This is a genomic window from Arenimonas sp. (assembly GCF_044348765.1).
Classification (GTDB): Bacteria; Pseudomonadota; Gammaproteobacteria; order Xanthomonadales; family Xanthomonadaceae; genus Arenimonas.
On sequence record NZ_JBIKSE010000010.1, the window covers coordinates 1 to 45,801 of the forward strand.

47 protein-coding genes and 1 pseudogene are annotated in these 45,801 nt (G+C 58.2%); 24 read left to right on the top strand and 24 right to left on the bottom strand.

What is annotated here, in order from left to right:
- Together ACIQ0Q_RS03010 and nemA are read right to left on the bottom strand one after the other, a co-directional pair.
- On the bottom strand, positions 1 to 470 hold a 470-nt coding region (locus tag ACIQ0Q_RS03010), incomplete at its 3' end, for a class I tRNA ligase family protein (RefSeq protein WP_395771468.1).
- A 131-nt stretch (positions 471 to 601) separates the two neighbouring features.
- On the bottom strand, positions 602 to 1,699 hold the full coding sequence (nemA, locus tag ACIQ0Q_RS03015) for an N-ethylmaleimide reductase (protein WP_395771469.1): 1,098 nt from the start codon (positions 1,697 to 1,699) through the stop codon (positions 602 to 604).
- 78 nt (positions 1,700 to 1,777) lie between these two features.
- Here nemA and ACIQ0Q_RS03020 point away from each other — a divergent pair, with 78 nt between their 5' ends.
- Genes ACIQ0Q_RS03020 through ACIQ0Q_RS03055 form a run of 8 tightly spaced genes read left to right on the top strand, consistent with a single transcriptional unit; the run spans position 1,778 to position 8,713 of the window.
- Positions 1,778 to 3,067: an amidohydrolase family protein gene (locus ACIQ0Q_RS03020; RefSeq protein ID WP_395771470.1), complete on the top strand. Its 1,290-nt coding sequence runs from the start codon at positions 1,778 to 1,780 to the stop codon at positions 3,065 to 3,067.
- On the top strand, positions 3,067 to 4,074 hold the full coding sequence (gene ribD, locus ACIQ0Q_RS03025; protein ID WP_395771471.1) for a bifunctional diaminohydroxyphosphoribosylaminopyrimidine deaminase/5-amino-6-(5-phosphoribosylamino)uracil reductase RibD: 1,008 nt from the start codon (positions 3,067 to 3,069) through the stop codon (positions 4,072 to 4,074). The genes ACIQ0Q_RS03020 and ribD overlap by 1 nt, the downstream gene beginning before the upstream one ends.
- Positions 4,075 to 4,078: 4 nt before the next feature.
- Entirely contained in the window at positions 4,079 to 4,711 is a 633-nt protein-coding gene (locus ACIQ0Q_RS03030) for a riboflavin synthase (RefSeq protein ID WP_395771472.1), read from the top strand.
- Complete coding sequence (locus ACIQ0Q_RS03035; protein ID WP_395771473.1) at positions 4,708 to 5,946, top strand: bifunctional 3,4-dihydroxy-2-butanone-4-phosphate synthase/GTP cyclohydrolase II; 1,239 nt, start codon at positions 4,708 to 4,710, stop codon at positions 5,944 to 5,946. Before ACIQ0Q_RS03030 ends, ACIQ0Q_RS03035 begins: the two co-directional genes overlap by 4 nt.
- Positions 5,943 to 6,407, top strand: coding sequence for a 6,7-dimethyl-8-ribityllumazine synthase (gene ribE / locus ACIQ0Q_RS03040; protein ID WP_395771474.1), 465 nt, complete (start codon positions 5,943 to 5,945; stop codon positions 6,405 to 6,407). The genes ACIQ0Q_RS03035 and ribE overlap by 4 nt, the downstream gene beginning before the upstream one ends.
- A gap of 18 nt (positions 6,408 to 6,425) precedes the next feature.
- Positions 6,426 to 7,286, top strand: a complete 861-nt coding sequence (gene trxA, locus ACIQ0Q_RS03045) for a thioredoxin (RefSeq protein ID WP_395771475.1) — start codon at positions 6,426 to 6,428, stop codon at positions 7,284 to 7,286.
- Between the two features lie 17 nt (positions 7,287 to 7,303).
- Entirely contained in the window at positions 7,304 to 7,942 is a 639-nt protein-coding gene (locus tag ACIQ0Q_RS03050; RefSeq protein WP_395771476.1) for a DUF502 domain-containing protein, read from the top strand.
- A 3-nt stretch (positions 7,943 to 7,945) separates the two neighbouring features.
- Positions 7,946 to 8,713 carry a queuosine precursor transporter gene (locus ACIQ0Q_RS03055; protein ID WP_395771477.1) on the top strand — a complete coding sequence of 256 codons (768 nt, stop codon included), beginning with the start codon at positions 7,946 to 7,948 and terminating at the stop codon, positions 8,711 to 8,713.
- A gap of 126 nt (positions 8,714 to 8,839) precedes the next feature.
- On the opposite strand, the gene ACIQ0Q_RS03060 is transcribed toward ACIQ0Q_RS03055, so the two are convergent.
- The 4 genes from ACIQ0Q_RS03060 to surE are packed head-to-tail and all read right to left on the bottom strand — an operon-like array spanning position 8,840 to position 11,686.
- Positions 8,840 to 9,634 (bottom strand): peptidoglycan DD-metalloendopeptidase family protein, encoded by a 795-nt coding sequence (locus ACIQ0Q_RS03060; RefSeq protein WP_395771478.1) that lies wholly within the window; start codon positions 9,632 to 9,634, stop codon positions 8,840 to 8,842.
- Positions 9,631 to 10,236 carry a YqaA family protein gene (locus tag ACIQ0Q_RS03065; RefSeq protein ID WP_395771479.1) on the bottom strand — a complete coding sequence of 202 codons (606 nt, stop codon included), beginning with the start codon at positions 10,234 to 10,236 and terminating at the stop codon, positions 9,631 to 9,633. Before ACIQ0Q_RS03065 ends, ACIQ0Q_RS03060 begins: the two co-directional genes overlap by 4 nt.
- A complete protein-coding gene (locus ACIQ0Q_RS03070) occupies positions 10,236 to 10,916 on the bottom strand; it encodes a protein-L-isoaspartate(D-aspartate) O-methyltransferase (protein ID WP_395771480.1) in 681 nt (226 codons plus the stop codon). Before ACIQ0Q_RS03070 ends, ACIQ0Q_RS03065 begins: the two co-directional genes overlap by 1 nt.
- Complete coding sequence (gene surE, locus ACIQ0Q_RS03075) at positions 10,913 to 11,686, bottom strand: 5'/3'-nucleotidase SurE (protein WP_395771481.1); 774 nt, start codon at positions 11,684 to 11,686, stop codon at positions 10,913 to 10,915. Before surE ends, ACIQ0Q_RS03070 begins: the two co-directional genes overlap by 4 nt.
- 93 nt (positions 11,687 to 11,779) lie before the next feature.
- On the opposite strand from surE, the gene ACIQ0Q_RS03080 reads away from it, so the two are divergent.
- Together ACIQ0Q_RS03080 and ACIQ0Q_RS03085 are read left to right on the top strand one after the other, a co-directional pair.
- Positions 11,780 to 12,316 carry a Smr/MutS family protein gene (locus ACIQ0Q_RS03080; RefSeq protein WP_395771482.1) on the top strand — a complete coding sequence of 179 codons (537 nt, stop codon included), beginning with the start codon at positions 11,780 to 11,782 and terminating at the stop codon, positions 12,314 to 12,316.
- Positions 12,317 to 12,339: 23 nt separating this feature from the next.
- Positions 12,340 to 13,038, top strand: coding sequence for a VIT family protein (locus ACIQ0Q_RS03085; protein ID WP_395771483.1), 699 nt, complete (start codon positions 12,340 to 12,342; stop codon positions 13,036 to 13,038).
- On the opposite strand, the gene truD is transcribed toward ACIQ0Q_RS03085, so the two are convergent.
- The 7 genes from truD to ACIQ0Q_RS03120 are packed head-to-tail and all read right to left on the bottom strand — an operon-like array spanning position 13,035 to position 19,341.
- A complete protein-coding gene (gene truD / locus ACIQ0Q_RS03090) occupies positions 13,035 to 14,042 on the bottom strand; it encodes a tRNA pseudouridine(13) synthase TruD (protein ID WP_395771484.1) in 1,008 nt (335 codons plus the stop codon). The two genes, ACIQ0Q_RS03085 and truD, sit on opposite strands and share 4 nt — an antisense overlap.
- Complete coding sequence (ispF, locus tag ACIQ0Q_RS03095) at positions 14,039 to 14,515, bottom strand: 2-C-methyl-D-erythritol 2,4-cyclodiphosphate synthase (RefSeq protein ID WP_395771485.1); 477 nt, start codon at positions 14,513 to 14,515, stop codon at positions 14,039 to 14,041. The genes truD and ispF overlap by 4 nt, the downstream gene beginning before the upstream one ends.
- Positions 14,512 to 15,204: a 2-C-methyl-D-erythritol 4-phosphate cytidylyltransferase gene (gene ispD, locus ACIQ0Q_RS03100; RefSeq protein WP_395771486.1), complete on the bottom strand. Its 693-nt coding sequence runs from the start codon at positions 15,202 to 15,204 to the stop codon at positions 14,512 to 14,514. Before ispD ends, ispF begins: the two co-directional genes overlap by 4 nt.
- On the bottom strand, positions 15,201 to 15,527 hold the full coding sequence (gene ftsB / locus ACIQ0Q_RS03105) for a cell division protein FtsB (RefSeq protein ID WP_395771514.1): 327 nt from the start codon (positions 15,525 to 15,527) through the stop codon (positions 15,201 to 15,203). Before ftsB ends, ispD begins: the two co-directional genes overlap by 4 nt.
- 12 nt (positions 15,528 to 15,539) lie before the next feature.
- Positions 15,540 to 16,826: a phosphopyruvate hydratase gene (gene eno, locus ACIQ0Q_RS03110; RefSeq protein WP_395771487.1), complete on the bottom strand. Its 1,287-nt coding sequence runs from the start codon at positions 16,824 to 16,826 to the stop codon at positions 15,540 to 15,542.
- Between the two features lie 29 nt (positions 16,827 to 16,855).
- The gene (gene kdsA, locus ACIQ0Q_RS03115; protein ID WP_395771488.1) at positions 16,856 to 17,689 is read right to left on the bottom strand and encodes a 3-deoxy-8-phosphooctulonate synthase; all 834 of its coding nucleotides are present in this window, start codon (positions 17,687 to 17,689) and stop codon (positions 16,856 to 16,858) included.
- 11 nt (positions 17,690 to 17,700) lie between these two features.
- On the bottom strand, positions 17,701 to 19,341 hold the full coding sequence (locus ACIQ0Q_RS03120) for a CTP synthase (protein WP_395771489.1): 1,641 nt from the start codon (positions 19,339 to 19,341) through the stop codon (positions 17,701 to 17,703).
- Positions 19,342 to 19,472: 131 nt separating this feature from the next.
- Here ACIQ0Q_RS03120 and parE point away from each other — a divergent pair, with 131 nt between their 5' ends.
- Positions 19,473 to 21,362, top strand: coding sequence for a DNA topoisomerase IV subunit B (gene parE / locus ACIQ0Q_RS03125; RefSeq protein WP_395771490.1), 1,890 nt, complete (start codon positions 19,473 to 19,475; stop codon positions 21,360 to 21,362).
- 89 nt (positions 21,363 to 21,451) lie between these two features.
- Here parE and hutG read toward each other — a convergent pair whose 3' ends face one another.
- From hutG to ACIQ0Q_RS03145, 4 genes are all read right to left on the bottom strand, one after another.
- Positions 21,452 to 22,237 (bottom strand): N-formylglutamate deformylase, encoded by a 786-nt coding sequence (gene hutG, locus ACIQ0Q_RS03130; RefSeq protein WP_395771491.1) that lies wholly within the window; start codon positions 22,235 to 22,237, stop codon positions 21,452 to 21,454.
- The gene (locus ACIQ0Q_RS03135; protein ID WP_395771492.1) at positions 22,237 to 23,487 is read right to left on the bottom strand and encodes an NAD(P)/FAD-dependent oxidoreductase; all 1,251 of its coding nucleotides are present in this window, start codon (positions 23,485 to 23,487) and stop codon (positions 22,237 to 22,239) included. The genes hutG and ACIQ0Q_RS03135 overlap by 1 nt, the downstream gene beginning before the upstream one ends.
- A 24-nt stretch (positions 23,488 to 23,511) precedes the next feature.
- Positions 23,512 to 24,714 carry a DUF418 domain-containing protein gene (locus ACIQ0Q_RS03140; RefSeq protein WP_395771493.1) on the bottom strand — a complete coding sequence of 401 codons (1,203 nt, stop codon included), beginning with the start codon at positions 24,712 to 24,714 and terminating at the stop codon, positions 23,512 to 23,514.
- 65 nt (positions 24,715 to 24,779) lie between these two features.
- On the bottom strand, positions 24,780 to 25,259 hold the full coding sequence (locus ACIQ0Q_RS03145) for a peptidylprolyl isomerase (protein WP_395771494.1): 480 nt from the start codon (positions 25,257 to 25,259) through the stop codon (positions 24,780 to 24,782).
- Between the two features lie 83 nt (positions 25,260 to 25,342).
- Between ACIQ0Q_RS03145 and ACIQ0Q_RS03150 the strand changes: the two genes are divergently transcribed.
- The 3 genes from ACIQ0Q_RS03150 to ACIQ0Q_RS03160 all read left to right on the top strand — a co-directional run bounded on the left by ACIQ0Q_RS03150 (position 25,343) and on the right by ACIQ0Q_RS03160 (position 28,527).
- Complete coding sequence (locus tag ACIQ0Q_RS03150; RefSeq protein WP_395771495.1) at positions 25,343 to 25,882, top strand: C40 family peptidase; 540 nt, start codon at positions 25,343 to 25,345, stop codon at positions 25,880 to 25,882.
- Between the two features lie 195 nt (positions 25,883 to 26,077).
- Positions 26,078 to 27,385 carry a DEAD/DEAH box helicase gene (locus ACIQ0Q_RS03155; protein ID WP_395771496.1) on the top strand — a complete coding sequence of 436 codons (1,308 nt, stop codon included), beginning with the start codon at positions 26,078 to 26,080 and terminating at the stop codon, positions 27,383 to 27,385.
- Between the two features lie 101 nt (positions 27,386 to 27,486).
- A complete protein-coding gene (locus tag ACIQ0Q_RS03160; RefSeq protein ID WP_395771497.1) occupies positions 27,487 to 28,527 on the top strand; it encodes a zinc-binding dehydrogenase in 1,041 nt (346 codons plus the stop codon).
- On the opposite strand, the gene ACIQ0Q_RS03165 is transcribed toward ACIQ0Q_RS03160, so the two are convergent.
- Positions 28,524 to 28,940, bottom strand: a complete 417-nt coding sequence (locus tag ACIQ0Q_RS03165) for a CopD family protein (protein ID WP_395771498.1) — start codon at positions 28,938 to 28,940, stop codon at positions 28,524 to 28,526. The genes ACIQ0Q_RS03160 and ACIQ0Q_RS03165 overlap by 4 nt on opposite strands.
- A 114-nt stretch (positions 28,941 to 29,054) precedes the next feature.
- Between ACIQ0Q_RS03165 and ACIQ0Q_RS03170 the strand changes: the two genes are divergently transcribed.
- Genes ACIQ0Q_RS03170 through ACIQ0Q_RS03180 form a run of 3 tightly spaced genes read left to right on the top strand, consistent with a single transcriptional unit; the run spans position 29,055 to position 32,574 of the window.
- Positions 29,055 to 30,926 (top strand): DEAD/DEAH box helicase, encoded by a 1,872-nt coding sequence (locus ACIQ0Q_RS03170; protein WP_395771499.1) that lies wholly within the window; start codon positions 29,055 to 29,057, stop codon positions 30,924 to 30,926.
- 3 nt (positions 30,927 to 30,929) lie between these two features.
- Positions 30,930 to 32,120, top strand: coding sequence for an NAD(P)/FAD-dependent oxidoreductase (locus tag ACIQ0Q_RS03175; RefSeq protein WP_395771500.1), 1,191 nt, complete (start codon positions 30,930 to 30,932; stop codon positions 32,118 to 32,120).
- 58 nt (positions 32,121 to 32,178) lie between these two features.
- Positions 32,179 to 32,574: an MAPEG family protein gene (locus ACIQ0Q_RS03180; RefSeq protein WP_395771501.1), complete on the top strand. Its 396-nt coding sequence runs from the start codon at positions 32,179 to 32,181 to the stop codon at positions 32,572 to 32,574.
- A gap of 67 nt (positions 32,575 to 32,641) precedes the next feature.
- On the opposite strand, the gene ACIQ0Q_RS03185 is transcribed toward ACIQ0Q_RS03180, so the two are convergent.
- Positions 32,642 to 33,544 (bottom strand): sensor domain-containing protein, encoded by a 903-nt coding sequence (locus ACIQ0Q_RS03185; protein ID WP_395771502.1) that lies wholly within the window; start codon positions 33,542 to 33,544, stop codon positions 32,642 to 32,644.
- Complete coding sequence (locus ACIQ0Q_RS03190; RefSeq protein ID WP_395771503.1) at positions 33,541 to 33,906, bottom strand: PadR family transcriptional regulator; 366 nt, start codon at positions 33,904 to 33,906, stop codon at positions 33,541 to 33,543. The genes ACIQ0Q_RS03185 and ACIQ0Q_RS03190 overlap by 4 nt, the downstream gene beginning before the upstream one ends.
- Positions 33,907 to 34,032: 126 nt before the next feature.
- Between ACIQ0Q_RS03190 and ACIQ0Q_RS03195 the strand changes: the two genes are divergently transcribed.
- Together ACIQ0Q_RS03195 and ACIQ0Q_RS03200 are read left to right on the top strand one after the other, a co-directional pair.
- On the top strand, positions 34,033 to 34,635 hold the full coding sequence (locus tag ACIQ0Q_RS03195) for a methyltransferase (RefSeq protein WP_395771504.1): 603 nt from the start codon (positions 34,033 to 34,035) through the stop codon (positions 34,633 to 34,635).
- Between the two features lie 7 nt (positions 34,636 to 34,642).
- Positions 34,643 to 35,542: a peptidylprolyl isomerase gene (locus tag ACIQ0Q_RS03200; protein WP_395771505.1), complete on the top strand. Its 900-nt coding sequence runs from the start codon at positions 34,643 to 34,645 to the stop codon at positions 35,540 to 35,542.
- A gap of 28 nt (positions 35,543 to 35,570) precedes the next feature.
- Here ACIQ0Q_RS03200 and ACIQ0Q_RS03205 read toward each other — a convergent pair whose 3' ends face one another.
- Positions 35,571 to 36,176, bottom strand: coding sequence for a rhomboid family intramembrane serine protease (locus ACIQ0Q_RS03205; RefSeq protein WP_395771506.1), 606 nt, complete (start codon positions 36,174 to 36,176; stop codon positions 35,571 to 35,573).
- A gap of 108 nt (positions 36,177 to 36,284) precedes the next feature.
- Entirely contained in the window at positions 36,285 to 37,568 is a 1,284-nt protein-coding gene (gabT, locus tag ACIQ0Q_RS03210; RefSeq protein ID WP_395771507.1) for a 4-aminobutyrate--2-oxoglutarate transaminase, read from the bottom strand.
- Between the two features lie 106 nt (positions 37,569 to 37,674).
- Here gabT and bcp point away from each other — a divergent pair, with 106 nt between their 5' ends.
- From bcp to ACIQ0Q_RS03225, 3 genes are all read left to right on the top strand, one after another.
- Positions 37,675 to 38,283: a thioredoxin-dependent thiol peroxidase gene (bcp, locus tag ACIQ0Q_RS03215; protein ID WP_395771508.1), complete on the top strand. Its 609-nt coding sequence runs from the start codon at positions 37,675 to 37,677 to the stop codon at positions 38,281 to 38,283.
- 6 nt (positions 38,284 to 38,289) lie between these two features.
- Positions 38,290 to 39,177: an EamA family transporter gene (locus ACIQ0Q_RS03220; protein WP_395771509.1), complete on the top strand. Its 888-nt coding sequence runs from the start codon at positions 38,290 to 38,292 to the stop codon at positions 39,175 to 39,177.
- Between the two features lie 113 nt (positions 39,178 to 39,290).
- Positions 39,291 to 40,913, top strand: coding sequence for a long-chain-fatty-acid--CoA ligase (locus ACIQ0Q_RS03225; protein ID WP_395771510.1), 1,623 nt, complete (start codon positions 39,291 to 39,293; stop codon positions 40,911 to 40,913).
- A gap of 81 nt (positions 40,914 to 40,994) precedes the next feature.
- On the opposite strand, the gene hutU is transcribed toward ACIQ0Q_RS03225, so the two are convergent.
- Together hutU and ACIQ0Q_RS03235 are read right to left on the bottom strand one after the other, a co-directional pair.
- Complete coding sequence (hutU, locus tag ACIQ0Q_RS03230) at positions 40,995 to 42,665, bottom strand: urocanate hydratase (protein WP_395771511.1); 1,671 nt, start codon at positions 42,663 to 42,665, stop codon at positions 40,995 to 40,997.
- A gap of 76 nt (positions 42,666 to 42,741) precedes the next feature.
- On the bottom strand, positions 42,742 to 43,956 hold the full coding sequence (locus tag ACIQ0Q_RS03235) for a formimidoylglutamate deiminase (protein WP_395771512.1): 1,215 nt from the start codon (positions 43,954 to 43,956) through the stop codon (positions 42,742 to 42,744).
- 24 nt (positions 43,957 to 43,980) lie between these two features.
- Here ACIQ0Q_RS03235 and ACIQ0Q_RS03240 point away from each other — a divergent pair, with 24 nt between their 5' ends.
- Both ACIQ0Q_RS03240 and ACIQ0Q_RS03245 read left to right on the top strand, forming a co-directional pair.
- Positions 43,981 to 45,141: a CaiB/BaiF CoA transferase family protein gene (locus tag ACIQ0Q_RS03240; RefSeq protein WP_395771513.1), complete on the top strand. Its 1,161-nt coding sequence runs from the start codon at positions 43,981 to 43,983 to the stop codon at positions 45,139 to 45,141.
- Positions 45,138 to 45,801, top strand: a pseudogene (locus tag ACIQ0Q_RS03245) (imidazolonepropionase); the annotation flags it as partial. The gene ACIQ0Q_RS03240 and the pseudogene ACIQ0Q_RS03245, both read left to right, overlap by 4 nt.

A 45,801-nucleotide genomic window follows, 5' to 3' on the forward strand; every position in this document is an offset into this window, starting at 1 on the left:
TTGCGGTAGACGATGCCTTTTTTATACAGACGGGTGAACATCAGCTGTTCCCAGCGGTAATACTCCGGGGTGCAGGTCGTCAGCTCGCGCGACCAGTCGATGGCATAGCCCAGGCTCTGCAGCTGGTTGCGCATATGATCGATGTTGGCGTAGGTCCACTTGGCCGGCGCAGTCTTGTTTTTGATCGCGGCATTCTCGGCCGGCAGGCCGAAAGCGTCCCAGCCCATCGGCTGCAAGACATTGAAGCCCTGCATGCGTTTGAAACGGGAAATTACATCGCCGATGGTGTAATTGCGCACGTGCCCCATATGCAAAGCGCCGGAAGGGTAAGGCAGCATTGACAGGCAGTAGTACTTCGGAAGCGCCGATTGCTCGTTGACCTCGAAAGCACGTTGCGCCCTCCAGAAGTTCTGGGCTTCTTTTTCAATGACTTGTGGCGGATACTCGGCGTTTTCGACAGTGGCGGACATGGGCGGATAAGATTTATGGGCAGTCCCCATAGGTTACCGCATGCGTCTGATTTTAGACAGTAAACCCTGAGCTTTCGCCATCTGAAATTCCGGTAAAGGACCGTGTCGTATACCGGAATGTTATCCAATACTCAGTCCGGCATAGTCGGATAATCGGTATACCCTTCCGCACCGCCACCATAATAAAGCTCCGGACGGCCGGGATTGAGGGAATGCCCTGTGCGCAGACGCTCCGGAAGGTCCGGATTGGCGATGAACGGACGGCCAAAGGCCACCGCATCGATCAGGCCGGCAGCCAGTAAGGGTTGTGCTTTTTCCACAGTATAATTACCGGCGGCAATAATGACGCCCGGAAAGGCTGCACGCATTTTTTCACGGAACTCGATACTCAGTGCCGGACCCCCAGCCCAATCCGGTTCCGATAAGTGCAGATAGCCCAGACCGCGATTGGCGAACTCGGCAGCCAAATAAAGCCCCATCTCCTGCCCGGCCAGATCATCCAGACCATTGAAGATGCCCAGTGGCGAAATGCGGATACCGATATGTGCGGCATCCCATTCGTCGATGATGGCATCAACCACTTCCAGACACAGACGCGCGCGGTTTTCCAGACTGCCGCCGTATTGATCGGTGCGGAAATTGCTTTCCTCCGACATAAACTGGTGCAGTAGATACCCATGTGCGGCATGGATTTCAACCATATCGAAACCGGCCTCACGGGCATTGCGGGTGGCTACGCGATATTCCTCGAGCAGGCGCGGGATTTCATCGGTTCGCAGCGCGCGCGGGGTACTGCAGGCGGCACGGATCAGATTGCCGTTGGCATCCTTGATGGTGGTGCGGTTCTCATATGGTTTATCGGAAGCCGACACCGGCGCCTGACCGTCGATCTGCAGACTGGTATGCGAGACGCGGCCGACATGCCAGAGCTGCATGCAGATCAATCCGCCTTCGGCATGCACGGCTGCCGTACTCTGCTTCCAGCCCTCCGTCTGCGCCGTGTTGTAAAGTCCAGGTGTATCGGCATAACCCTTACCTTCCGGCGAAATCTGGGTGGCTTCGGTAATGACCAGGCCCGCACTGGCACGCTGGCGATAGTATTCGGCCATCAGTGCGGTCGGAACATCCCCGGGCTGGCCGGCGCGCATACGCGTCAGCGGTGCCATCAGCACGCGGTTTTTCAGGGTATGCGGACCGATGCGCAGGGCATCGAACAACGTGACGGACATGCAATTCTCCAAGAATTCGACCCAAGGGGATAAAAACGGTACACTTTTTTCATTCTCCCATAATCTTTAGGCAAAACCATGAAAATCAAGGCCCAGATTGCATTAACCCTCGGCGCATTATGCATGACGCCGGCCGTCATGGCTGCAACACAGGCCCTGCAGTGCGGCAAGCTGTTCGACTCGGCCTCGGGCCGGATGAACGGCGCCAGCACCATCGTGGTTGAAAATAACAAAATCAGCCAAGTGCTTCCCGGGACCGTCAGCGTTCCTGGAGCGAGCTTGGTCGATCTTCGCAGCCAGACCTGCAGCCCGGGCTTCATCGACCTGCACGTGCATCTGAGCCAGCAGTCCAGCCCGCAGAGTTATTCCGAGGGCTTCCGCCTCAATCCCGAATACACCATTCTGCGCTCGGTCGGTTATGCCAAAAAAACCCTGCTTGCCGGCTTCACCAGTGTGCGCGATCTGGGCGGCGAGAATTCACTGGCCTTGCGCGACGGCATCAACCAGGGCTTGGTTGATGGACCGCGCATCTGGGCCGCTGGGAAAGGTATTGCCACCACCGGTGGCCATGCCGATCCGACCAATGGCCTGAACCACATTCTGGCCGATGCGCTCGGTACCCCCGGTCCGGCCGAAGGTGTCATCAACAGTCCCGAAGAAGGGCGTGCTGCCGTGCGACAGCGCTATAAGGACGGCTCGGATGTCATCAAGATCACCGCTACCGGCGGCGTGCTCAGTTATGCCAAAAGCGGTGACGCGCCGCAATTCACCATTGATGAGGTGCGGGCTGTCGTTGAGACCGCCAAGGATTACGGCTTCCGAGTGGCCGCACATGCGCACGGCAAGGAAGGCATGAAGCGCGCCATCCTCGGTGGCGTCACGTCCATCGAGCATGGCACCTACATGGATGATGAACTCTTCAAGTTGATGAAGCAAAACGGCACCTGGTATGTGCCCACGGTCACCGCTGGAAAGTTCGTGGCTGAAAAAGCCAAGATCGATGGGTTCTATCCGGATGTGGTGCGCCCGAAAGCAGCCCGTATCGGCTCACTGATTCAGAACACGTTCGGCAAGGCCTACAAAGCCGGCGTACCGATCGCTTTCGGTACCGATTCTGGTGTCAGTTACCACGGCGATAACGCCCGGGAGTTCGGATTCATGGTTGAAGCCGGCATGCCAGTAAACACCGCACTGCAGACCGCAACGTTCAATGCCGCAAAAGTCCTTGGCGCAGATGACATCGGACAAATCAAACCTGGCTTTTTCGCCGATATCGTGGCCATGCCGGGAGATCCGGGTGAGGATATCCGTGTCACCGAACGTGTGGCCTTCGTCATGAAGGATGGCGTCATCTACAAGCAACCCTGATGGACCATGACGGATTCATGCGCCAGGCCATAGCTCTGGCACAACAAGCCCGAGGCCGCACCTGGCCGAACCCCATGGTCGGCTGTGTCATCGTCAAAGACGGCCGCATCCTTGCTGAAGGCTTCCATGCCAAGGCCGGGCAAGCGCACGCAGAAGCCGATGCACTCGCCCGCGCCACCCAGTCTGTAGCCGGCGCGACATTGTATGTGAACCTCGAGCCCTGTTGCCACAGCCATAAGCGCACCCCGCCCTGTGCACAGGCCCTGATTCGGGCCGGTATTGCGCGCGTGGTCATCGCCAATATCGACCCCAATCCTGAAGTTTCCGGCGGCGGGATGGCATTACTAAGACAAGCGGGTATCGAGGTCATCACCGATGTTTTGGCCGAAGACGGCGAACGCCTGAATGAAGTGTTCTTCCACCGGCAACGTACCGGAATGCCCTTCGTACATTTGAAATTGGCCAGCACCTTGGATGGCCGTATCGCCATGCCGGATGGCCGCTCACAATGGATCACCGGTGAGCAGGCGCGTGAGCATGCGCATCGCCTGCGTGCCGAACATGACGCTATCGCCATCGGTGCGGGTACGTTGCGTATGGACAATCCACATTTGACAGTCCGACTTCCCGGCTTCGACGGGCCACAACCCCTGAGGGTCATCTTCAGCCAAGGCGGTCAACTCCCCGACACCGCCCATGTATTCTCCGAGGGTGGCGCTGCAGGCACGCGGGTGTTCATCGGCACCCCATTACCAGAGGCCCTCGCCACTCTGGCCGAGGACGGCGTCTGCAACCTGCTACTGGAAGGCGGCGCCGGTCTAGCCGCGGCCTTCCTGCAGGCCGGTCTGGTCCAGCGCGTCAGCCATTACCTGAATCCCAGCTATCTTGGCGAGGGATTACCGGCACTGGCCACTTACGGTTTAACCGAATTAAGTCATCGTCTTCACCTAAAACACGTAGAATATAGCCCTCTTGGCGATGATTTGGTCCTCACCGGCCGGCTTTAACTTTATGTTCACTGGATTGATACAAGCCGTCGGCCGCGTTGGCCACTTGACGAGCAACACCGTTGGCACCCGCCTATACATCCACTGTCCAGATTTGGCCGGAGGCATCAGCGTAGATGACTCCATTGCCACCAATGGGGTCTGTTTGACTGCAGCCTCAGTGGATGCGGAGGGCTTCAGTGCCGATGTCATGCCGGTCACCCTGCAAAAAACCGCGCTGATTGATCTGGATGTGGGCGCTCGAGTCAATTTGGAGTTGGCATTACGGTTCGGTGACCGGCTTGGCGGCCATCTGGTGCAGGGTCATGTCAACGGGATTGGTCGTATCCGTAACATCGAAATAACCGGAGACATCTGGTGGATTGCAATTGACCTTCCGGAGTCCCTGCGACGCTATCTTGTTCTGGAAGGCTCGATTGCCGTCGACGGCATCAGCCTCACCATTGCCGCAATCGATGCAGATGGTCTGAGTGTTTCCATCATTCCGCATACACTGGCCAATACCAATCTCGGCACCCGCAAGATCGGTGATGCGGTCAATATCGAAGTCGATGTGCTGGCGAAAACCATTGAAGGCCTGCTCCGGGCCGATCCGACACTGCGCAAGACATGGTCCCATCTGGAATCCAAGACATGAACGATACCGCCTTGAGCACCATCGAAGAAGCTTTGGCCGAATTGAAACAGGGGCGCATGCTGATCGTGGTCGACGATGAACACCGCGAAAATGAAGGCGACCTGCTAATGCCGGCCGAATGCGCGACACCGGAAGCCATCAACTTCATGATTCGTTACGGACGCGGCTTGGTGTGCGCACCGATTACCCAGGGACGCGCAGACCAACTGGATTTGCCCTTACAGGCGGCCCGTAACACCGAAGCGATGCGCACCGCATTTACCGTCAGCATCGACGCCGCTGAAAATGCCAGTACCGGCATCTCCGCCACGGATCGCGCTCTGTGCCTCAACCTGCTGGCCAATCCGGCCATCGGTGCTTCCGCCTTCAACAAACCGGGGCATATTTTTCCACTGGTTGCCCGGGACGGCGGTGTATTGGTCCGACAGGGCCATACCGAGGCCGCAGTGGATCTGGCGCGTTTGGCGGGATTCCATCCGGCGGGTGTCATCTGCGAAATCATCAAAGACGACGGCGAAATGGCGCGCTTGTCCGATTTACGAGAATTCGCTGCCGAACACAGTCTGAAAATCATCACCATTGCAGATCTGGTTGCTTGGCGTAAACGCCATGAGAGCCTCATTAGTGCCGTCGAATCGGCTCCGATGCCAACCGATTCCGGTGACTTCCATTTCTACGTTTTCCGTTCGGAATTGCTCGGCGAAGAACATATGGCCATGATGAAAGGGCCACCGGAACGCCTCACAGAGCCCGGCACTCTGGTGCGCATCCATTCCGAGTGCTTTACCGGTGACGTGCTTGGCTCGCAACGTTGCGATTGCGGCAGCCAGCTGCAGGATGCCATCGCCCGCATAGAAGCGGCGGGTTCCGGCATCGTCATCTATCTACGCCAGGAAGGCCGTGGCATCGGACTGTTCAACAAAGTGCGTGCCTATCAGTTGCAGGATGCCGGCCTGGACACCGTGGAAGCCAATCTGCGACTCGGCCTGAAAGCTGATGCCCGCGACTACACTATGGCCAACCAAATCCTCGTCCACTTCGGCATCGATGACCTACGTTTGCTAACCAACAACCCCGACAAGCTGGATGCATTGAAGGGGTTCGGAAACCGCCGGATCGTCCGCGAAGAACTGTCGATTCCAGCCAATGGCAACAACCACCACTATCTACTGACCAAGTGCCGTAAATTCGGCCACCAGATCGAAATACCGCCCGCCATCGAGAGCATGTCATGATTTACCAAGGATCCCTGAACGGCGCCGCGCTGCGCATTGCCGTGGTTACCGCCCGCTTCAATGATTTCATCACCGAACGACTACAGACCGGCGCAATGGATTGCCTGAAGCGTCACGGCGTGACCGAGGACGCCATCGATACGGTCGCCGTACCCGGTGCTTTCGAGCTGCCGCTGGCGGCATTGACCTTGGCCGAAACCGGCCGTTACCAAGCGGTCATCTGTCTGGGAGCCGTCATCCGTGGCGATACCACACATTACGATTATGTGTGCAACGAAGCCGCTAAGGGCATTGCTGCGGCCGGAATGAGGACTGGCATCCCGGTCATTTTCGGTGTCGTCACGACCGAAAATACCGAGCAGGCCATCAGCCGTGCCGGCGGTAAATCCGGCAACAAAGGTTGGGATGCGGCGATGACCGCCCTTGAAATGGCCAATCTGCTACCACACATCAAAGCCTAAGCCCAACCGGAAATCACCATGAACGCCTTTGTCTTCGATGCAAAACTGGACAGCTTCGAACAAGATGTCATCAACGCTTCCAAGGAAACGCCCGTAATGGTCGATTTCTGGGCGGAATGGTGCGGTCCGTGCAAACAGATCGGTCCATTGTTGGAAAAGCTGGCGCTCGAGTTCAACGGCGGCTTCCTGCTGGCCAAGGTCGATGTCGAGAAAGAACAGCAGTTGGCCGGCTATTTCCAGATTAAATCGATTCCCACCCTGATGCTGCTGAAGGACGGGAAAATCGTGGACGGATTCTCGGCAGCACTGTCGGAAGCGCAGCTGCGTGAATTCCTCAATCACCACCAGATCACCGTCAAGCCACAGCTGGTCGAAGCCGAGGCGGAACTTCCGGTTCCGGAAGCACCGGATCCGCACCAGGAAGTCATCCGGCTTCGCCATGCCCTTGCCGAAGCCGCCGATGATGATAGCCTGAAACTGGAGCTCGGACTGGCACTGACGGCGACACAGGCCTATGCCGAAGCCTTGGCGCTTTTCGAAGGACTTCCGGCCAATCTAGCCATGGACCACCGGATCACCAAAGCACGGGCTCGTATCGATCTTGCCGAACGGGTCAAGGATGCGCCGGCTATAGAGGTATTGGTGACTGCGATTGCCGCCAAACCCGAGGATTTCGAGGCGCACCGCCTGCTCGGTCTGCAGTACCTGGTCCAGGGTCGGTCCGAAGCGGGTCTGGCACAGCTGCTGGAACTGCTCCGAATGAACCGTGACTACCAGGACGGACTGCCGCGCAAACTGCTGATCGAGGCGTTCAATACGGTCGACGACGAAGACCTGGTCCGCCTGTACCGCCGGAAAATGGCCAGTCTGCTGAACTAAGCGTTTATACTGTCGGCATGAACCGACTTCAGGCCTACTTTCTCACCGGCTTACTCACGCTGACTCCGATCTGGCTGGTCATCATCGTCTTCAAATTCGTATTCGGGCTGCTGTCCGACATCAGCCAACCGGTTATCGGACCACTGAGCGCACATCTCTCCGGAAGCAATCCCGCCATGTTTGGCTGGCTCGATGAGCCCTGGGTGCAGACAGGCATCGCCATTGGCGTGACCGTCGGCTTCATTCTCGCAGTCGGGTTTATGACCCGGCGCGTACTCGGCCAGCGCTTCATCGGCTGGTTCGAAACGATGGTGAATAAGGTTCCTCTGGCAAAGACCGTTTACGGAAGTGCCCGCAAACTACTCGACATGCTGCAGACCAAGCCGGACGGTACTCAACGCGTGGTGCTGATCAACTTTCCGCACGAGAACATGAAGTCGGTCGGTTTCGTCACCCGTATTCTGACCGATGAGAATACCGGGGAAGAACTGGCGGCAGTATACGTACCGACCACACCCAATCCAACTTCCGGCTACCTGGAAATCGTGCCGGTCAGCCAGTTGATTCCGACCGATTGGACTGCAGACCAGGCTATGTCTTTCATCATTTCCGGTGGCGCGGTATCGCCGGATAAAATTCCGTTTTCGAAGGCTTGAACGATGCATCTGGACAAGCCGCAGCGTCTGTATGTATTTCTCGCCGCATTTTTCTGCGTCACCGCGGTTCTGGCTGAGTTCATCGGCGTCAAAATTTTTGCCCTTGAAGCCACCCTCGGCATCGCTCCGTTCCAGTGGAACCTATTCGGTCAGACTGGATCGCTGAATTTTACTGCCGGCACCCTGCTCTGGCCGATTGTGTTCGTGATGACCGACATCGTCAATGAGTACTTCGGTAAACGCGGTGTACGATTCATCAGCTGGACTGCGATTGCCCTGATCCTTTACGGCTTCGGCTTTGCTTATGCCGCTATCCATCTGGCGCCGGCTGATTGGTGGGTCGGAGCCAATGCCAATCAGGGCGTACCCGATCTGCAAGCCGCCTTCGCCGCCATCTTCGGCCAGGGATTGTGGACCATCTGGGGTTCGGTCATCGCTTTCGGTCTCGGACAGCTGATCGATGTCGCGGTTTTTTCACGTATCCGCCGCTTGACCGGCCCGCGTATGGTTTGGCTGCGCGCTACCGGATCCACGGCGCTATCCCAACTGATCGACAGCTTTGTCGTGCTTTACATCGCATTCGTACTCGGACCGCAGCAATGGAGTTATGATTTATTCTTCGCAGTCGCCACTCTGAACTATGGCTACAAAATGCTGGCTGCCATCCTCATGATTCCGACATTGTATGGCGTACGTAAACTGATTCACTGGTATCTCGGCCATGAACATGCCGAACTGCTGCACCGCAATGCCCATTCGGAAACCCTCTGAAGGAATTCCCATGAAACTGCGCCTCTCTTGTTATCGCCATCGCCCTAATCGCCAGTCTCGGCGCCTGCAATAAAACCAATGAAGTACCGGCCACTTCGAGCGCGATCTCGGCTACGAATTATGAACTCAGGGTTTTGGCAGATACAGTAGCGGATCGACCGGTTTACCATTACGGCGAATTTCAAAATGCAGCATGGTCCTGACCGAGCCGGTCTGACCCATTTCGGCGATATGCTGGCCGGCTTTGACTTTGACTCCCTCGGAAACCAGCCGTTTGCTGTTATGCGCGTAGGCGGAGATCCACTCATTACTGTGCTTGATGATCAGCAGCTCGCCATAGCCGATGAGACCGGCGCCGGAATAAACCACGGTACCATCGGCGGCGGCAGTGATGTCCTGGCCATTTTTGCCGGCGATATTGATGCCCTGCTGGGTTTTATCGCCCGCGATGAACCGACCGATGATTTCACCCTTTGCCGGCCACTGCCAGGCAATGTTCGACAGCACCGGAGTCACCGGCTTGACCGGCACCGGCTCGCCGACCGGAATGGTTTTGCTCAGGCCCATGTTCGGATTGGGCAGTGCCGGTGCGTTCTTGGAAGGCTTGGAAGCTCTGGTCGTTGCAGGAGGGCTAAGCCGCAGCTTCTGACCGACCTGGATGGTGTAGGGTTCTTCGATGCCGTTCCAGGCTGCAACATCCCGGTAGTTTAGACCGGCACGGAAGGCAATACCAAATACCGTATCACCAGCCTGTACGATGACGGTGCCGGACTCCTGTGATTTTGGAGGCGCCTGTAGCGCCGGCTTGGCTGGCTTGGTGGACGTGCGCTGACGGTTCTGGGTGGTTTGATAACCAGACTGGCAGCCCGCAAGTACAATGACAAGGATGGCCGTAACCGATCGTTTCACAATCAAGGTCATCTCCACAGCAGGTAGGCAACGGCAGCGACAGCCACGATTGCCACCACTAGCCATCCCAAACGTTCGATATTCCGCCGCAGGGACTCTTCAGCACGCGCTCCACCCCATCGTATGGCAGCCGCCAACAGATACAGGCGTTTGCCACGCCCCACGGCCATACAGGCCAGATAAGGACCGATCGGGATGCCGACAATACCGGATGCCCAAGCCACCACCTTCATCGGAATAACCGGCTGCAAGGCTGCGACGACCAAAACGCCCAACAGAGTGAGCCAGTGCGCATTCATCTGCTCACGCAGGGTCTGCACCCAAGCATCGATTCCGGCACGCATGCCCTCACTCAGCAAAGGACTGAAAAACTCATAGGCATAATGACCGAAAGCGTAACCGAGCAAGGATCCGCCCAGACCGCTTATCAGACTGATGGTGGCATAACGGTAGGCTTCTTTCGGTTTGGCCAGAGACATCGGCGCCATCATCACTTCCGGGATGACAGGAAAAAAAATCGCCTCAATGAAGCTCAGAAACCCCAGATACCATGGGGCCTTGGGATGTGCCGCCCAGAGAATGGCGCGTTCGTACAATCCTTTGAACAAGGTCATCAGAACACTCCCGGAAGCAGCGGAACGAAGCTGACCGGACCGAGATCCTGCTCGCTGGTTGCACCATCGGCTTTGATGATGCGTAATAGTTTCTGTTTTCCGGCATCCGTACCGACCGGAGAAACCAATACCCCCGGCTCAGCCAGTTGCACCAATAGCGGCGTCACCAGCGCCGGAGCGGCACAGGTCAGCAGGACTGCATCGAACGGAGCATTTTCCGGCCAACCAAGATTTCCATCATCATGTTTTGAGCGGATCTGCTCGTGAAGCTTGAGGCTGCGGAAGCGCGGACGTGCACTGCGCAAAAGCTCCTCGATGCGCTCGACCGTAAACACCTGAATCCCGAGCGCGGCCAATACGGCGGTCTGATAACCCGAGCCGGTGCCGATTTCCAGAACCTTTCCGGGCATACCGGTTTCTATCAATGCTTCGGTCATCCGCGCCACCACCCAGGGCTGGGAAATGGTCTGCCCGTTACCGATCGGCAGTGCGGTGTCCTCATAGGCACGTGATGCCAGACCTTCATCGATGAAGGCATGGCGCGGCAATGCACGCATGACATTGAGAACGCGCTCGTCACGGATACCCTGTTCGCGCAGCCGCTCGACCAGACGGTCACGGGCACGTTGCGAGGTCATGCCCAAGCCTTTGCTTTCCGGGCGCAACTCGATTCGGTTCATGCCGACAGCACTTTCGAAAGGTCTTGCGCCCAACCGGATACCTTCTCAAGCGCCTGATAGCGCGTCAGGTCGACATGAATGGGGGTGATTGAGACAAACCCGGTTTTAACCGCATGAAAATCGGTACCCGGTCCACCGTCCTGCTCAGGTCCGGCCGGACCAATCCACCACATCGGACGTCCGCGCGGATCAATCTGCTGCACACAGGGCTCTGCCCGGTGGCGATGCCCAAGGCGGGTGACCTCAAAGCCTTTGATTTCGGCCCATGGTAAATCCGGAATATTGACATTCAGGATGGTGTCGGCAGGCAAAGGATCGCTGAGCAGTCGTTCGATCAGCAGTTGTGCAACCCGTACGCTGCTGTCGTAATGACGGGGTTTATGATCGGGACTGGCGCAGCTCAGCGCGATAGCCGGAAGGCCGAGGCAGCGACCTTCCATGGCCGCGGCCACAGTACCGGAGTAAATCACGTCATCGCCCAGATTGGCAGTGTTGTTAATGCCTGATAGCACGATATCTGGATCATCCGGCAGCAGCCCGGCTAACGCAAGATGCACGCAATCGGTGGGGGTGCCGGTGACGCTCACCCGGTTATCGGAAAGATGGCGGGCGCGAATGGGCGAACCAAGCGTCAGGGAATTGGAAGCACCGGATCGGTCGCGATCGGGGGCGACGATGAAAAGCTCGTGCCCGGCGGTACTAAGGCCTTGCGCCAAGGCGATGATGCCCGGCGCCTCGATGCCGTCGTCGTTGCTGATGAGTATGCGCATGCAAATATGATACCCGTATTCGCACCAGAAACGGGACAAAACTGGGGATCCTGGGCAAGTCTCTAAGTGCAACGACTTTGCTATCATGGCGACATGAGCAAGAAAACGCCGCCAATCAGCCCCGAGGACAGCGAGCTCTTTCGAGAGGCCATCGGGCCGGTCATCGTGCATCGGCATACCGAAAGCCGGCTACAGAAAGCTAAGCCGAAACCGCGCGCAGGCATGTTCGAACGCGACGAACACGACGCCCTGCTCCAGTCCCGACGCATGAATGATGCCGAAGCGCTGCTCTTGGGCAGCGAGCCTCTGTTATTCCAAGGGCCAAAAGTCGATGGCCGACTGATGCGCAAACTCAAATCCGGCAGTATCCGCGTGGATGGCGAATTCGACCTGCACGGCATGACCGCCATGGATGCCGAACGTTGGCTCAAGCAGTTCCTCAGCCAGGCCTCTAAGCAAGGATTACATTGTATCCGCATCATACACGGCAAAGGTGCACGCTCGGAAGCCGGACCGGTACTGATGAATGTCGTCGACAAAGTGCTTCGCCATCAAGGACGGGTGCTTGCCTTCTGCAGCGCCCCCGAGAACCAAGGCGGCGCCGGTGCCGCTTTGGTGCTGATCGAATAACCCTGATCACAAGGAATCCTGCTATGCCCCATCGCCATACGGAACGTCATAGAACCGAACATATCGGCTGGTTACGTGCCGCGGTGCTGGGCGCCAACGACGGCATTGTCTCCACGGCCAGTCTGATCATCGGCGTTGCCGCGGCCAATGGCGGAAAGCAGGCGGTACTGGTAGCCGGTGTGGCCGGCTTGGTCGCCGGCGCGATGTCCATGGCGGCCGGAGAATACGTCTCGGTGCACTCGCAGACCGATACCGAAAAAGCCGATATGGCCAAGGAAACGCGCGAACTGGAAACCGACCCCGATGGCGAGTTGAAAGAACTCACGGCCATTTACGTGCACCGCGGCCTGACGCCTGATCTGGCCAAGCAGGTTGCCCTGCAATTGACCGCATATGATGCGCTGGGTGCACATGCCCGCGACGAGCTAGGCATTACCGCAAATTTCAGTGCCCAACCTGTGCAAGCGGCATTTTCATCGGCGGCCAGTTTCGCTGCCGGTGCCGTTCTGCCTTTGGCGGTGGCATGGCTGATGCCTGCAGCAGACATGATGTGGGCCGTTGCGATCAGCACCCTGCTCTCCCTCGGCGCACTGGGCGCACTGGCCGCCCGTACGGGCGGCGCTCCCGTGCTCAAAGGTGCGGTACGGGTGCTGTTCTGGGGCGCTCTGGCAATGGCTGCTACCTGGGGCATCGGCAGCCTGTTCGGGGTCAGTACCGCTTAATCGAAGCGGCCGAGCTCGGCCAGAACCGAGGTCGCATAGGTCCCGGGCGGCAATTCGAAGCGAAGCTCTAAGCTGTGCTCATCGATGAAGCACCATGACAGATCTTTCGGAAGCAATCGCAAAGCCCGCCGCTCCTGCCGCAGATCGGCCTGCTCCAGCCCGTGACACAAGGCCGGCTGCAAAACCGGAAGTTGGCATTCCAGATCAAGAACGGCCAACGAACTGCGTAACACACCCGCGCCCCATAACGGCCCGGTCGGGTGGATATCGAATGCCGCACAGCGCGCAGCAATCTCGTCACTCAACGGCTCGGGACCAAAAATGCTTTGGGTGCCTTCCAGCATCCACACTTCCCCGTCCATCGCGGTGTTCCAGCTGCCCTGTTCGACACGCATCGCCAGCACTTGGTTGAATAGATAGGATCGAGCCGCAGAAAGGTAGATCGAGCGTTTGGCGCGGTCCACCCGACGCCCTTCAAACATAGCCAGCGCTTTGCCGACATTAGCATGCTCGGTACCGAAGCGCTGTTCGCCGAAGTAATTGGGGACACCCTGCGTCGCCAGAAGTCGTAGCGCAGAATCCAGGACATCGCGATCACCCTGGAGTTCACGCAGTGTCAGGGTAAAACGATTTCCGGCCAGAGCGCCACGCGCCAATTTTCGGTTATGCCAAAGCGCTTCAAGCACGTTGCATTCATCGTTACTCAGCAATGTGACATCAGGTGCTGACTTCTTCGGCAACCGTACCGAGAACCGCTGGGTGGTCACAGCATGCCGGTCTTTCATTCCGGCATAGGAAACATCACGGATATCGATGCCGGCCCAGCGGGCAATGCGCTCTGCACAGAAAACCGTGTTCATGCCGCGCTTGCGGACCGTCAACAGTAGGTGTTCGCCCTCGCCGGTTGCTTCAAAACCCGGAAGTTCTTCGACAATGAAGTCCTCGGGAACGCAGCGGATGCGCCCACTGACCGGCGCTGTGGCCAGAGCGCGCGGCAGGTTCACCGTGTTTCCAGAAGAACAATCGCCTGTACGGCTATGCCCTCGCCACGCCCCGTAAATCCAAGCATTTCGGTGGTCGTTGCTTTGACAGAAATGCGTCCGATGTCGCACTTCATGACTTCGGCCAAACGCGCCCGCATGACGGCCACATGGGGGTTGATCTTCGGAAGCTCGCAAATCACGGTGGCATCAAGGTTGCAAAGTTGGTAACCCTTGTCACACACCATGGCCATGCACTGTGCGAGCAGGATTGTGCTGTCGGCATCCTTCCAGCGCGGATCGGAGGGCGGGAAATGCACGCCGATATCACCGAGTGCCAACGCGCCGAGCAGGGCATCGCACAGGGCGTGAATCAATACATCGCCATCGGAGTGCGCCGACAACCCGCGAGTGTGGGCAATGCGCACGCCACCAAGCACTACGTGATCCCCAGCACCGAAGGCATGGACATCGAAGCCCGAACCGATTCGCATCATGGTGCATTCCTCGTTGTCAGTATGGCTTCCGCGAGCGCGAAATCTTCCGGCCCGGTTACCTTGATGTTGTCGTCGGCACCCTGTACCAGCAAGGGCGAAAGACCTAGACGCTCCATCGCGCTGCTCTCGTCAGTGATATCGGCATTTTCCTGATGGGCATGCTGAAGCGCATGCTGCAGGCTGCGTGCCGGAAACAGTTGTGGCGTATGGGCACGCCACAGCATGCTGCGATCGAGCGTGCCTTCCACCTGATTATAGGCGTCGCCGCGTTTGACCGTATCAGTCATCCGGCCAGCCAGCAGACCGCCGACCGGATGCACGCAGGCCGCCTCGATGAGCCTGTTCAGATCTTCAAGTCGCAGACAGGGCCGTGCGGCATCATGCACCAGAATCCAGGCATCCGGGCTCAGCACTTCCCTCAAAGACACAATACCAGCCAAGACGCTATCGCTCCGGCGCTGGCCGCCGGCACAGGTACGCAAAGGTTTATTGCGCCACATTTTCACGCTCTGCCAACGGTCATCACCGGGGGCCAGCGCAAGCATGATGCCATGGATATCCGGGTGCTGTGCCAGCAGATCAAGAACGTGTTCGATCATCGGCTTGCCAAGCAATGGCCGGTATTGCTTGGGAACATCGCAGCCTGAACGGGAGCCGTTACCGGCTGCCGGAATAATGGCCCAGATCATGGCCGCGACGCATCCGGCGTCGGGGAGGCATCCATTTTTTTTTCAGGATCGACCACGCGATAGAAGGTTTCGCCGGCTTTGATCATGCCCATCTCGTTGCGCGCCCTCTCCTCGACCGCATCTACACCTGACTTGAGATCCTTCACTTCGGCAGCAAGCGCTTTATTACGACGCAATAGTTCACGATTTTCAGTCTGTTGTGTCTGAATCTGGGCACGCAACTGTTCCACCTGACGCCAGTTTCCCTGTCCGAACCAGAACTTGTACTGCAACAGCGCCAGTGCAAGCGCCAGCACGATATAGGTCCAAATGTTTCGGGTCAATGCGTCCACGTCTCAGCGTTTGAGGCTCATGAATGCGTCACGGCCGACGTAGCGTGCTTTCGCACCCAAAGCCTGTTCGATGCGCAGGAGCTGGTTGTATTTTGCAACGCGGTCGGAACGGCACAGGGAACCGGTCTTGATCTGGGTTGCGGTCGTTGCTACGGCGATATCGGCGATGGTGGTGTCTTCGGTTTCACCCGATCGGTGCGAGACGATGGCCGCATAGCGGTTGGCATCAGCCATGGCGATAGCCTGCAGGGTTTCGGTGAGCGTGCCGATCTGATTCACCTTGATAAGGATGGCGTTGGCAATGTTTTGCTTGATGCCATCCTGGAAGATGGCCGGATTGGTCACGAACAGATCATCGCCGACCAGTTGCACATCCTTTCCGATGGCATCGGTCAGCAGCTTCCAACCGTCCCAATCATTTTCGGCCATGCCATCTTCAATGGTGAAGATCGGATATTTGCGGGACCAGTCACTGAGAAAATCACAGAACTGCTCGGAGCTCAGACGCTTGCCCTCGCCCATCAGATTGTATTTGCCGTTGTCAAAGAACTCGGTGCTGGCGACATCTAGACCCAGCAAGATATCGTCACCGGCGTGGTAGCCCGCCTTGGCAATGGCTTCCAGAATGGTTTCCAGCGCTTCTTCGTTCGAGCGCAGATCCGGGGCAAAGCCGCCCTCATCGCCGACCGAGGTGCTCAGGCCGCGACCTTTGAGAACCGACTTCAGACTATGGAAGATCTCGGTACCGGCACGCAGGGCTTCGCTAAAGGAATCAAACCCGACCGGCAATACCATGAACTCCTGCATGTCGACGTTATTGTCGGCATGCGCACCGCCATTGATGATGTTCATCATCGGCACCGGCAAAGCCACGTCGTTGTCATTGGCCAGATACTGCCAGAGCGCCCGATCTTTAGCGGCGGCGGCGGCGTGGGCAGCAGCCAACGAAACACCGAGCAAGGCATTGGCGCCAAGGCGGGCTTTGTTCTCGGTGCCGTCAAGATTGATCAGACGCTGATCCAGTCCAGTTTGGTCAAACACGTCGAAACCGTTCAGAGCCTTTGCGATTTCTCCGTTGACATGCTCGACCGCCTTTTTGACGCCCTTGCCTTGATAACGGGTTTTGTCACCGTCACGCAGCTCAATAGCTTCTTTCGATCCGGTGGATGCACCCGAGGGCACGGCAGCTCGGCCAACCTGACCACTGCTCAGAGTGACTTCGGCCTCAAGCGTCGGGTTACCGCGGCTGTCGAGAATTTCGCGGGCAATGATCTTGCTGATCTGGCTCATGACGGTTCTTCCGTATATGGACGTCGGGATTAAAGGTGGTCTTCGATGAAACCGCCGCGCTTGGCGGCCTCGTCGAACGCCATCAGGTTTTCCAGCAAAGCTTTCATTTTCGGTAAGGGCCAGGCATTGGGACCATCCGAGAGCGCCACATCTGGATTCGGGTGGGTTTCCATGAAGATACCAGCAATACCGACTGCCATCGCCGCACGCGAGAGCACTGGCACGAACTGGCGTTGGCCACCGGATTTACCATCCATGCCGCCGGGCAGTTGCACTGAGTGGGTGGCGTCGAACACTACCGGACAGCCGGTATCGCGCATCACACTCAGAGACCGCATATCGGACACCAGATTGTTATAGCCGAAGCTGGCACCACGTTCGCAGACCATGATCTGTTCATTGCCGGTGGCTTTGGCCTTGGCAGCCACATGCTTCATTTCCCACGGCGACAGGAACTGGCCTTTCTTGATATTGACCGGTCGGCCGGCTGAAGCCACCTTCTGGATGAAATCGGTCTGACGGCACAGAAAGGCCGGTGTCTGCAGCACATCCACGACTGCCGCGACTTCATCCATCGGGGTGTATTCATGCACATCGGTCAGCACCGGAACGCCGATCTGGCGCTTTACTTCGGCCAGCACCTTCAGGCCCTCTTCCAACCCCGGGCCCCGGAAACTGGCACCAGAAGTGCGATTGGCTTTGTCAAAACTCGACTTGAAAATGAATGGAATTCCGAGCGTACTCGTGATTTCCTTCAATTGTCCTGCAACATCCAGTTGCAGTTGCATGGACTCGATGACGCACGGGCCGGCAATCAGGAAAAAGCGTTGATCCAAACCCACATCGAAGCTGCATAGTTTCATGAGCAATATCCTTAAACAGTGGCGCCGGATTTCTTCTGGCGTGCGGCTTTGATAAAGCCGCTGAACAGGGGATGTCCGTAACGCGGCGTGGACAGGAACTCCGGATGCGCCTGGCAGGCCAGGAACCAGGGGTGACCGGGGATTTCGACCATCTCCACCAGCAATCCATCCATCGACTGCGCCGAGATGGTCATGCCGGCTTTTTCGAGCGCTTCGCGGTAGGCATTGTTGAATTCATAGCGATGGCGGTGACGTTCGGACACCACGTCTTTGCCATACAGGCTGTGGGCAAGCGTGCCCGGCTTCAACCGGCATTCCTGAAGCCCCAGACGCATGGTACCCCCCATGTCGGAATCAGCACTTCGGCGTTCGACTTCACCGCTGGTGGTGCGCCATTCAGTAATCAATGCAATCGCCGGATCTACGCATTGGCGATCGATTTCGGTGGTATTAGCACCGGGCAGTCCGCCTTTGTCACGCAGAATGTCGACCACCGCAGCCTGCATGCCGTAACAGATGCCGAAATAAGGAACTTTGTGGTCACGCGCATATTTCGAGGTGGCCACTTTGCCTTCGAAGCCTCGGTCACCGAAGCCACCCGGAACCAAAATTCCATCGACATCAGCCAGCACGGTGGTACCGTCGGTTTCGATCTGTTCGGACTCCAGCCATTTCAAGCGCACGCGGGTGCGCTGCCGCAAGCCGCCATGGCGCAGGGCCTCACCGATGGATTTATAGGCATCCTGGTGATCGACGTATTTGCCGACCACGGCAATGGTAACTTCATCGACCGGATGCTCTACCGCATCGACCACATCACGCCATTCGCTGAGATCAGCCGGACCGACCATGTCTTCCAGACGTAAGCGACGGATGGCGATGGTATCCAGACCCTGATCGTGCAGCCATAACGGTAGCTTATAGATGGTATCGACGTCCAGACAGCTGATGACCGCCTCTTCCGGCACATTGGTGAACAGGGCAATCTTGCGGCGATCGCTTTCCGGCAGAGGCTGCTCGCTGCGGCAAAGCAAGATATCAGGCTGGATACCAATCGATCGTAGCTCTTTGACCGAGTGCTGGGTCGGTTTGGTTTTCAACTCACCGGCAGCGGCGATATAGGGTACCAGGGTCAAATGCAGGAAGATGGCTTTTTCAGGGCCGCGCTCGCTACGGATCTGGCGGATGGCTTCCAGGAACGGTAGCGATTCGATATCACCCACGGTGCCGCCGATTTCGACCAGGCCGACATCGAAGCCTTCGGTGGCGGCATAAATGGCCTGTTTGATTTCATCGGTCACATGCGGAATGACCTGCACGGTGCCACCAAGGTAATCGCCACGACGCTCTTTTCGGATGACGTTGTCGTAAATGCGACCAGTGGTGATCGAGTTTTTACGCGTCAAGTGCGTACGCACGAAGCGCTCGTAATGGCCAAGATCCAGATCGGTTTCGGCGCCATCGTCAGTAACATACACCTCGCCATGCTGGAACGGCGACATGGTGCCCGGATCCACATTGAGGTAGGGATCGAGCTTCATCATGGTGATGTTGAGGCCGCGGGCCTCGAGAATGGCGGCCAGGGAAGCGGCAGCGATGCCTTTGCCCAAGGAAGAGACCACACCGCCGGTAACAAAGATTAAACGCGTCATGGGAAAAGAGAGCGTTGGAAAGCACCATTTTACCGACTTGCGGGCAAAAACGCACCTTTTTAATTCCACTTGACCGCAAACGGCGTAGATAGCATCCTGAATACACTCGCTTAGCCACCCCCTGAACAGCCATGAATACCCGTTATAACGCCGCCGACATTGAAGTCCTTTCCGGCCTGGATCCGGTCAAACGCCGTCCAGGCATGTATACCGACACATCCCGCCCGAACCATCTGGCGCAGGAAGTCATCGATAACGCCATCGACGAAGCCCTGGCCGGGCACGCCAAATCAATCGAAGTCACCCTATATGCCGACGGCAGCTGCGAGGTCATTGACGACGGTCGCGGCATGCCGGTGGACATTCATCCGGACGAAGGCATCCCCGGCGTGGAACTGATTCTGACCCGCCTGCATGCCGGCGGCAAATTCAGTGGCAAAAACTATACCTTTTCCGGCGGCCTGCACGGCGTCGGGGTGTCCGTAGTCAATGCCCTTTCCAGGAAGGTGGATGTCGGGATCAAGCGCGATGGCAATGAGTACCGCATGCAATTCCAGGATGGATTCCGCAGCTCCGCACTGGAAATCGTCGGCACCATCGGAAAACGTAACTCCGGTACGCGTGTACGCTTCTGGCCGGACGGTAAATATTTCGACACCAACAAATTCGCAGTTAAAGCTCTGCGCCATCTTTTGCGCGCCAAGGCCGTACTATGTCCGGGCCTGAATGTTTCGCTGTTCGACGAGGCCAGCGGCGAGCGCAACCAATGGTTTTACGAAAACGGATTGAGTGATTACCTGCTCGGTGAACTGACCGGCAAGGAACTGTTGCCGGCGGAACTGTTCGGTGGCCATCTGAGCAAGGAAAGCGAAGTCGTCGACTGGGCGCTGACCTGGCTACCGGAAGGCGAGCTGGTGCAGGAGAGCTACGTCAATCTCATTCCGACCGCACAGGGCGGTACGCATGTAAACGGCCTGCGCTCGGGATTGACCGACGCCCTGCGGGAGTTCTGCGACTTTCGTAACCTGTTGCCGCGCGGTGTCAAACTGGCGCCGGAAGATGTCTGGGACCGGGTCAGTTACGTATTGAGCCTAAAGCTGACCGACCCCCAGTTCAGCGGCCAGACCAAAGAACGTCTGAGTTCCAGGCAGGCCGCTGCCTTCATCGAATCTGCCGTGCATGATGCTTTTTCGCTCTGGCTGAACCAGCATGTCGAAGCCGGAACCGCTATCGCCATGCTGGCCATCGAACGTGCTGCGGCGCGCCTGAAAACCGAGAAGCAGGTGGTCCGCAAGAAAATCACCCAGGGGCCCGCCCTGCCCGGCAAGCTGGCTGACTGCATCTCGCAGGATCTTTCGCGCACGGAGCTGTTTTTGGTCGAAGGTGACTCCGCCGGCGGCTCGGCCAAACAGGCCCGCAACAAGGAGTTCCAGGCTATCATGCCGCTACGCGGCAAGATACTGAATACCTGGGAAGTAGCCAGCTCGGGCGTGCTGGCATCCAATGAAGTACATGATCTGGCGGTAGCCATCGGCTGCGACCCAGGCGTGGAAAATATTGAAGGTCTGCGCTACGGCAAGGTGATCATCTTGGCCGATGCCGACTCCGATGGCCTGCATATCGCCACGCTGCTGTCGGCGCTGTTCCTCAAACATTTTCCGGCACTGGTCAATGCCGGACACATCTTCGTGGCCATGCCGCCGCTGTTCCGCATCGACGTCGGCAAACAGGTATTCTACGCCCTCGATGAAGAGGAAAAACGCATCCTGCTGGATCGTATCGAAAAGGAAAAAGTCAAGGGACAGATCAGCGTGACGCGCTTCAAGGGCCTTGGCGAAATGAATCCGGCACAACTACGCGAATCAACCGTACATCCTGATACCCGCCGTCTGGTGCAATTGACGATCGACGACATCAAACAGACCGATGCGCTGATGGACATGCTGCTGGCCAAAAAACGTGCGGCCGACCGCAAGCACTGGCTGGAAACCAAGGGCGATCTAGCCTCGCTCGAGCTCTGAGACAGCTGAACAGGCGTTAGAGCCAGGACGCGAAGCGGCTCTGATTTCTCGGTCAAAGCGGCCGGTTACAGCCCACCCTGGCGCATGGCTCAATCCGGCACGTGAAGCGCTACGTCCATCATGCGGGCGATCAGCGCCTGTACCGGCGCAGCCTTGACCGCGTCGAATACTGTCATGCTTTCATCGAGATAGGTGCTCTGTGCCAGTTCCAGCTGGAAGGCATGGATGCCGGCCTGGGGATCCGCGTAATGGCGGGTGATGTAACCGCCCTTGAAACGGCCGTTGCTGATCCAGTTGTAATCACTTTGGGTGGCCAGAACGGCTTCAACCGCCCGTAGCCGGGCATCGGGGAAACTGCGTCCCTCTGCGGTGCCAAGATTGAAGTCCGGTAAACGTCCCTCGAATAAGTAAGGCAATTCAGGACGGATCGAATGCCCTTCCCACAGCAATGCCCGGCCATGCGCCAGCTTGAGGCGGTGCAGCTCCGTCTGAAGCGCGGCGTGATAAGGCTGCCAATAAAGTGCCCGTCGTTGGATAATGACTTCAGAATCGGGGGCTTTGCCGTCCCGGTAAATGGGCCGTCCAGAAAAAGCGATGGTCGGGCACAATCCGGTCACGTTCTGACCAGGATACAAGGACGCATCATCCGGCGGCCGATTCAGATCGATCACGTAACGGGAGTATCGCGGTTTCAACACCGAAGCGCCGAGCGATATCGCAAAATCATATAGCCGATCGACATGCCAATCGGTATCCGGCGCCGACTGCGCCTCATCCACTAGGGATGAACGGATATCGTCCGGGATCTCGATACCATTGTGCGGAAGACTGACCAACAACGGCAAGGATCCGCGATGCAGTTCGAAGCAATGCATCAGAATCGTGCTGCCGAATATGGCGCCAGATCGATGGCGGGCTCATTGCCGGTCATCTGCGCGGCAAGAAGTTGACCAGTAATGGCGCTCATGCTCATGCCCAGCATGCCGTGCCCTGTGGCGAGAAACAAATTCCGGTGCTTCGGCGAACGACCGAGTATCGGCAAATCGTCATAAGTCATCGGACGCCAACCAGACCACCGCGACAGTACTTCTCCGCCTACCGGAGTCCGTAAATATTCACGGGCGCCACGCTCGAGGGCATTGAGCCGCTGAATATTCAGACTATCATCGAAACCGGCGAACTCCATGGTGCTGCCCAGACGGTAACCCTCGGCCCAAGAGGTCACGCAGACACTGCGCTCGGTCAGTACCAACGGGGTTTTCGGAACAATAGGCGGCAAACTATAGGAAATGGAATAGCCCTTTCCGGGCTGTATCGGAAGAGCCAGTCCGAGACTGCGCAGCATGGCCGGCGACCAGGCCGCCAAGGCGACCAGCACCTGAGTGCCATACCGACGACCGCAGGCAGTTTCCACGCATGTGACGCGATCACCATCGACGGCAACACTTAGCACCTCACACTGTTCCTCGATGATTCCGCCAAGCGCCCTCACGGCACCCGCCAACGACGCGCAGTAGGCGTCTGGCCGAAAATGGGCGTCATTGGGGAAGAAAATTCCTCCTGCCATCCCGGGCATTAGGGCAGGCTCGCGTGCGGCTAGCATATCGGCATCCAACAACTCTGCAATGACACCGCACTCGGCCAATAACGGCAACTCCTCCACCAGCGCATCCAGACCCTCAGGGGTTCTGCAGACATACATTTCACCATTGGCCTCGAATCCGCAATCAAAAGCATATCGGACAATAAGGTCTTCCAGCAGTGGTCGCGAGGCGTTCAGCAATTTGGCTTTGGCCAAGGCAGATTGGCGGTGGTCGCGGCCGTTGCAGCGCAACGAGAAACGCAGCAGCCAATCCAGAAGGGACAGGTCGGTTGAGGGCTTGATGTAAAACGGCGCATCGGCTTGCGTCATGTATTTCAGAGCCTTGCCGATCATCCCGGGGGCTGCTAGCGGTGGGGCATGGCTCGGAGTGATGGTGCCGCAGTTGCCAAGCGATGTGGCACCACCGACGGTATTTTTTTCAAGAATCCTCACGGAGCGCCCCTGCTCAAGCAGAAATAGCGCGCAGCTCAGGCCGATGACGCCACCGCCAAGAATCAAAACATCGTCATTGCCAGGGTTCATGGACGGGTACGTGAAGGACTCGGCCTATGATACAAAGTTCGGACGCTTCCCGTAAGTGAGCCAGCGCCAGAGGTATTCGACCGGCCCCATGCTAAAGCGCGCTAGCCACCAGGTGCTGAAAAGCGTCTGGACCGCAATCACGGCGATGGCGAAAGGAATGTGCCAGGCACGCGGCAACTGCTGGAAATAACCAAGGCCATAGCCACTGAAAATCAGGGTACAGATCAGGGATTGGCCGAGATAATTGCTCAAGGCCATGCGCCCCAGCGGCGCCAGCAGGGCCAAACGCGCCTGAAACCAGGGTCGTGACCACAGCCAGCGCAGGCCGAAAAACATGCCGAGACACATCAGCAATCCCGCCAGCATGTTGATGATATTCACCGCCGCAAACTTCGCATCAATCTGGACCGGCGAGACGTCGGGCGCAATGCCGATGCTCGCAAGCATGAGCGCAAGGCCGGAAAAATAGCAGTAAAGCGCCAGACGGGCACCGCCGTCACCCCCTGACATTGCCGGACGGGACCAGCCCAGACGATGAAGTCTTACGCCAAGTGCAAACACGGCGACGGCCATCGGTAGCAGAATGACTAGATTGCCAAGATTCAGAAGAAAATAGCCGGCACGCCATTGCAGGGTCGCCAGATAAGCGCTGTGGCCTTGATAGCGGACTTCCTCGGCCATCATTTCGCGGAAATTCCCGCTGTCATCATGATTTCCGGCCATGGCACCGGCAAAGGCCAGCAAGACCAGAGGCGCACAATACACCATCAGAATACGTGACAGACGCGGCGGGACATCGCTTTTCATGCGCCATAGCAGGACGAATCCGGCCACTGCATAGCTAAACAGGATATCGCCCTCCCAGACCAGGATGGCGTGCGCAGCACCGATAGCAAGCAACGCCCATAGCCGGCGCTTATAGATTCGACGGAAATCCTGGTTGCTTCGGGCAGCACTGTCTTGCATGATGGCGAAGCCGATGCCGAACAGCAACGAAAACAGGGTCCAGAACTTGCCTTGCACGAAGATGTAGATGAAGGCATCGGCGATGCGATCGGCGCCGCGCAACGACGGATCAATGCCGGTCATGGACTGCATGATCGGGCCATTGAAGGCCTCGAGATTCATCAGCAGAATGCCGAATAAGGCAAAACCCCGGATGGCATCGAGCATGTCAATGCGTTTCGAGGCACTGGTCGGATGGAAATGCTGCACTGTGCTGGTCATTGCGGCTCCTTTTTACCTAGGTTAACCGCAGACTTTTCATCCGACCATAGGTCGGAAGTAAGGTGTCAGTGCTGAACTCCACCTTCGCCGTGCACATGGCCGTGTGCGATTTCTTCTTCGGTCGCGGCGCGGACATCGAGGATCTCGACCGTGAAGTCAAGCGACTTTCCGGCCATCGGATGATTGAGATCGACATCGACCGTGGTCATGCCGACTTTCAGGATGGTCATCGCGCGCGGACCCATTTCAGTCGGCAGTACGACCTGCTGGCCATTGACCAGTTTGGCGTTCTTGAACAGTTTCTTCGGAATGCGCTGGGTCATGCCGTCACGGCGCTCGCCGTAGGCCTGGTCCGGGCTGACCGTCGCTTCGACCTTATCGCCGGCCTGTTTGCCGATCAGCGCCTCTTCCAGGCCCGGGATGATGGCGCCATGGCCGACCAGAACGGTCAGGGCATTGCCGTCTTTCGAGCTTTCCAGCGGTTCTTTACCGGTTTCGGCAACGGTGTAATGAAAGGAAACCACGGAGTTTTTTTCAATCGACATAACGCATCCAGATCGGGAGAGGTGACGGAAATGCCCGTATCGGGCACAATCAAGCGGACTATTATCCGATTGAACGCGCTGGAATGCCAGTAAAATCCACGAAAATCACCGTTTTGCTGCTGCTGGCCGCGCTCCTGAGCGCCTGTGCCAGCGGGCCGGAACGCAGCCGCGGTGGCGAGCAGCCGGAAGTGACCGGCCTCGGCGAGGAAGACACCGTTCTGCCCGGCAACCTCAAAGCGGCGGCCAATGATGTCTTGTTTCAGGCTATCGGCCTGGTCGGAACGCCCTACCGCTATGGCGGCAACTCCCCGGAGTCCGGCTTTGACTGTTCGGGCTTGATCAATTATGTTTTCCTGCACAGCGCCGGCCTGAAATTGCCGCGTACCACGGCGGCCTTGATCGACATCGATGCGCCACGGGTGGAAAAGGACCACCTGTACCCGGGTGATCTGGTTTACTTCAATACGCTCGGCGGCCGCGTCAGCCATATCGGCATCTATGTCGGGGAACGCCGCTTCGTACATGCCCCGAGCTCCGGCGGCACCGTGCGCATGGACAACATCGATACACCCTACTGGCAGAAATACTATGTGGACGCCAAGCGTGTGCTCTTGGGCGATTGAGCCCGGCTGAACGGCCGATTCAGCACCGATTCGCTTTATCGGGCCAAAGCGCCTACAATATCGGCACAAAGAAACGGTTCGTTTCCTAATCTCTGTGCTTTACGCACTTACTCCGCACGAACCCATTCTCAGGCGCCTCAGGGCGCAATGAAAGCAATGTGGTGTTAGGGACATTGCCCCCGCAGGAGTTACAACATGCCATTTCAATCCCTTGGGCTGATGCCCGAGCTCGTCCGTGCGCTGTCCGATAAGGGCTACACGGAACCCACTGCCATTCAAAGCCAGGCTATTCCCGCCATTCTCAATGGTCAAGACGTGCTTGGCGGTGCCCAAACCGGCACCGGCAAAACCGCTGCATTCACGCTGCCTATCCTGCAGCGTCTGGCCGAATATCCGAACCCGAAAGCCAAAGGTCCGCGCGTCCTGATTCTGGTACCGACACGGGAGCTGGCCGTGCAGGTGCACACCAGCATTCGTGAATATGGCAAGCATATTCGTCTGCGTACCGCCGTCATGTACGGTGGTGCCAGCATGAATCCACAAATGATGGCACTCGGCAAGGGCCTCGATATCCTGGTGGCCACGCCCGGCCGTCTGATCGACCATCTGGAACGCGGTACCGCGCAGCTGCACCGGGTGGAAACTCTGATTCTGGACGAAGCCGACCGCATGCTCGACATGGGCTTCCTGCCGGCCATCAAGAAAATCCTCAACCAGGTTCCGAAACAGCGCCAGACCCTGCTGTTCTCGGCCACCTTCGATGCGCCGATCAAACAACTGGCGCTGCAGTTCATGCGCAATCCGATCGAGGTTCAGGTTTCATCACAGAACACCGTGGCGCATACCGTCAATCACATCGCGCATCCGGTCGACCCAAGCAAGAAGCGCGAACTGCTGATGCACATCCTGAGCGAACGCTATCAGGAGCAGATCCTGGTGTTCGTGAAAACCAAGCATCTGTGCAACCGCATCGCCGAACAGATTACCAAGGACGGCATCCCCGCGCTCGCCATCCACGGCAACAAGAGCCAAGGCCAGCGTCTGAAAGCCCTGTCGGACTTCAAAGCCGGCAACGTACGTGTTCTGTGCGCCACCGACGTAGCCGCCCGTGGTCTCGATATCCCCTTACTGCCGTTGGTGATTAACTTCGACATGCCGATGGTGGCGGAAGATTATGTGCATCGTATCGGTCGTACCGGCCGCGCCGGCGCCAATGGCGATGCCGTGTCCTTGGTCGCCACCGATGAGGGCGGCCTGTTGCGCGCCGTGAACCGTCTGCTGAAGCAGGACATCGTTCTGGAATCGAAACCCGGCTTCGAACCGACCACGGTCATGCGTATGGATCTGACGCCTGCGCGAGGCAAGCCGTCCGGCCATCAGGCCCCGCGCCGCAAACCGGCCCAACCCGGTCATTTGAAAAGTCATGGTATGGCCTCTCAGAAACCGAAAAGCAGCAATCCGGGGGGAAGCCCGCGCGGTCGTCAACGCTCGCCACAACGCTGAAACAACCATGCTATCGTCAAAAGCCGCCGAAAGGCGGCTTTTTTGTGGCATCAATAATGCAGTCGGTTTACTGTAGACACATCCTGAAAGGAACCGAACCCGTGACAGACCTCCTGTATAAAATCCAGATCGATCGCCCCGGCGGCTACGAGGCGCTCAAACTGGTTGAAGCCCCTTTGCCCGCTGTTGGTGACGATGAAGTGCTGATTGTCGTTAAAGCCTGCGGCGTGAATTACGCTGATGGCATCATCCGCATGGGTCTTTACGCCTCTGCCAAGGAACTGCATGGCTACCCGATCACACCGGGCTTTGAGCTGTCAGGCGTAATCACTGCTGTCGGCAGCCAGGTGACTGAGCATGCCGTCGGCGATCAGGTATTGGCGTTGACACTTTTTGGTGGTTACTGCTCGCACATCGTGCTGAAATCCGATCGTGTGTTCCGCAAACCGGACACACTGAGCTACGCCCAAGCCGCTGCTCTGCCGACGGTGTTCCTGACCGCATGGTTCATGGTGCGTGAGCAGGTGCTTCCCAAGGCCGGCGATGTCTGGCTGGTGCATTCTGCTGCCGGTGGCGTCGGCTCGGCCCTATGCCAGCTAGGCCGCTTGCATGGCTGCTGCGTAGTCGGCGTGGTGGGATCGGCGCACAAGCGCAATGCCGCCGTGGCCATGGGGGCAAGCGATACCATCGATAAATCCACACAGGACTTGTGGCCGGAAGCCAAGCGTTTGGCGCCGAAAGGTTTCCAGGCCGTGTTCGATGCCAATGGCGTGTCCACGCTGGCGCAGAGCTATGCCCATCTCGCGCCGATGGGAAAACTGTGCATTTACGGATTTGCCAGCATGCTGCCACACGATGGGCGGCTCAACTGGCTGAAAATGGCCTGGGACTGGCTGCGCACGCCACGATTCAACCCGCTCGACATGACCCAGAGCAACAAAAGCGTGCTGGCAGCCAATCTAAGTTTCCTATCGGAACATGCCGGGCTATTGCGCAGCGGCATGCTGGAGCTTATCGGCCTGTTTGAAAACGGTCAGCTGGTCGCACCGCCGGTGACGGAATATGCCTTGGCAGACGCGGCCAAGGCGCAGGCCGACATCGAATCCGGCAAAACCGTCGGCAAGCTGGTGCTGATTCCTTAAAACGGTTTGGCAATCACCAAAAAGATCACGGCAAATAGCAGGAACACCGGCACTTCATTGAGGATGCGCAGCATGCGCGGCGACGGCAAGGCTTTGCCCTGCTGCGTAGCTTGCAGGCGCTTATAGCACAGAATGAAATACACAAACAGAATCGCGACCAGCAGCAGTTTGGCATGCAGCCAGCCGCCGAGACCGGCGAAGTGCATCAGGCCGATGCCGAGCAGCAGCGCCAGACCGAACATGACATGCCCGAACAAGTAAAGACGGCGCGCCATCAACAGCAGGCGGGCCTGCACCTCGGGCTGTCCGGGTGATTCGGCAAAATTGATCAATAGACGCGGCAGATAGAACACAGCGGCAACCCAGGCCATGACGAATAGCAGATGGCCCGATTTCAGTAGCGGATATAGCATGACGGCGAAGCTCCGATTGAAGATAAATGCTTGTTCAAGCAAGGATTTGCGTATGGGAGTAAACTATACAACCTTTCCAGGCTTCGCGCCTGCGCCCAGAGCCGATACCCTCCTATGACTTCGAAACCCGCCGACAGCGCCGCCATCACCTTCCGTGACATGGGCTTGCCTGAAACCATCCTCAAAACCCTGATTGCGCTGGGTTATGAAACCCCCTCGCCAATCCAGTCTGCGATGATTCCGCACATCATGAACGGACGCGACGTGCTCGGCCAGGCGCAGACCGGTACCGGCAAAACCGCGGCATTCGCCCTGCCCTTGCTCAGCGGTCTTGATCTGAAGGCCGGCAAACCGCAGGTGCTGGTACTGGCACCGACCCGCGAATTGGCCATCCAGGTCGCAGAAGCCTTCCAGAAATACGCCGAAAACCTGCCCCACTTCCACGTACTGCCGATTTACGGTGGCCAGAGCTATGGTCCGCAGCTGTCAGCGCTGCGCCGCGGCGTGCATGTCGTAGTCGGCACCCCGGGACGCGTCATCGACCATCTCGAAAAAAATTCGCTGGATCTGTCCGAGCTTAAAACCCTGGTGCTGGATGAAGCCGATGAAATGCTGCGCATGGGATTCATCGACGACGTTGAAACCATCATCCGCAAGTCGCCGGAAACCCGTCAGGTCGCGCTGTTTTCGGCCACCATGCCGACCGCCATCAAACGCATCGCGCAGAAGTATCTGAAATCACCGATCGAAATCCAGATCGAAGCCAAGACCCGTACTGCCGACAATATCCGTCAGCGCTGCTGGCAGGTCTCCGGTCTGCACAAGCTGGATGCGCTGACCCGCATTCTGGAAGTCGAGCCCTTCGACGGAATGATTATCTTTGCGCGCACCAAGCTCGCCACCGATGAACTGGCGCAGAAATTACTGGCACGGGGTTTCTCAGCCGCTGCCATCAATGGCGACATCAATCAAGCCCAGCGCGAACGCACCATCGGCCAGCTGAAAGACGGCAGCATCGATATTCTGGTCGCCACCGACGTGGCCGCACGCGGTCTCGACGTCGACCGTATCAGCCATGTGGTCAACTACGACGTGCCTTACGACACCGAAAGCTATGTGCACCGTATCGGCCGTACCGGACGCGCCGGCCGCAGCGGTGAAGCCATTCTGTTCATCGCCCCGCGCGAGCGCGGCATGCTGCGCGCTATCGAGCGTGCCACCAACCAGCCGATCGAACCGATGGAACTGCCGAGCGTAGCGACCATCAATGAAGTCCGTATGGACAAGTTCAAACAGCAGATCACCGAAACGCTCGAGTCGTCCGATTTGACCCTGTTCCGCAAGCTGGTCGAGGATTACGAGCAGGCACTGAATGTGCCGGCGATTGAAATCGCTGCAGCCCTGGCCAAGATGGCACGGGGCGATGTGCCCTTGCTGCTGGAACCGCCGAAGCGCGAACAACGTAAACCCATGGAATTCGACCTGCGCGAGGCTCGCGATAAGCGCTCTGCGCGCGAACCGCGTTTCGAACGTGACACTCGCGGCGAGCGTCCGGAACGTCCGTTCCGCGAGAAAAAAGAGCGCGCCGCACGCGATGCCGAGGCCGGCATGGAATCCTACCGGATCGAGGTCGGCTACGAGCACGGCGTCAAACCGGGCAATATCGTCGGCGCCATCGCCAATGAAGCCGGACTGGATGCCAAGCACATGGGGCGCATCGAGATTTTCGATGATTACAGTATCGTCGACCTGCCGGAAGGCATGCCCAAGGAAATTCTCAAACATTTGAAGACCGTCTGGTGCGCCGGCCAGCAACTGCGCATTACCAAGGATGGCACTGTCCCGGATACCGCACCGAAGAAGCCGCGCCCGCCGCGCCGCCCGGATACCCGTGAAAAACCGGACACAGTCGGCAAGGTCAAGCGCAAGAACGAATCGTTCTTCGAGTTCCGCCAGGGCAAAAAGAAAAACAAGTTCGCGGAGTGATTCATGGTCTCCGGCGCCCGTGATTCGCAGGTGCTGGTCATCGGTGGCGGTGCCGCCGGTTTGATGTGCGCGGCAACCGCCGGTTACCGCGGCAAGACGGTCACGGTACTGGAAGGCAGCAACCGCTGCGGCAAGAAAATCCTGATGTCGGGTGGTGGCCGCTGCAACTTCACCAACACCGGCACTGCTCCGGATAATTTCCTGTCGCGTAATCCACATTTCTGCAAATCAGCCCTGGCCCGCTACCGCCCTTCTGACTTTATTGGCCTGGTGGAACGGCATGGCATTGCCTATCACGAGAAGGAACTCGGCCAACTGTTCTGCGACGAGTCGTCGAAGCAGATCGTCAAACTGCTATTGGACGAATGTGATTGGGCCGGAGTGCATATCGCCACTGGTATAGCCATCAGTTCGATTCGGTTCGCTGGTGACCGATTCGAAGTCGAAACCGCCCAAGGAATCTACCGCGCCGAAAAACTGGTCGTCGCCACCGGTGGCCTGTCGATTCCCAGCATGGGTGCCAGCGGATTGGGTTACCAGATCGCCCGGCAGTTCGGGCATGCCTTGATTGACACACGGGCCGGGCTGGTGCCGTTCACGCTCAGCGGCAAGCCGCTCGAACAGTATGCCGAACTTGCCGGTGTTGCCTTACCGATCGCGGTACGCGTTGGCGGCACTGAATTCCGCAACGCCCTGTTGTTCACCCATCGCGGTCTGAGCGGTCCAGCCATTCTGCAGATTTCCTCGTATTGGAGTCTCGGCCAGGCCATCGACATCGATTTACTGCCCGGCCGCGATGCCGGCGTGGAATTAATCGCCCTGCAGCAACAAGGCCATAAAGCCGAGCTCAAAACGGTGCTGGCGGAGTGGTTGCCGAAGCGTTTGGCACAATTGCTGTGCACGGCGTTTTTCAGCAACAAACCGGTGAACCAATACAAACACGCCGAACTCCGGGACATCGCCTATGCCTTGCAGCATTGGCGTATTACTCCCAGCGGCACCGAGGGCTACCGCACCGCGGAAGTCACTCTCGGCGGCGTGGATACCGAGGGCGTGTCTTCAAGCAGCTTCGAATCGAAGCATCAGCCCGGCCTGTATTTCATCGGCGAGGTGCTGGATGTGACCGGTCATCTGGGCGGCTACAATTTCCAATGGGCCTGGGCCTCCGGCCATGCCGCCGGCAGCGCGGTCTGAGTTGGCATTCCGGCTGGAAGCGTCTATCATCGCGGAACCACCCTTTCAGGAACACCCCATGGATAACGCCATCCTCAGTGCCGCCTTCATCACCCTGCTCAACGTCCTCGTCCTTTTCATAGCCATGGGCCTGGTTGGCCGCGCGCGCGGCAAGTACGGCATCAAAGCCCCGGCTTGCAGCGGCCACGAACAGTTCGAATGCGCCTATCGCGCGCACATGAATACCGTCGAACAGACCGTGATGTTCCTGCCGGTGCTGTGGATCGCCTCCTTGACCGGCTTCATGCTGTGGGCCCACTGGCTCGGCGCCGCCTGGGTGGTCGGCCGGATCTGGTACGTGCTCGGTTACAACAAAGCCGCTTCGGCGCGCAGCGGCGGCTTCCTGCTCAGCTTCCTGGCTTTCATCGGTCTGTTCGTGCTCAGCGCCATCGGCGTTTACCAGAACATGCATTGATTGCACCAATCCGGTAAAAAGTAAGGGCGGAGAATTCTCCGCCCTTTTTTCGTCTTTGGCTTATGCGTCAGTCCGCACCCGAATCGACCAGCACACGCTTGGCGAAACGGCCGTGCCAGCGGCCGATGAACCGGATGACATGCAGACTGGCGAACAACAGCAGGATGCCGCCGACGAACATGAACGGTGAAGCAATCGCCGAGTCGACGTTGCCCATCGAGATGTTGAAGTGCAGCCATCCCGATTCAGACATCCACCAGAGCAAGGGGGCTGCGATGATACCCATCGAGAACGCCAGCAGGGTCACCGACAGGCTGAAGTACACGACTCCCAAGGGCAGCATCAACACCATGTAAAACAGGCTCAGCCAAGTCCGCGCATCGGTGAACAGCGCTTTGATGCGATCCATCCAGTTGCGATTCTTGGCCTGGTAGAGCGGACGCCGTGGCATGCGCTCACCCAGCAGGGTTTCAACCAGACGGCCTTCCACCAGCGAGATGGCGTACACCGAGGCCATGAACAGGATAAAGAACGGAATGCCGATGATCAGGATCATCAGCCCAGCGCTCATGCTTAAGCCGGTGGTTACCCAGGTGAAGTAGAAAACGCCAGTCGCCAGGCTGAGTAGCATGTAGAACAATGCGCCATAGGTGTGCGGATCGAGCGCCACGGCAAAGAATCCTTTGACCGGCGAAGATGGTTTGGCTTTCTTCGGCGCGGCCAGGGCTTTCTGCACGGTGACCTCGGTATTGCGGTAGATGTCCGCCACCTCCTTGGGATCACCATAGCTGCCGGCGATCTGCGCCAAGAGTTCGGCTTCGGAAACCGCCGGGTTGGCCGCCAGTTCCGAACGCAGATATTCCTCGGCATCGTACAGAGCGTCCTGGACCAGAGCGGCATCGGCGCCTTTCAGGGCATCCTTGAGCATGTCCAGATACTGGGCAATCGTTTTCGGGGTATAGGCGTTCATTGCGGTGCTCCTTCCAGTACGGTGCTAACCAGGGATTGGGTGTTTTGCCAGGTTGCGCGCCAGGCGCTGAAGACTTCCCGGCCGAAATCGGTAATGCGGTAATAGCGGCGCGGCGGCCCGGCTACCGAGGGTTCGACTTCGCTTTGCAGCAGGCCGGCGCCGTCCAGATTTCGCAGCACCGGATACAGGGCACTCTGTTTGCCGGCCAGAATCCCCTCGCCGGCCGATTCCAAGAGCTTGGCGATCTGATAGCCATACAGGGGTTCCTCGGCTTTGGCCAATTGCGCCAAGAGCAGGAATGAAACGGTACCGGCACTCAGTTCCTTTTGGAATTTCTTGACCAGGTTTTCAACATCACTCATAACGCGCTCCACAACAGGATTAAGTAAATACTATCATTAAGTTCACAATACACCATAGGCCAGAAGTCATTGCCGCATAAATCGTAAATTGACGTATGATAATCAATGGTTTAATAGGGAAACTGCATGTCGAAGCCTAAAATGAAAGCCTATGATGAGGCCTATTTCGACCGCTGGTATCGGGGTGAACATGCCTCGGGTGACAAAGGCCTGGCCCGTAAAGTGGCGCTGGCGGTGGCCGTGGCCGAACTGCATCTGGGCCGTCCTATCCGTTCAGTGCTTGATATCGGCTGCGGGGAGGCCCCGTGGCGCAAGCCCCTGCTGAAACTCCGGCCCAGCCTGCATTACCAAGGCGTGGATGCCAGCGAATACGTGGTCCGTCGCTACGGGCGCAGCCGGAACATCGCTCTGGCCGGCTTCGGCCAGATGCAGCAGCTGCGTATCGGACCGCCAGCCGATCTTCTGGTCTGCGCAGATGTGCTGCACTATGTTCCGGGCGCTGAACTGAAACGCGGACTGGAAGGCTTTCCGGAGCTGTGCAGTGGTGTGGCCTACATCGACGTATTCTGCCGCGAGGATGCCATCACCGGCGACTTCAAAGGCTTCATCGCCCGCAGCCGCGCGCAATACCGTAAGCTATTCGACAGCATCGGACTGACCGCACTGGGCAGCCATTGCTATCTGAGCCCGGCCTGTGACAGCCCGGTTTCCGCACTTGAACGCCTGTGAGTCCATCATGAAAACCCCGATACGCACCCTGCTCAGCCTCGCTCTGCTGCTGGCCACAACGCAGCTCTCAGCCGCGGCCAAGGGTAAGACCATGCAGGAAATCCTCGATGCCAGTACCGTCGCCGACTGGCGCACGCCCGAAGCCGACAATCTACTGCTGATGGACATCGCCGGTGGTCGGGTGCTGATTGAATTGGCGCCTCAATTCGCGCCGGAACATGTCGGCAACATCAAAACCCTCGCCCGTGAAGGCTACTGGAACGGACTGTCCATCAACCGCTCGCACGACAACTTTGTCGTGCAATGGGGCGACCCGTCCGAAGATCCGGCCAAAGCCAAATCCATCGGCAACGCCAAGGCGAAACTGCCGGCCGAGTTCGCGCTCACGGGTTTCGACAAGTCCGTGTTCCATCCGGTCAAGGACCGCGACGGCTGGTCGAAACAGGCCGGCTTCATGCACGGCTTTCCGGCTGCTACCGACCGCAAGCAAACCTGGATGACCCACTGCTACGGTGCGCTCGGCGCTGGTCGCGGCAACGAGGCTGACTCCAGCAACGGCACCGAACTGTATGTGGTGACCGGGCAATCGCCGCGCCAGCTCGACCGCAACATCACCGTGGTCGGCCGCGTGCTGCAGGGCATGGAGTACCTCTCGGTGCTGCCGCGCGGTACCGGCCCGCTGGGTTTTTATGAAAAACCGGAGCAACGCACACCGATCAAATCCATCGCACTGGCGTCGACCCTCCCGGAAAACCAGCGACCGCAGCTGGAGGTATTCCGCACCGATACCGCCACCTTCGACGAACTGGTGGAATCCCGCCGCAACCGCAAGGACGACTGGTACCTGAACAAGGCCGGCTTCATCGACCTGTGCAACATCCCTGTTCCGGTACGTACCAAGAAATAAAAAAACCGCCTTCGGGCGGTTTTTTCACTCAGGGATTCATCAGCTTTCCGAGAAATGAAGACAGCGCGCTTGGTTCGACTAGCGCGGTAAACGCAACACCGTAAGCCGCACCCCACAGATGCGCGCTGTGGTTGATGTTATCGCCGCCCTTCCTGTCCAGATACATCGAATACGCGACATAGAGCACGGCATACAGAATGGCCGGTACCGGAATGAAATAGATGTACAGAATCGACCACGGCTGCAGAAGAATATAGGCGAACAGTACCGCCGACACCGCACCCGAAGCACCGAGCGTGGAATAGCGCGGGTTGTTGCGGCGCGGCAGCGCCCAGGGCAGGATTGAGAGAATGATGCCGCCGAGGTAGAACAGGGTATAGCCGAAGCCGGCGAAGTGCGCGTTGAACACCGTTTCCATGACCCGTCCGAAGAAGAACAGGGTGATCATGTTGAACAGCAGGTGCGGGAAGTCGGCATGCACGAAACCGTAACTGAGATACGGGATGTACCTGCGCTTTCGGCGGGCTTGGTAAGGATTCAGCGACCAGCGATACTGAAATGCACGGTCTTGGAAACCAATCCAGGAGATCAGGCAGGTGACGGCGATGATGATGAGATTGCCCGACAGCGACATGGCGGCACCCAAACAGACCTTAAGCGTTCAAGAGTAACCAAAACCCGCCATGCTGCCAAGCACAAAAGGTACCCGCGTGCACGTTTTTACGATTGCGTCACACTTAGCTCAGCCACGAACAGCCCTGAGAGCCTTTTCCAGAATGGCCAGGGCCTCGGTCAGCAACGCGTCTTCGATGGTAATCGGCACCAGCACGCGGATGCTGTTGGCGTAAACGCCGCAGCTGAGCAGAATCAGACCGAGCTCGGCGGCTTTGGCGGTCAGCGCCTTGGAGGCCACGTCATCCGGTGTATTCTCGGTGCCCGGCTTGATCAGCTCGAACGCGAACATGGCGCCCAGATGACGGATTTCGCCGATGCCGAGCGCCGGTTCCTTGGCCAGATTGCCGACGTATGCCGCAAGCGTTTCACCGAGCTTGGTTGAACGCGCAAGGATATTCTCCGAGTCAATGACCTCAAGCACGCCAAGCGCAGCTGCGCAGGCAACCGGATTGCCACCGTAGGTGCCGCCCAGACCGCCGGCTGCCGGTGCGTCGATGACTTCGGCACGACCGACCACACCCGACAGCGGCATGCCGCCAGCCAAAGACTTTGCGGTGGTGATCAGATCGGCCTTGACGTCGAAATGCTCCATGGCAAACAGTTTGCCGGTGCGGGCAAACCCGCTCTGCACCTCATCGGCAATTAGGAGAATGCCATGCTCGTCGCAGATGGCGCGCAGGGCACGCATCAATTCCGGCGGGGCCGGCACGAAACCGCCCTCGCCGATGACCGGCTCGATGATGAACGCAGCCACGCGCGAGGCTTCGATGTCGTACTTGAACAGATTGGCGATGTCCTGCAAGGTGTCGGCCACGGTCACGCCGTGATAAGGATGCGGGAAGCGGGCATGGAAGATGTCGGCCGGGAACGGACCGAAACCGATTTTATAGGGGGCGACTTTGCCGGTCAGGCCGAGCGTGAGCAGCGTGCGGCCGTGGTAACCGCCACCGAAGGCAATCACGCCCGGGCGCTTGGTGTAAGCACGCGCGATCTTGACGGCATTCTCAACCGCTTCGGCGCCGGTGGTGATGAACAGGGTTTTGGCTTTGCCGGCAATCGGGGCGCGCTTGTTCAGTTCCTCGGCCAATTCAATGTAGGGTTCATAGGGCATGACCTGGAAGCAGCTGTGCACCAAGCCTTCCAGCTGTTGCTGGATGCGGGCCATCACTTTCGGATGGCGGTGACCGGTGTTCATGACCCCAATGCCACCGGCGAAATCGATGTAACGCCTTCCATCGGCGTCCCAGATTTCAGCGTTTTCAGCACGCACGGCGAACAGCTGGGTGGCGTTACCGACGCCACGGGCGACGGCATCAACCCGGCGTTGCTGCAACTCGGCATTTTTGCTCATAGTCATTTCCTCAACAGGTGTTTAATATATTAAACACCCGCTTCACGCAATGCAAGCAAGCCGGTACATAGACTAAACTTCCCCTTCATACTGCAAAGGAACTCCCATGCTGGCTCCCGGCGCACCCGCTCCGCATTTCGCCCTGCCCGACCAATCCGGTACGGTTCAAAATGTCAAGTCCTTGAAAGGCAAACGTTACCTGGTCTACTTCTACCCGAAAGATTCCACCCCCGGCTGCACCGTGCAGGCCTGCGGCATCCAGTCGGATCTGGCGCAATTCAACAAACTCGGGATTCCGGTGTTCGGCGTCAGCATGGACTCGGTGGCCAGTCACCGTAAATTCGCCGACAAATACGCCCTGAGCTTTCCATTACTGGCCGACACCGAACGCGCCCTGATCGAGGCTTATGGCGTCTGGGTCGAAAAATCGATGTACGGCAAACATTACATGGGCATCTCGCGCAGCAGCTTCCTGATCGGCAGCAACGGCAAAATCGAACAGGTCTGGGAAAAGGTCAACACCAAGACCCATGCCGCCGATGTGCTGGCTTTCATCGGTGGCGCGAAACCAGAGACGACTGCGGTCAAAAAAACCAGCGCTAAACCAGTGGTCAAAAAAGCGGCCGCCAAGCCCACCGCCGCCAAAAAACCGGTGGTGAAAAAATCCGTGGCCAAGAAAGCGCCGGCGATGAAATCCGCCGCCAAGAAGAAGTAAACGCCGATGCCCCACTCCGCCGCAGAGCGCAAAGCGTTCTGGCAAATCCATTTCTGCGTGCTGCTGTGGGGCTTCACCGCCATCCTGGGCAAGCTGATCACCTTGCCAGCACAGGCGTTGGTGGTGTGGCGCATGCTTTTGGTCAGTGTTTTTCTGGCCGTACTTCCCCGAGTCTGGCGCGGCCTGCGGGTACTGCCACCACGCTTGATCGCCATCTATGCCGGCATCGGTGTCATCGTTGCGCTGCACTGGCTGACCTTCTATGGCGCCATCAAGCTGGCGAATGCCTCGGTGGCGGTCAGCTGCCTGGCGCTCGGGTCCATCTTCACCGCCATCATCGAACCGATGCTGACCGGCAAGCCGCATGCCCGCAGCGAGATCCTGCTCGGCCTGATGGTAATCCCCGGCGTCTACCTGCTGATCGGCGGCGTGCCGCTGTCGATGCATCTGGGCATCGCAGTCGGCATTCTTTCCTCGCTGCTGACTGCCGTAGTCGCCACACTCAACAAACGCTATGTGCATGAGGCCGATCCCGAATCGGTGACCTTCATTGAAATGAGTGTCGGAGCCTTGGCACTGGCCAGCGCAAGTGCATTGTATTTCGGCGTGGATGCCACCTTCATCCGGCCCGATCTCTATAATTTCAGTCTGCTGCTGGTTCTGGCCGTGCTGTGCACCCTGCTTCCGTTCATCCTGTCCTTGCATGCCCTGCGCCATATCAGCGCGTTCAGCACCCAGCTGGCACTGAACCTGGAGCCGGTGTATGCCATCGTCATCGCCGCCCTATGGCTGAGGGAATACCAGGAATTGACCCCGCAGTTCTATGCAGGTGTGGCGGTCATCCTCTCGGCGGTATTCGTGCAGCCGCTTTTGTTGCGGAAAAAGCCGGCCTAGTGCATGTCCGCGGTTTTCGGTGCAGAATAAACCCTGGCGTTCGACGGCAAGCGGATGATCTGGAGCGGCTTGAGGAAATTGCCACCCTGTAAACACCACCACGGAGGAAACCCATGCTACAACCCGGCCTGATGATGGACCGCCCCCTTCTTGTTTCCGGAATCATCGAACATGCCGCCGGCCAGTTCGGCGATGTCGAAATCGTTTCCCGCGAAACCCACGGACCGCTGTTCCGTTATACCTACGCGCAATGCGCGGCACGCTCGCGCAAACTGGCTAACGCTCTGCAGGCACTGGGTCTCGGCCCGGGTAGCGCGATCGGTTCCATTGCCTGGAACAACCACCGGCATATGGAAGCCTATTACGCGGTATCCGGCAGCGGCATGGTCATGCATACCTGCAACCCCAGACTGGCCCCGGATCAACTGATCTACATCATCAATCACGCCGAAGATGAAGTAATGCTGTTCGATGCCACCTTCGCACCACTGGTCAAAGGTATCGCTACGCATTGTCCGAAGGTCAAAGCCTGGGTCTGCCTGAGTGATGCCGCCAATATGCCGGCGCTGGAGGGATTGACCGGACTGCATTGTTATGAAGACCTGATTGCTCCACATCCTGAGCATTACGATTGGCCAGATTTTGATGAGCGTACCGGCGCTGCCCTGTGCTACACCTCGGGAACAACCGGCCATCCGAAAGGCGCGATGTATTCGCACCGGGCCATCGTGCTCAATGCCATGTCGGGCTGTATGCCGGGCGTGATCGGCATCTCCGCGCTCGATACGGTATTGCCGGTCGTGCCGATGTTCCACATCAACGCCTGGTGCATTCCCTATGCCACACCGATAGTCGGTGCACGCCTGGTGCTGCCCGGGCCGCGTCTGGACGGCCCCAGTCTGTACGAACTGATGGAAACCGAACGGGTCACCATCAGCGCAGGCGTTCCCACGATCTGGATGGCCTTGATGCAGCATGTAGAGCAGCACAAACTGAAGTTCAGCAGCATGCGCCGAACGGCCGTCGGCGGTTCGGCGATGCCGCAGGCGCTGATTGCCAAATTCCGCGATGACTACGCGGTGGAAGTACGCCATGGCTGGGGTATGACTGAAACCACGGCCGCCGCCACCATGGGTTTCATCACACCAAAAGACCAGAACTTACCCCGCGATCAGCAACATGCCCTGCTGGCCAAGCAAGGCATGTCACTGTTCGGGATTGACCTCAAGGTAGTTGACGATAACGGCGCGACCCTGCCCCGTGACGGCGTCAGTCAGGGCGAACTGATGGTGCGCGGGCAGTGGGTGATGTCCCGCTATTACAAATCCGAGCAGTCGGCACTGATTGATGGCTGGTTTCCGACTGGCGACATCGCGACTATCGACGCTTCCGGGCGCATGCAGATTCGCGACCGCAGCAAGGATGTGATCAAGTCCGGCGGCGAATGGATTAGCTCGATTGACCTGGAAAACACCGCCTTGCAGCATCCGGGCGTGGCCATGGCTGCCGTCATCGGCGTCAGACATCCGAAATGGGAAGAACGCCCGCTGCTGCTGATTGTGCGCAAGCCGGACACTTCGGTCAGCCGTGAAGACCTGCTCGCCTTCCTCGCCGAGCGCGTAGCCAAATGGTGGGTGCCGGATGAGGTCCTGTTCGTGGACACACTGCCGGTCGGTGGCACCGGCAAGGTGCAGAAGAACGAGCTACGCAAGCTTTATGGCGGCGTGTTCAGTTAATCAGCAGACTCACACCATCGGATAATCTTCACTGGCACAAAAAAACCAAGGACTGGCAATTTCGACAAACATCGGGCCGATTTATGAAACCATCGGCAAATTCAGTCCCTTCTCGCGGGCGCAATCAACCGCAATCTCATAACCCGCATCGGCATGACGCATCACGCCGGTGCCGGGATCATTCCACAGCACCCGCGCCAGCCGCTTGGCCGCCGCTTCGCTGCCATCAGCCACGATGACCACGCCGGAATGCTGCGAATAACCCATGCCCACCCCGCCGCCATGATGCAATGAGACCCAGGTGGCGCCGCCGGCCACATTCAGCATGGCATTGAGCAAGGGCCAGTCGGACACCGCATCGGAACCGTCCTGCATGGCTTCAGTTTCGCGATTCGGGGACGCGACTGAACCGGAATCCAGATGGTCACGGCCGATGACGATTGGCGCTTTCAATTCACCCGAGCTCACCATCGCGTTGAATGCCAAAGCCAGACGGTGACGCTCGCCCAGACCGACCCAGCAGATGCGCGCCGGCAGGCCCTGGAATTCGATACGGTCTTTGGCCATGTCCAACCAGCGGTGCAGATGCGGATCGTTCGGGATCAGTTCCTTCACTTTCGCATCGGTCTTGGCAATATCTTCCGGGTCGCCCGACAGCGCGACCCAGCGGAAGGGACCGATGCCGCGGCAGAACAGCGGACGCACATAGGCCGGCACGAAGCCGGGGAAATCAAAGGCATCGGCACAGCCGACATCCTTGGCCATCTGTCGGATGTTGTTGCCGTAATCGAACACCGGAATGCCCATGTTCTGGAAATGCAGCATGGCTTCCACGTGTACGCGCATGGAGTGCTTGGCGGCTTCCACGGTTTTGGCCGGATTGTGTTTCTGCTCGTCGATGTACTGCTCCCAGGTCCAGCCGGCCGGCAGATAGCCGTGCAGCGGATCATGGGCCGAAGTCTGATCGGTCACCGCATCTGGGCGGATGCCGCGGCGGACTAGTTCCGGCAGGATTTCGGCCGCATTACCAAGCAAGGCCACCGATACCGCTTTGCCTTCAGCGCAGTATTTCTGGATGCGGGCCAGCGCGTCGTCCAGATCATCGGCCTGTTCATCCACATAACGGGTTTTGATGCGCATCTCGATGCGCGATTGCTGGCATTCGATATTGAGCGAGCAGGCACCGGCCATGCTGGCCGCCAGCGGCTGTGCGCCGCCCATGCCGCCCAGGCCGGCAGTCAGAATCCATTTTCCGGTGAGATCGCCGGCATAGTGCTGGCGCCCCATCTCCACGAAGGTTTCATAAGTGCCCTGCACGATGCCCTGCGAGCCGATATAAATCCAGGAGCCGGCGGTCATCTGGCCGTACATCATCAGACCTTTTTTATCGAGTTCGTTGAAGTGTTCCCAAGTCGCCCAGTGCGGCACCAGATTGGAGTTTGCCAACAACACCCGCGGTGCATCCGGGTGCGAGGGAAATACCCCGACCGGTTTACCGCTTTGGATCAATAAGGTTTCATCGTCACCCAGCTCTTGCAGGGTTGTCAGGATTTTGTCGTAACAGGCCCAATCGCGGGCAGCGCGGCCGATGCCGCCGTACACCACCAAGCCCTGCGGATTTTCCGCCACGTCCGGATCCAGATTGTTCTGGATCATGCGGAACGCGGCTTCGGTCAGCCAGGATTTGCAGTTCAGCGTGGTGCCGCGCGGGGCGCGGATGACGCGGCTGGCGTCGAAACGGGGATCGGACATTGTAGGAACTCCAAAGGACTCCCTGCATTATAAACCGGGCGAGACCCAATCACTGGCAAACGCTGCTCGGGAGCAGTTATTCCTCGAGCAATTGCATCATCGCAAGCCGGAATCCGGCAGCAAAGGGCTCACGGAAAACGTGCCGGCCGCCAAGCACACGATCGATGCCGTGCACACTAACGCGTTCAATTAATGGCCGATTGCCGGCGAATACGAAACGTTCCGCCACATCGTCGTGAGTGGCACCGAACAGCACCGGCGCCTCGGCATCAAGCACCATGACATCCGCACGCTTGGGTATGCCAGCTGATTGCCAACCGCCTTTGGCAGCCGCCTCCAGCAGAAAGCGTCCGACTGCAGGCTGTTTCTCGCTCGCGGCGATATTGCGTTGCTGGTGCTTCAGGCGCTGTCCGTACTCCAGCCAACGCAGCTCCTCGGCCACGGATACCGACACATTGGAATCGGATCCGATCGAGAAGCGGCCTTTGGCTTTCAGATAATCCGGCAACGCAAAAAAACCATCGCCGAGATTGGCTTCGGTACTGGGACAAATCGCCACCGTCGCTTTCGATCGCGCCAGGGCTTTCACTTCGCTGGCATGCAGATGGGTCGCGTGCACCAGCGTCCAACGCTGGTCCACCGGCGCATTGTCGAGCAGCCATTGCACCGGGCGGGCACCGCGCACCGCTTCGCATTCCCGCACTTCCACCATCTGTTCGGCAATATGGATATGGATCGGCAGCTCCTGGCCGGCCAATGCCGGCAACAAGGTCTTTAAGGTCGCCTCCGGCACGGCACGCAGACTGTGCAGGGCAACGCCAATTTTTAGCAAGTGGCTTTCCTGCTTCCTGAGGTGCTCTATCAAACGCAGATAGGCTTCCGTGCTGTGACCAAAACGTTTCTGCCCGTCATGCAGGTCGCGCCCATCGAAACCGCCTGTTTGATAGAGCACCGGCAGCAGCGTCAGGCCGATGCCAGCATCTTCGGCGGCACGGATGATGGCCTGAGACATTTCACTGGGATCGGCATAGGGCTCGCCGTCGGGTTGATGGTGTAAATAATGGAACTCACAGACATGGCTGTATCCCGCTTCCAGCATTTCGGCGTAAAGCTGGGCGGCAATGGCATACAGCTGCTCGGGATTAATCCGGCCGGCAAACCGATACATCTGCTCGCGCCAGGTCCAGAAGCTGTCAGCCGGGTCTCCGCGACGCTCGGTCAGGCCGGCCATGGCACGTTGGAAGGCATGGCTGTGACTGTTGGCGATTGCGGGTAAAATGAACCGATCCATGGTCGGTATTGTAAGCGAGAAGCGATGACGGCACTCAGCGGCGTGAAAGTTCTGGATCTGTCCCGGGTCCTGGCCGGTCCCTGGTGCGGGCAGATGCTGGCCGATCTCGGCGCCGATGTCATCAAGGTCGAGTCCTTCGAGGGTGACGATACCCGCGGCATGGGCCCACCATACATCGGCGCTATTTCCGCCTACTTCTCCTGCGCCAACCGTAACAAGCGCTCCATCTGCATCGATCTGCATAAACCGGAAAGCCGCGAAATCATCCAAGCGCTGGTTGAACAGGCCGATGTGTTCATTGAAAACTTCCGCACCGGCACCGCTGAGCGCTTGGGTGTCGGTTATGAAGCGATGCGCGCCATCAATCCGCGCTTGATTTACTGTTCGATATCCGGTTACGGCCGCACCGGACCGGATGCCCAACGCGCCGGGTATGATTATGCCGTTCAGGCCGAAGGCGGACTGATGGCGATTACCGGCGCCCGTGATGGCGCGCCGAATAAAGCTGCGGTTGCGGTAGTGGATTTAGCCACCGGACAAAATGCCGTCATCGCCATCCTGGCGGCACTGCAGCAACGCCACGGCACGGGACACGGACAACACGTGTCGGTTTCGCTTTTCGATACGCAACTGACCTGGTTGGCCAATATCGGCGCCGGTGTTTTGTTCACCGGTAAAGATGCGCCGCGTTATGGTAATGAACACGCCAGCATCGTGCCCTACCAGGATTTCTCCGCCAGCGATCAGCATTTCGTACTGACAGTCGCCAATGAGAAACTCTGGCACGCGCTGTGCGATGCCGTTGGACATCCGGAGTGGATCCATGATCCGCGCTTCGATAGCAACAGCCAGCGCGTATTGCACCGGGATCTGGTCACCGCCAACCTGCAAGCCATCTTCAGTGCGCATCCAGTGGCCTATTGGTTGCAGGCTTTCAGCAATCGCGGCATTCCCTGCGCACCGATTAATTCCGTGAAACAGGCGCTGCATAGCCCCTTGGCTAAAGCTAATGGCAATGTGCTTGAAGTGGATGGCATTCCAATGGTAGCCAGCCCCTTGAAACTTTCCGAGTCCCCTGTGAGCTATCACCAGGCTCCGCCGCAACTCGGCGAGCATTCACAAGCCATACTGACTGAAATCGGCCTAGATTACGGATACTATGCCGCACAGGGAGTCGTTAAATGAAGGTTCTCCGAAATCCGCACGGCGCCATCATACACAGCCATCTAGTCACGCTCGATGGCCCGGATTACGGCATCATCGAAAATGGCATTATCGTCTGGCGCAATGGCCACATTGTTTTTGTCGGAAACGACCGCGCGGCTGCGGAACCCTACCTGCAAGACATCGATACGGTCATCGATGGCCTAGGCCGCTGGCTGACACCGGCAATGATTGACTGCCATACCCATCTGGTGTTCGCTGGTAACCGTGCCAAAGAAGCCGAACAACGGTTGCTTGGCGCCAGCTATGCCGATATCGCCAAAGCCGGCGGTGGTATTCTGTCCAGCGTGCAGCTGACTCGTAACGCCTCGGAACAGGCCCTTTTTGCGGAAAGTCTGCCGCGCCTGCAAGCCTTGTTGAACGATGGCGTCGCCAGTGTAGAAATCAAATCCGGCTATGGTCTGGATCTGGAAAATGAACGCAAGATGCTGCGGGTAGCCCGCCGGCTAGGCCTGGAAACCGGCATGACGGTGAAAACTACCTATCTGGCTGCACATGCCCTGCCCCCTGAATTCAGTGGCCGGGCCGATGATTACATCGACGCAGTCTGCACCTGGATGCCTCAATTGCAGTCCGAGGGATTGATCGATGCTGTCGATGTATTCTGCGAAGGCATCGGCT

Excerpts from the sequence above, each read along its gene's own strand:
- nemA (WP_395771469.1), bottom strand. The coding sequence starts at position 1,699 with ATGTCCGTCACGTTGTTCGATGCCCTGCGCATCGGTCCGCATACCCTG.
- ACIQ0Q_RS03020 (WP_395771470.1), top strand. The coding sequence starts at position 1,778 with ATGAAAATCAAGGCCCAGATTGCATTAACCCTCGGCGCATTATGCATG.
- ribD (WP_395771471.1), top strand. The coding sequence starts at position 3,067 with ATGGACCATGACGGATTCATGCGCCAGGCCATAGCTCTGGCACAACAA.
- ACIQ0Q_RS03030 (WP_395771472.1), top strand. The coding sequence starts at position 4,079 with ATGTTCACTGGATTGATACAAGCCGTCGGCCGCGTTGGCCACTTGACG.
- ACIQ0Q_RS03035 (WP_395771473.1), top strand. The coding sequence starts at position 4,708 with ATGAACGATACCGCCTTGAGCACCATCGAAGAAGCTTTGGCCGAATTG.
- ribE (WP_395771474.1), top strand. The coding sequence starts at position 5,943 with ATGATTTACCAAGGATCCCTGAACGGCGCCGCGCTGCGCATTGCCGTG.
- trxA (WP_395771475.1), top strand. The coding sequence starts at position 6,426 with ATGAACGCCTTTGTCTTCGATGCAAAACTGGACAGCTTCGAACAAGAT.
- ACIQ0Q_RS03050 (WP_395771476.1), top strand. The coding sequence starts at position 7,304 with ATGAACCGACTTCAGGCCTACTTTCTCACCGGCTTACTCACGCTGACT.
- ACIQ0Q_RS03055 (WP_395771477.1), top strand. The coding sequence starts at position 7,946 with ATGCATCTGGACAAGCCGCAGCGTCTGTATGTATTTCTCGCCGCATTT.
- ACIQ0Q_RS03060 (WP_395771478.1), bottom strand. The coding sequence starts at position 9,634 with ATGACCTTGATTGTGAAACGATCGGTTACGGCCATCCTTGTCATTGTA.
- ACIQ0Q_RS03065 (WP_395771479.1), bottom strand. The coding sequence starts at position 10,236 with ATGACCTTGTTCAAAGGATTGTACGAACGCGCCATTCTCTGGGCGGCA.
- ACIQ0Q_RS03070 (WP_395771480.1), bottom strand. The coding sequence starts at position 10,916 with ATGAACCGAATCGAGTTGCGCCCGGAAAGCAAAGGCTTGGGCATGACC.
- surE (WP_395771481.1), bottom strand. The coding sequence starts at position 11,686 with ATGCGCATACTCATCAGCAACGACGACGGCATCGAGGCGCCGGGCATC.
- ACIQ0Q_RS03080 (WP_395771482.1), top strand. The coding sequence starts at position 11,780 with ATGAGCAAGAAAACGCCGCCAATCAGCCCCGAGGACAGCGAGCTCTTT.
- ACIQ0Q_RS03085 (WP_395771483.1), top strand. The coding sequence starts at position 12,340 with ATGCCCCATCGCCATACGGAACGTCATAGAACCGAACATATCGGCTGG.
- ispF (WP_395771485.1), bottom strand. The coding sequence starts at position 14,515 with ATGATGCGAATCGGTTCGGGCTTCGATGTCCATGCCTTCGGTGCTGGG.
- ispD (WP_395771486.1), bottom strand. The coding sequence starts at position 15,204 with ATGATCTGGGCCATTATTCCGGCAGCCGGTAACGGCTCCCGTTCAGGC.
- eno (WP_395771487.1), bottom strand. The coding sequence starts at position 16,826 with ATGAGCCAGATCAGCAAGATCATTGCCCGCGAAATTCTCGACAGCCGC.
- kdsA (WP_395771488.1), bottom strand. The coding sequence starts at position 17,689 with ATGAAACTATGCAGCTTCGATGTGGGTTTGGATCAACGCTTTTTCCTG.
- ACIQ0Q_RS03120 (WP_395771489.1), bottom strand. The coding sequence starts at position 19,341 with ATGACGCGTTTAATCTTTGTTACCGGCGGTGTGGTCTCTTCCTTGGGC.
- parE (WP_395771490.1), top strand. The coding sequence starts at position 19,473 with ATGAATACCCGTTATAACGCCGCCGACATTGAAGTCCTTTCCGGCCTG.
- hutG (WP_395771491.1), bottom strand. The coding sequence starts at position 22,237 with ATGCATTGCTTCGAACTGCATCGCGGATCCTTGCCGTTGTTGGTCAGT.
- ACIQ0Q_RS03135 (WP_395771492.1), bottom strand. The coding sequence starts at position 23,487 with ATGAACCCTGGCAATGACGATGTTTTGATTCTTGGCGGTGGCGTCATC.
- ACIQ0Q_RS03140 (WP_395771493.1), bottom strand. The coding sequence starts at position 24,714 with ATGACCAGCACAGTGCAGCATTTCCATCCGACCAGTGCCTCGAAACGC.
- ACIQ0Q_RS03145 (WP_395771494.1), bottom strand. The coding sequence starts at position 25,259 with ATGTCGATTGAAAAAAACTCCGTGGTTTCCTTTCATTACACCGTTGCC.
- ACIQ0Q_RS03150 (WP_395771495.1), top strand. The coding sequence starts at position 25,343 with ATGCCAGTAAAATCCACGAAAATCACCGTTTTGCTGCTGCTGGCCGCG.
- ACIQ0Q_RS03155 (WP_395771496.1), top strand. The coding sequence starts at position 26,078 with ATGCCATTTCAATCCCTTGGGCTGATGCCCGAGCTCGTCCGTGCGCTG.
- ACIQ0Q_RS03165 (WP_395771498.1), bottom strand. The coding sequence starts at position 28,940 with ATGCTATATCCGCTACTGAAATCGGGCCATCTGCTATTCGTCATGGCC.
- ACIQ0Q_RS03170 (WP_395771499.1), top strand. The coding sequence starts at position 29,055 with ATGACTTCGAAACCCGCCGACAGCGCCGCCATCACCTTCCGTGACATG.
- ACIQ0Q_RS03175 (WP_395771500.1), top strand. The coding sequence starts at position 30,930 with ATGGTCTCCGGCGCCCGTGATTCGCAGGTGCTGGTCATCGGTGGCGGT.
- ACIQ0Q_RS03180 (WP_395771501.1), top strand. The coding sequence starts at position 32,179 with ATGGATAACGCCATCCTCAGTGCCGCCTTCATCACCCTGCTCAACGTC.
- ACIQ0Q_RS03185 (WP_395771502.1), bottom strand. The coding sequence starts at position 33,544 with ATGAACGCCTATACCCCGAAAACGATTGCCCAGTATCTGGACATGCTC.
- ACIQ0Q_RS03190 (WP_395771503.1), bottom strand. The coding sequence starts at position 33,906 with ATGAGTGATGTTGAAAACCTGGTCAAGAAATTCCAAAAGGAACTGAGT.
- ACIQ0Q_RS03195 (WP_395771504.1), top strand. The coding sequence starts at position 34,033 with ATGTCGAAGCCTAAAATGAAAGCCTATGATGAGGCCTATTTCGACCGC.
- ACIQ0Q_RS03200 (WP_395771505.1), top strand. The coding sequence starts at position 34,643 with ATGAAAACCCCGATACGCACCCTGCTCAGCCTCGCTCTGCTGCTGGCC.
- ACIQ0Q_RS03205 (WP_395771506.1), bottom strand. The coding sequence starts at position 36,176 with ATGTCGCTGTCGGGCAATCTCATCATCATCGCCGTCACCTGCCTGATC.
- gabT (WP_395771507.1), bottom strand. The coding sequence starts at position 37,568 with ATGAGCAAAAATGCCGAGTTGCAGCAACGCCGGGTTGATGCCGTCGCC.
- bcp (WP_395771508.1), top strand. The coding sequence starts at position 37,675 with ATGCTGGCTCCCGGCGCACCCGCTCCGCATTTCGCCCTGCCCGACCAA.
- ACIQ0Q_RS03220 (WP_395771509.1), top strand. The coding sequence starts at position 38,290 with ATGCCCCACTCCGCCGCAGAGCGCAAAGCGTTCTGGCAAATCCATTTC.
- ACIQ0Q_RS03225 (WP_395771510.1), top strand. The coding sequence starts at position 39,291 with ATGCTACAACCCGGCCTGATGATGGACCGCCCCCTTCTTGTTTCCGGA.
- hutU (WP_395771511.1), bottom strand. The coding sequence starts at position 42,665 with ATGTCCGATCCCCGTTTCGACGCCAGCCGCGTCATCCGCGCCCCGCGC.
- ACIQ0Q_RS03235 (WP_395771512.1), bottom strand. The coding sequence starts at position 43,956 with ATGGATCGGTTCATTTTACCCGCAATCGCCAACAGTCACAGCCATGCC.
- ACIQ0Q_RS03240 (WP_395771513.1), top strand. The coding sequence starts at position 43,981 with ATGACGGCACTCAGCGGCGTGAAAGTTCTGGATCTGTCCCGGGTCCTG.